Genomic DNA, 57,249 nt, shown 5'->3' on the forward strand with positions numbered 1-57,249 from the left:
TTCGACGCCCGGTTACGCGCCGGGGACACCCACGTCTTCGGCTACGGCTTCGAGGACGGCACCGCCGGCCGCAGCACCGAGTACGTGCGCGGCTTCAGCTACACGGGCGGGCAGTACGTGCTCCAGGTCCGCTTCGACGAGGCGGCGCTGCCGGTGCGCTGCCGCCGCTTCACGCGCAGCGGGCCGGACGCTCCGCGCGGGCGGCTCGCGGACCTGAATCCGAGCGGGCCGCACCGGGCCGTGCACCTGGTGGAGCAGGGGGTGCGGCGCGGGATCCTGGGGATCGGCTGGGACTGGGAGTGAGCGACCGCGCGGGCGCGGCGCCGGTCAGCCCGCGATGAGCTTGCCGGCCTCGACCTTCACCGGGACCTCCGGCAGCGGGTCGGTGGCCGGGCCGCGCAGCACCTTGCCCGTGGTCACGTCGAAGCGGCTGCCGTGGCAGGGGCAGTTGCCCTCACCCTCGACAATCTTGTCCAGGACGCAGCCGGAGTGGGTGCACTGAGCGCTGAAGGCCTTGTACCGGCCCGCCTCCGCGCAGCTGACCACGAGCTTCTTCTCCCGGAACAGCTTCGCGCCGCCGACCGGCACCTCGGCCTCCGCGCCCAGCTCGACGGGCTCGGCGGGGACCGCCGGGGAGCCGTAGCCGCTGTTGGTCTCGGTGGAGCAGGCCGTGAGCGCAACACCGCCGCCGACGGCTCCGACGATCGCGGCGGCGCCCTTGAGGACGGTACGGCGGGCGGCGGACTGCGAGGCGGACATGCGGTTCTCCCGGAGTGAGGATGGCGTGAGGATGGGGCGGGGCCGACATCGCCCGGGCCGGGCCCGGGCGGGCCCACCCGACGATACCCGCGCCCGATGGGATACCTTCCCCCGCGTGATCGTCGTCGGTGGAGAAGCCCTGATCGACCTGGTGCCCGTCGCACAGCCGCCGGGCGCCCTGCTGCCGCGGCCGGGCGGTGGACCGTACAACACGGCGGTCGCGCTGGGCCGGCTCGGCGTGCGGACCGCTTTCTGCTCCCGGATCTCGACGGACGGCTTCGGCGTCTCGCTGCTCGACGGGCTGCGCGCGGCCGGCGTGGACCTCTCCCTGGTCCAGCGCGGGCCGGAGCCGACCACGCTGGCGGTGCCCTCGCTGGCCCCGGACGGCTCGGCGGCGTACGGCTTCTACGTCGAGGGCACGGCCGACCGGCTGTTCCGGCTGCCGCCCGCGCTCCCCGAGGGGGTACGGGCCCTCGCGCTCGGCACCTGCTCGCTGGTGCTGGAGCCGGGGGCCAGTGCGTACGAGACCCTGCTGCGCCGGGAGTCCGGGCGCGGGCTGCTGACCCTGCTCGACCCCAACATCCGCCCGGCGCTGATCGCCGACCCGGCGGCCTACCGGGCCCGCTTTCTGTCCTGGCTGCCGCACGTCGGCGTGCTGAAGCTGTCGGAGGAGGACGCGGCGTGGCTGGGCGGCCGCCCCGGCGACTGGCTGGCGGCCGGGCCCGCGGCGGTGGTGCTCACCCGTGGCGCCGGCGGCCTGACGGTGTGGACGCGGGAGGGAGCGGAGCATTCGGTGCCCGCACGCCGGGTCCCGGTGGTGGACACCATCGGCGCGGGCGACACCGTGAACGCGGCCCTGCTGCAGCGGCTCGCGGCCGGTGCGGGCGGCCCGGGCCCGGTGGACTGGCCCGAGGTGCTGTCCTACGCCGCCGCGGCGGCCGCGCTGACGTGCACTCGTGCGGGCGCGGAGCCTCCGTACGCCTCCGAGCTCAGCGGAGCGCGGCCCACACCGTAGCGGCCACCGCGGGGGCGAACTCCTCTACCGGCCCGACCGTGTCGGGCCCGGAGAAGTGCAGGAAGAAGGCCCGCTGGAAGCAGGCGCCGAGCAGCAGCGCGGAGGCGGCCGCCGGGTCGGCGTCGGGGCGCAGCCGGCCCCGTTCGAGCTCGCGGAACAGATGGCCGGTGAGGGCTTCCAGCACCACGTGCGGACCCGCGCCGATGCTCCGTACGCCCTCGCGGTGGCGGGCGAGCAGGACGGGATCGGCGAAGAGCGAGCCGGCCATGGGCATGGCTTCGGCGTAGAAGAGCGAGGCGTACCGGGCGATCTCGGTCAGCCGCTCCTCGACCGGCTGGTCCCCCGGGTCGGTGGTCAGCGCCGCCATCATCGCGCCGGCGTTGGGGCGGCGCTCCATCAGCACGCGGACGAACAGCTCTTCTTTGTTCGCGAAGTACTTGTAGAGCGCGGCCTCCGAGCAGCCGGCCTCACGGGCGATGGCCTTCGTGGTGGCGTTGGCCAGACCGGTGGTGCGCATCAGGGTTTCGGCCGCATCGAGCAGGCGTTCCGGGGTGGACCGGCTTGACTTTGGGGTGAGCATTCACTCACCATAACGGAAGCGGGGGTGAGTGAGCACTCACCCACCCTCGTCTCGGTCATGCGTCACACGTCATGCGTCACGTGAATGTGGGAGCCAGGATGAAACTCACGGTGTTCGGAGCCACGGGCGGGGTCGGCCACGAGGTGGTCCGGCAGGCACTCGAAGCGGGTCACGAGGTGACGGCGGTCGTCCGCGACCCGGCGCGGCTGAACGTACCGGCGCACGATCGGCTGCGCGTGGCGGTGGTACGGGACCTGTCCGACGAGGACGCGCTCGTCCCGGTGCTGGAGGGACAGGAGGCGGTGGTCTCCGCGGTCGGCCCGACGAGCAACAAACAGGCCAGGCTCACGCCGGTGGCGGGTCCGGCCCTGCGGTCGATCGTCTCCGCGATGGACCGGGCGGGGGTGATCCGCCTGTCGGCGGTCAGTGCGGCGCCGGTGGGTCCGCTCGCACCGGAGGACGGGGCGCTCACCCGGGTCGTGGTCTATCCGCTGCTGCGCAGGGCGCTGCGGGACGTGTACGCGGACCTCGCGGTCATGGAGGCGGCGATCGCCGCGAGCCGTACGCAGTGGACGGTGATCCGGCCGCCGCGGCTGCTGAACCGGCCGTTCACGGGGACGTACCGGCGGGCGGTCGACGCCAACGTTCCGGGCGGCAAGGTGATCGCCCGCGCGGACGTCGCGGACGCCCTCCTCACCACCCTGTCCGACCCCTCTACGTCGGGCCACGCCATCGGCGTCGCCGCGTAGCCCTCGGCCGGGGGCTGCCGCTGCGCGGTCGGAGTCCCCTACCCTCCCCCAGACTGCGTCCGGGGGACCCCCGGTTCCACCGTTCCCCGGGGCTACGCCCCGGACCCCCGCGCCTCAAACGCCGGCGGGGCTGGATGTGGCCGGCATCGGCGCAAATCCAGCCCCGTCGGGGAGGGCTACGCCTTGCGGGCGCGCGTGGCCTTCTTCGCGGGGGCCGGGGCCGCCGCCTTCTTCCGCGCGGCCGCCTTCTTCACCGGCCGGGCCGGCTCGGAGGCCGCGTCGGAGATGCGGTCCGCGCCCAGGATGTCCCGCAGGAACTTGCCCGTGTGGCTCGCGCCCACCGAGGCGACCTGTTCCGGCGTGCCCTCGGCGACGACGAGGCCGCCTCCGTACCCGCCTTCGGGACCCATGTCCACGACCCAGTCGGCGGTCTTGACGACATCGAGGTTGTGCTCGATGACGATCACCGTGTTGCCCTTGTCCACCAGCCCCGACAGCACCTTGATCAGCTTCGAGATGTCCTCGAAGTGCAGGCCCGTCGTCGGCTCGTCCAGGACGTACACCGTCCGCCCCGTCGACCGCTTCTGGAGCTCCGAGGCCAGCTTCACGCGCTGCGCCTCGCCGCCCGAGAGCGTCGGCGCCGACTGGCCGAGGCGGACGTACCCGAGCCCCACCTCGTTCAGCGTCTTCAGGTGCCGCGAGATCGTCGGGACCGCCTCGAAGAACTCCGAGGCCTCCTCGATCGGCATGTTCAGGACCTCGGCGATGGACTTGCCCTTGTAGTGGACCTCCAGGGTCTCCCGGTTGTACCGGTCGCCGTGGCAGACCTCGCACGGGACGTACACGTCCGGCAGGAAGTTCATCTCGATCTTGATCGTGCCGTCGCCGGAGCAGTTCTCGCAGCGGCCGCCCTTCACGTTGAAGGAGAAGCGGCCCGGCAGATAGCCGCGCACCTTCGCCTCCATCGTCTCCGCGAAGAGCTTGCGGACGTGGTCGAAGACACCGGTGTACGTGGCCGGGTTGGACCGCGGGGTCCGGCCGATCGGCGACTGGTCCACGTGCACGACCTTGTCGACGAGGTCGTCGCCGTCCACCCGCGTGTGCCGTCCCGGCACCGAACGCGCGCCGTTGAGCTCGCGGGCGAGGTGCGTGTACAGGATGTCGTTGACCAGCGTCGACTTGCCGGAGCCCGATACGCCCGTCACCGCCGTGAGCACGCCCAGCGGGAAGGACACGTCGATGTCCCGCAGGTTGTTCTCCTTGGCGCCGTGGACCGTGAGCTTGCGCAACGGGTCCACGGGACGGCGTACGTCGGGGAGCGCGATGGACCGCTTGCCGGACAGGTACTGGCCGGTGATCGACTCGGGGTTCTTCAGCAGCTCCTTCAGCGAGCCGCTGTGCACGACCTTGCCGCCGTGCTCGCCGGCGCCCGGGCCGATGTCCACGACCCAGTCGGCCACCTTGATGGTGTCCTCGTCGTGCTCGACGACGATGAGGGTGTTGCCCATGTCCCGCAGCCGGACGAGGGTCTCGATCAGCCGGTGGTTGTCCCGCTGGTGCAGGCCGATGGACGGTTCGTCCAGGACGTACAGCACGCCCACCAGGCCGGAGCCGATCTGCGTGGCGAGGCGGATGCGCTGGGCCTCGCCGCCCGAGAGGGTGCCGGCGGCGCGGTTGAGCGAGAGGTAGTCCAGGCCGACGTCGACGAGGAAGCGGAGCCGCTCGTTGACCTCCTTGAGGACCCGCTCGGCGATCTTCTTGTCGCGGGCGTCGAGCTTCAGCCGCCCGAGGAAGTCCGCGCACTCGCTGATCGACATCGCGGCGACGTCCGCGATCGAGCGGTCCATCACCGTCACCGCGAGCACGATCGGCTTGAGCCGGGTGCCCTGGCAGGTGGGACACGGCACCTCGCGCATGTAGCCCTCGAAGCGCTCGCGGCTCGCGTCGCTCTCGGACTCCGAGTGGCGCCGCTTCACGAACGGCACCGCGCCCTCGAAGGCCGTGGTGTAGGCCCGCTCGCGCCCGTACCGGTTGCGGTAGCGGACCTCGATCTGCGTCTTGTGGCCGTACAGCAGGGCCTTCTTCGCCCGCAGCGGCAGCCCGGCCCAGGCGATGTCGGTGCGGAAGCCGAGCTCCGCGGCGAGGGCGCCGACCAGCCGCTGGAAGTAGTCCTTGGTGTGGCCGAGCGACCACGGCGAGACCGCGCCCTCGTCCAGGGACTTGTCCTCGTCCGGGACGATCAGCTCCGGGTCCACCTCCATGCGCGTACCGATGCCGGTGCACTCGGGGCAGGCGCCGAAGGGCGAGTTGAAGGAGAAGGAGCGCGGCTCCAGCTCCTCGAAGGACAGGTCGTCGTACGGGCAGTAGAGGTGCTCGGAGTACATCCGCTCACGCTCGGGGTCGTCCTCAGCGAGGTCGACGAAGTCCAGGATCACCATGCCGCCCGACAGCCCGAGGGCGGTCTCCACGGAGTCCGTCAGCCGGCGCTTGGCGGTGTCCTTGACGGTGAGGCGGTCGATGACCACCTCGATGGTGTGCTTCTCCTGCTTCTTCAGCGTGGGCGGCTCGGAGAGCTGGATCGTCTCCCCGTCCACCCGGGCCCGGCTGTAGCCCTTGGTCTGGAGGTCGGCGAAGAGGTCGACGAACTCGCCCTTGCGCTCGCGCACCAGCGGCGAGAGCACCTGGAAGCGGCTGCCCTCGGGCAGCGCGAGCACCTTGTCGACGATCGCCTGCGGCGACTGCCGCGAGATCGGCCGGCGGCACTCGGGGCAGTGGGGCTTGCCGATGCGCGCGAAGAGCAGGCGGAGGTAGTCGTAGACCTCGGTGATGGTGCCGACGGTGGAGCGCGGGTTGCGCGAGGTGGACTTCTGGTCGATGGAGACGGCCGGGGAGAGGCCCTCGATGAAGTCGACGTCGGGCTTGTCCATCTGCCCGAGGAACTGGCGGGCGTACGAGGAGAGCGACTCGACGTAGCGGCGCTGGCCCTCGGCGAAGATCGTGTCGAAGGCCAGGGAGGACTTGCCCGACCCGGAGAGTCCGGTGAAGACGATGAGCGAGTCGCGCGGCAGGTCAAGAGAAACGTTCTTGAGGTTGTGCTCGCGAGCGCCACGAACGATGAGACGGTCGGTCACGCCGGTCCGCACCTTTCTTGAGAGAGCGGGGGCACTGGCCCCCGTCCCAAGGGTATTGGGGGGCGCCTCTGCGGTGGAGTGGGAGACTGGACTCCGAGCGTATAGCACGTGCATTCGATTTCCGGCACTCCGCAGCCCTCTTCACCCGATCGTGTGGCGAGGGCCCCTCGACCACTAGGCTCGGCCGCATGATGGATCATGCGCACGATCTGCGCTCCGTACGTGAGGCCACCGATCGGCTGCTGACCGCGGCCGCGAAGCTGGACAACGCGTCCCTGGCCGAAGAGTCACACCTCCCCGGCTGGAGCCGCGGCCACGTCCTGGCGCATCTCGCCCGGAACGCGGACGCCCTGGTCGAGGTCTTCGAGGGCCGCCCGATGTACGAGAGCGCCACCTCCCGGGAGTCCGACATCGAGCGTGATGCGAGGCGTCCTCTGCTGGAACAGCTCGAAGACGTCCGGAATTCCGCGGACCGCTGGCAGGCCGTCGCCGAACGCCCGCAGGACTGGACCCGCACCGTGGAACTGCGCAACGGGGTCACCGACACGGCAGCCCGGGTGCCCTTCCGGCGCCTGATCGAGGTCGAGCTGCACCACGTCGACCTCGACATCGGCTACGAGCTCTCCGACCTCCCCGCCGAGTTCACCGGCCGGGAGATCGAGTTCCTCGCGGATCGCTGGTCGGGCCGCCCGGAGGTGCCTCCCACCGCCCTGTCCGCCACCGACGGGCGCCACTGGCGGACCGGCTCCGAAGGCGACCCGGCCGTCACCGTCACCGGCACCGCCGCCGCGCTCCTGGGCTGGCTGGCCGGCCGCGGGGACAAGGGAGCCTCGCTGTCCGCCGAGGGCGGCCCCCTGCCGGCCCTCCCTCCGCTCTAGGATCGGTTCATGACGTACAGCGGAGCGGTCAAGGTCGGCGGTCCGGCCGACGTGCACGAACTCTCGGACCTGATGATTTCCAAGGTCGCGGTGGGCCCGATGAACAACAACGCCTACCTGTTGCGCTGCCGGGCCACCGACGAGCAGCTGCTGATCGACGCGGCCGCGGAGCCGCAGACCCTGATCGGCCTCATCGGCGGCGGCGGCATCGCCTCCGTGGTCACCACCCACCAGCACGGCGACCACTGGGGCGCACTGGCGGACGTGGTCAAGGCGACCGGCGCGCGGACGTACGCGGGCCGCTACGACGCGGAGGGCATCCCGGTCCCGACCGACGTGCCCGTCGAGGACGGGGACACGATCACGGTCGGACGGGTCACGCTGACCGCCCGCCACCTGGTCGGCCACACCCCCGGCTCGATCGCGCTGGTCTACGACGACCCGCACGGCCACCCGCACGTGTTCACCGGCGACTGCCTCTTCCCGGGCGGCGTCGGCAACACCTGGGGCGACCCGAAGGCCTTCGCCCAGCTCGTCGACGACGTGGAGCACAAGCTCTTCGACCAGCTGCCCGACGAGACCTGGGTCTACCCCGGCCACGGCAACGACACCACCCTCGGCAACGAGCGCCCCCACCTGGCCGAATGGCGCGAGCGCGGCTGGTAGCGGGCGGCGGAGAGGTCACCGGCCCGTCAACCTCGCGCCGGACCGCACTCCCTTCCGGTCATTGATGGCCGAACGCACGTCCTGAGGGGGCGGGGCAGGGTAATTGCTGCACCATGCAACAGGACCACCCCTCCCCCGCCCCCCTCCCCCAGTCCAAGGCCGTCCCGGCCGCCGCCGACCCGTCCCCTTCCTCCCCCTCGTCCCCCTCGTCCCCCTCGATGCTCCGGCTCGCCTCGGCCTCCCTCGTCGGCACCGCCATCGAGTTCTACGACTTCTTCGTCTACGGCACCGCCGCCGCCCTGGTGCTCGGCCCGCTCTTCTTCCCCTCCTTCTCCCCGCTCGCCGGGACCCTCGCCGCCTTCGGCACCTTCGGCGTCGGCTTCCTCGCCCGCCCGCTCGGCTCCGCCGTCTTCGGCCACATCGGCGACCGGTACGGCCGCCGCCCGGTCCTGCTCGCCTCCCTCCTGCTCACCGGCCTGGCCACGGTGGCGGTGGGCTGCGTGCCCTCGTACGCCTCCATCGGGATGGCCGCGCCGATCCTGCTGGTCCTGCTGCGCTTCCTCCAGGGCCTCGGCCTCGGCGGGGAGTGGGGCGGCGCGGTCCTGCTGACCTCGGAGCACGCCCCCGAGGGGCGGCGCGGGCTGTGGTCGAGCTTCCCGCAGATGGGTCCGGCGGTGGGGTTCCTGCTGGCCAACGGCCTGATGCTGACCCTGTCGAGCACGCTGTCCGACGGGCAGTTCGCCGCCTGGGGCTGGCGGGTGCCGTTCTGGGTGGCGGGACTGCTGGCCCTGACCGGGCTGTGGCTGCGCCGCTCGGTGGAGGAGACCCCGCAGTTCCGCGCGCTGGCCGAGACCGGCCACCGGGCCGACGCCCCGCTCGCCGAGGTCCTACGGGGCCACTGGCGCCTGCTCCTGCTCACCGGCGGGGCCCTGGCCGTGGGCTACGCCGTCTTCTACGCGGTCACCACCTGGTCCCTCGCGTACGCCACCGAGCACCTCGGCGTGCACCGCTCCGTGATGCTGGCCTGCATCATGGTGGCCGTCGCCCTGAAGGGCCTGGCCACCCCGGTGATCGCGGTGCTCGGCGACCGCTACGGCCGGCGCCCGCTCTGCCTGGCGGGCTGCGCCCTGTCCGCGCTGTGGATGTTCCCCTTCATCGCGCTGCTGCGCACCGCGGACCCGCTGCTGATGACGCTGGGCCTGCTCGGCGCCCTGCTGGGCATGGTGACGATGTTCGCGGTGGTGGGCGCGTACCTGCCCGAGCTGTACGCCCCGCGGATCCGCTGCACGGGCGCGGCCGTCGGCTACAACCTCGGCGGGGTGCTGGGCGGTGCGCTGACCCCGATCGTGGCCACCGCCCTGGCGGACGGCTCCGGCCCGCCGTGGGCCGTAGCCGTGTACCTGACGGCGATCGCCCTGGTCTCGCTGGCCTGTTTCGCGCTGCTGCCGGAGACCAACCCGGTGGTCGTGCGGCAGCGGACGGGCTCGGACGCGGACACGGAGAAGGGGGCGGCCGAAGCGGCCGCCCCCGTGTAGCCGCGGGGCTCGGATCCGGTCAGTCCTTCTGGGGCTCGGTCGGCTTGTGTCCCGGGTACACGTGGTCGGGGGTCACGATGCTGGTGACGGCCTCCCCGAAGAGGGTGCTGGGCTCCTGGCCCTCGTACAGGTCATCGGTGTTCAGGACGACGACCATGGTCGCCTGCTCCTCCGGCAGGTAGACGGTCAGCGTCTCGTACCCGGGCAGCGAGCCGTTGTGGCCGATCCAGCCCTGGACGTTGAAGATGCCGAGCCCGTAGCCCGCGCCGGGGATGATGCCGATCGGCTGGGTCTTCAGCCGCTCGGCCTGGGTCGCGGGGGTCAGCAGGGTGCCGGTGGCGAGGGTCTTCGCCCAGCTGCGCAGGTCCTCCAGGTCGGAGACCATCGCTCCGGCGGCCCAGGCCCAGGACGGGTCGAAGTCGGTCGCGTCCACGATCTTCCCGCCGGGCAGGTCGTTGGTGTAGCCGTGCGCGTGCGGCTCGGGGAACTCCGTCCCGACCGCGAAGAGCGTGCGGCTGCTCAGCCCGGCGGGCTTCACCACGTCCTGCCCGATGACGTCCTGGATCGGCCGGCCGGTGATCTTCTCCACCAGCAGGCCGAGCAGGATCAGGTTGGTGTTGGAGTACTCGAACTTCGCGCCCGGCTCGAAGTTCACCGGGTGCTTGAAGGAGATGTCGAGCAGCTGCTGCGGCGTGAAGGTGGAGGTGCCGGTGAGGTCCTTGTCGAACCCCGGGTCCTCGCTGTAGTTGAAGAGCCCGCTGCGCATGCCCGCGAGTTCGCGCAGGGTGATGCGGTCCCCGTTCGGGACGCCGCTGATGTACTTGCCGATCGGGTCGTCCAGCGCGAGCTTGCCCTGGTCGACCAGCTGGAGGAGGGCGGTGACCGTGAACGTCTTGGTCTCGCTGCCGATCCGGACCCCGAGGCCGGGCGTCATGGGCGCGCCGGTCGCCGTGTCGGCCACGCCGAAGGACTTCACGTAGCTGCCCTTGCCGGGGGCCCACAGGCCCACCGTCACGCCCGGCACCTTGGCCTGCTCCATGACCTGGCGCACGGCCGCGTCCAGTCGTGCCGCGACGGCCGGGGTGAGCTGCGGGAACTCCGTGTCGCCGTCCGGGGAAGGAGCGGCGGACACGGACCGCTCCGGGGCGGCGGCCCCGTACGCGGTGCCCGCGACGACCGGGACCAAGAGTGCGCCTGCGGCCGAGACGGCCACGCAGGCCCTGCGCATGCGCATACGGGTCGGCCTCATCGCAGGGCCTCCTGTCGTACGACGGCCAGGGCAACATCCTCAGCCTAGGCCCGAGCCACCCCGGTCGCGCGGCGACCGGGGTGGCTCGGGATCGGACGGGAGTGGCCCCGGATCAGGCGTCGATGCGCTCCGGGCCGGCGGCGGCCTCGGCGGCGTCGGCTTCGGACTGCTTCTTCGAGGCGATCAGGCTGGTGATCGTGGTGATCACCAGGACACCGCAGATGACGCCCAGGGAGACCGGGATGGAGATCTGCGGGACGTGCAGGCCCGACTCGTGCAGGGCGTGCAGCACGAGCTTGATTCCGATGAAGCCGAGGATGACGGAGAGGCCGTAGCTGAGGTGGACCAGCTTCTTGAGCAGGCCGCCGATGAGGAAGTACAGCTGGCGCAGGCCCATCAGCGCGAAGGCGTTGGCCGTGAAGACGATGTACGGGTCCTGGGTGAGGCCGAAGATCGCGGGGATGGAGTCCAGGGCGAACAGCACGTCGGTGGTGCCGATGGCGAGCATGACGACCATCAGCGGGGTCAGGACGCGCTTGCCGTTGCTCTGGATGAAGAGCTTGGTGCCGTGGTAGCGGTCGGCGACGCCGAACTTCTTCTCGATGGACTTCAGGAGGCGGTTCTCCTCGAACTCCTCGTCGTCCTCGTCCTTGCGGGCTTCCTGGATCAGCTTCCACGCGGTGTAGATGAGGAACGCGCCGAAGATGTAGAAGACCCACGAGAAGTTGGTGATGATCGCGGCGCCGGCGGCGATGAAGATGGCGCGCAGGACCAGGGCGATCAGCACGCCGATCAGCAGGACGCGCTGCTGGAGCTGTGAGGGGACCGCGAACTTCGCCATGATCAGGACGAAGACGAAGAGGTTGTCCACGCTCAGGGACTTCTCGGTGATGAAGCCGGCGAAGAACTCCTGCGAGGCCTGGCCGTTTCCGAACACCAGCAGGCCGAGGCCGAAGAGCACCGCGAGGACGATCCAGACGACCGTCCAGATGCCCGCTTCCTTCATGGAGACGTCGTGCGGCTTGCGGCCGATGAAGAAATCGGCGCCGATGAGGATGCTCAGACCGAGAATGGTCAGCACCCAGAGGGTCAACGAAACGTCCACTATTTACACGCCTCCGGCAGATGGCTCAGAACTTTGTCAGCGTCATCGCTGCCGGAGGTCTCTTCCACCCGGACGGCCAGGAGGCCACGGGCCGGCGCCCCGGGACCGATTGCAGTCCGTATTGACGGGCACGCCGTAGCAGGAAAGCAGGAATACTCCCCTCCGCACTCACCAGGGTACCCGCCGTGGGCACGCAAGGTAAAGGGGACCCCAAGAACTGGTCAGTAGCCGGTCATCGAGGCCGGGCGGCGGACCGCCCGGCCGCCGCTACCGCGCGCCGCCCCGGGCCGCCGCGACCCGCTCCAATGCCTGGTCGAGGACTCGGCTGCCCTGCGGCGGCAGATCCGGCTCGAAGATCCAGGCGTGGTGGACCCACGGGTCGGCGAGGTGGTTGTCCGGTACGGGCGACAGCCGCATCAGCGAGCGCCACAGCGGGTCCAGCAGCGGCCCGTAGGCCGAGGCCTCGTCACGGTCCGCGACCATCAGCAGGTGCACGCCGACCGCCGGGCCCTCGTCGGCGAGATAGCGCAAACGGGTGACGGCCCGGTCGTCGAAGCCGTGCGGGAAGTCGTGCACGATCAGGAGCTGATCGGACGTGTCCACATCGGGCGGCAGGTCCTCCGGAGCCCCGGCCCGCACCGCCATCTGTACGAGGTCCACCCGGCGGGTCAGCCGCTCCAGGGTCTCGGTGACCCCCGCGGCCCCGGCGGCGGGCGCCCCGGCCAGCACTCCGGCGCGCACCAGCGGGGCCAGCGAGGCGGCCCCGGCTCCGGCCGCGTCGATGACGTGGACGGCGAACCGGTCGGCGGGGTGGGCGGCCAGCATCCGCGCCGCGTGCGCGACGGCCATGTCCATGGCGGCCCGGCGCAGCCGGTCGGTGTCCATCGCCATGGCCGACTCCGAGCCGGTGCGGCCGTTGTCGATCCACAGGCCGCGCTCCAGCGGGACCCGGACCAGCATGGGGATGCGCAGGTCCGGCCGCTCGGGCAGGTGGAGGTCGCCCAGGCGCAGGGCGAGGGGAGCCTCGGCGGGCACGGAGTGCGCCTGCCAGACCGGGTTGTCCCAGCGCGCGTACGCGGCGGGCAGCGCGGGCTCGACCACCTCGGACTCGGAGGTGAGCTGGACCAGGTCCCGGTCGAGCACTTCCTGCGCCCGCGCGACCAGTTCCTCGCGGCGGGCCCGGGCGGTGTCCCGGGCGGCGTTTCCGGAGCCGCCGAGGCGGTGGCGGGGGTCGGACAGCGCCTCGTCGAGCTCGCGGTCCATCCGGGAGTCGGCGAACTCCACGGCGCCGCGGTAAGCGGCGACGGCGCGGGCCAGGTCCTCGAACATGCCCCAGACCTGGTTGTAGAGCCGCTCCTCCATGGACCAGCCGCTCGCGTCCCCGGCGACGGGGCGGGGCGCCTCGCCCGGCCGCGGCGGCTCGGCCGGGCGCGGCCCGGGCTCGGGCGACTCGGTGCTGGTGCGGCGGCGCGGGTGGGCGTAGCTGATGGTGGCCGGACCGCCCGAGGGGTCCGTGCCCGGCTCCGGGGGCATCGGCGGGGGTGTGGAGGCTGCCGGAACGTCCTGTGGCGCCGGGGCCGGCGTCTGGGCCTGGGCCTGGGCCGGGGCCCGGAGCCCGCGCGGGACGGTCGGGGCCGGCCCGCCGGGCAGGGCCGCGAGGGTGATGTCCCCGGTCGGCGCCGCGCCCAGGGCGGCGGCGGCCAGTTCGGCCGCGGCCGGGGCGGGCAGCCCGGCGTCGGTCAGGAGCGCGCCGAGGCCGGCGGCGTACCCCTGGCCGACGGCGCGCACCTTCCAGGCGCCCTGGCGCCGGTACAGCTCCAGGGCCACGACGGCGGTCTCCGACTCCAGTCCGGTCAGTGTGTACCCGGCGAGCTCCGCGCCCCCCGGGTCGGCCACGGACACGTAGGAGGCGGGGACCGCGCCGAAGCGCCCCGGGCCGCCGGGCGGCAGGACCAGGACGAAGCCGACCCGGTGGACGGCCGGTGCGACCGCGTCGAGGTCGACCGCTATGCGGTGCTGCCCGGAGGCGGCCCCGGGTACTTCCAGTCCGGGCAGGGTGCGGGCTCCCGGGTGGGCGACCGCCCCGGGGCCGGCGAGCCGGCCCGTGTCGTCGCCGAGCTGGGCCAGGGCGAGCACGGGTGTGCCCGCCGAGACCCTGATCTCCACCCGGCTCCGGGACAGGGGGTGGTTCTGCCCCCGGACCAGTTCGGCCGTCATCGTGCAGCCCCTCCCCCGTACCCGTTCTTCCGCCGGGCCCTCGATCGTGCCCGGTCCTGCTGTGCCGTGCTGCCCTGCTGTGCTGCTCTGTCGTGCTGTGTCGTGCTGGGTGCTGCCGTGCTGCCGGTCCTGCTTACAGGTGCGGCAGGATCGCCGGCATCAGGTCCTGGAAGGTACGGCCGTTGGCCGGGTTTCCGAGGGCCGTCATCTGCCAGCCGCTGCCGAGGCGCGACACCTTCGCCATGATCTGAGCGGTGTACTGGCCGCCACCGTCCAGCGTGTAGCGGGCCAGCTCCTGGCCGTTGGTCTCGTCGACGATGCGGCAGAAGGCGTTCTCGACCTCCTGGAACGTCTGGCCGGTGAAGGAGTTCACCGTGAAGACGATCTGGTCGATGTGCACCGGCACGCGCTGCAGGTCGACGAGGATCGACTCGTCGTCCCCGCCCTGGCCGACGCCGCCGACGAGGTTGTCACCGGTGTGCTTGACCGAGCCGTCGTCGCTCTGCAGGTGCCGGAAGAAGACGACGTCCACGGGCTGCTTGTCGGCGAAGAGCACCGCCGACGCGTCGAGGTCGATCTCCCGGGTCCGCGAGCCGAACAGCCCCCGGCGCTTGGCCGCCTGCCAGCCGAGGCCCATCCGGACCGCGGTCAGCGTGCCTCCGTCCGCCTTCTGCAGATTGATGGCCTGACCCTTGGTCATGTTGACCGTCACGCGCTGTCCCCTCTCCATAGCCCGCCCCCGATGGGGGTGCGCAGCGTGTACCTGCGGCTGTGCCAACCCTACTGACCGCCTCCGGGTCAGGCGAGGCCCGCTTCCTTCATCTGTCGCAGCTCCTTCTTCAGCTCGCCGACCTCGTCCCGGATCCGGGCCGCGACCTCGAACTGCAGCTCGGCGGCCGCGCCCCGCATCCGCTCGGTCATCTGCTCGATGAGTGCGGCCAGTTCGGCGGCCGGGCGGTCGGTCGCCACCACGGGGCCCTTCGCCCCCTTGGCCCCCTTGGCCCCGGCTTTTCCGCCCGCCGCGGCCTGCGCCGCCTTGCCGCCCAGCGCCGGGACGGGCGCCTTGAGGGCCTTGCCGTCCTTCGTCTGCCGGTAGCCGGTGCCGAGGAGCTCCTCGGTGTCGAGCTCCTCGCGGGCGATCGTGGCCACGATGTCGTTGATCTTCTTGCGCAGCGGCTGCGGGTCGATCCCGTGGGCCGTGTTGTAGGCGACCTGCTTCTCGCGCCGCCGGTTCGTCTCGTCGATCGCCTGGGCCATGGCCGGGGTGATGCTGTCCGCGTACATGTGGACCTGGCCGGAGACGTTGCGCGCCGCGCGTCCGATGGTCTGGATCAGCGAGGTCCCCGACCGCAGGAAGCCCTGCTTGTCGGCGTCGAGGATGGCCACCAGCGACACCTCGGGCAGGTCGAGGCCCTCGCGGAGCAGGTTGATGCCGACCAGCACGTCGTACTCGCCGGCCCGCAGTTCGCGCAGCAGCTCGATGCGGCGCAGGGTGTCCACGTCGCTGTGCAGGTAGCGGACCTGGATGCCGAGCTCCAGGAAGTAGTCGGTGAGGTCCTCGGCCATCTTCTTGGTGAGGGTGGTGACCAGGACCCGCTCGTCCTTCTCCACCCGCTGGCGGATCTCGTGCACCAGGTCGTCGATCTGGCCCTCGGTGGGCTTGACGACGACCTCCGGGTCGATGAGACCGGTCGGGCGGATGATCTGCTCGACGAAGCCGTCGCCGCGCGAGAGCTCGTACTTCCCCGGAGTGGCCGACAGGTAGACGGTCTGGCCGATCCGCTCCTGGAACTCCTCCCACTTCAGCGGCCGGTTGTCGAGGGCCGACGGGAGCCGGAAGCCGTGGTCGACGAGGGTCCGCTTGCGGGAGGCGTCGCCCTCGTACATCGCGCCGATCTGGGGCACGGTGACGTGCGACTCGTCGATGACGAGGAGGAAGTCCTCGGGGAAGTAGTCGATGAGCGTGTTCGGGGCGGAGCCGCGCTCGCGGTCGTCCATGTGCAGCGAGTAGTTCTCGATGCCGGAGCAGGAGCCGATCTGGCGCATCATCTCCAGGTCGTAGGTGGTGCGCATGCGCAGGCGCTGCGCCTCCAGCATCTTGCCCTGCTTCTCCAGCTCGGCGAGGCGCTCGGCGAGCTCGGCCTCGATGCCGCGGACCGCCTTCTCCATGCGCTCGGGGCCGGCGACGTAGTGGCTGGCGGGGAAGACGTAGAGCTCGCGGTCCTCGCTGATCACCTCGCCGGTCAGCGGGTGCAGGGTGGACAGGGCCTCGATCTCGTCGCCGAACATCTCGATGCGGACGGCCAGTTCCTCGTAGACCGGGAAGATCTCGATGGTGTCGCCGCGCACCCGGAAGGTGCCCCGGGTGAAGGCCACGTCGTTGCGGGTGTACTGGATGTCGACGAAGCGGCGCAGGAGCTGGTCCCGGTCCATCTCCTCGCCGACCTTGAGGGGGACCATCCGGTCCACGTACTCCTGCGGGGTGCCGAGACCGTAGATGCACGACACGGAGGCCACGACGATGACGTCGCGCCGGGTGAGGAGGGAGTTGGTCGCGGAGTGGCGCAGCCGCTCCACCTCCTCGTTGATCGAGGAGTCCTTCTCGATGTAGGTGTCCGACTGCGGTACGTACGCCTCGGGCTGGTAGTAGTCGTAGTACGAGACGAAGTACTCGACCGCGTTGTTCGGCAGGAGCTCGCGGAACTCGTTCGCCAGCTGGGCGGCGAGCGTCTTGTTCGGCGCCATCACCAGGGTGGGCCGCTGGAGCTTCTCGATCATCCAGGCGGTCGTCGCCGACTTGCCGGTTCCGGTCGCGCCGAGCAGCACGACATCCTTCTCACCGGCACGGATGCGCTTCTCCAGCTCGGCGATGGCCGCGGGCTGGTCGCCGCTGGGCGTGTAGGAGCTGACGACCTCGAAAGGCGCCACCGTGCGTTCGATCTTCGATACGGGCCGCATGGGTCAACCGTACGACCACCCACTGACACTCGGTGCCCGCCCGCCCGCCCGCCCCGGGCGGAGCCGTGCGGGCCTGGTCCGTTTGTCGTAGTTCGGTGGCGGCCCGGTGATCTCCAACCCCATGATCGCCGTACGCGGCTCTCCCTGAAAGTGCGTCGGAAACGCACCGCCGCCCGCGCATGGCCGCAACGAATGCCGCTCCGCGCCCGTTTGACGGCAGGAGCAGGGCCCATGACCCGAGGAGAACGTGCATGTACGTCCGATCCGCCGCCGCGGCCACCGCCGCCTTCCTGGGACTCACCCTGACCGTGTGCGGTGCGGGCTCCGCCTCGGCCGCACCCGGTCCGGACTGGCTGTCCAACCCGATCGTGTACGCCCACCGGGGGGCTTCGGCGTACGCCCCGGAGAACACCCTGAAGGCGATCGACCTCGCCATGGAGATGGGCTTCGACTGGGTGGAGAACGACGTCCAGCGCACCAGGGACGGGGAGCTCGTGGTCATCCACGACGACACCCTGCCCCGGACGACCGACGTCGAACAGGTATTCCCCGATCGCAAGCCCTGGCGGGTGAGGGACTTCACCGCTGCGGAGATCGCCCGGCTGGACGCGGGGAGCTGGTTCGGGCAGGAGTTCGCGGGCGCCCGCGTACCGACCCTGCGGGAGTACATGAACCGGGTCCAGCGCAACCAGCAGCGGCTGCTGCTGGAGATCAAGAAGCCGGAGCTCTACCCGGGGATCGAGCGGCAGACCCTGGACGTGCTCGGCGAGACCGGCTGGCTGGAAGAGGACCGCGTGGCCCGCCGGCTGGTGGTCCAGAGCTTCAGCGCCGCCTCGGTCCGCACCGTGCACGAGCTGCGCCCCGACCTGATCACGGCCTTCCTCGGCACCCCGGCCCTCGCCGACCTGCCGCGGTACGCCGAGTTCACCGACCGCATCAACCCCTGGCACACCACCATCAGCAGCGATTGGGTCGCCGCGGTGCACGGGCTGCTCGGCGCTCACGGCAAGGCCCTGGAAGTGGACACCTGGATCGTGGACGACGCCGCGACCGCCCGGAAGGTCCAGGACATGGGCGTGGACGGGATCATCACCGACAATCCCGACGTCGTACGGGAAGCGGTCGGCGGCTACTGACGCGCACGGCGCTGTCGGGGCTGTCGGGGCTGTCGGGGCTGTCGGGGCTGTCGGGGCTGTCGGGGCTGTCGGGGCTGTCGGCGGGGGGCCGTACCGTGAAGAGGTGGACACTCCTGAGCCCCGCGGGCCGCACCTCGAATGGACCGTCGTCGACAGCGATATCGGTCCCCTGCTCCTGGCCGCCACTCCCGAGGGCCTGGTCAAGGTCGAGTTCCATGCCGGACCGGACCGGGCCGAGAAGCTGATCGGCACGCTGGTCTCCCGGCTCGGCGCCGACGCCCGGCGCCCGCCGCCGGGCGAGGAGGTCCTGCTGGCCGAGCCGATACGCCAGCTCGACGCCTACTTCGCCGGTACGCTGCGCCGCTTCGAGCTGCCGCTGGACTGGCGGCTCAGCTCAGGCTTCAACCGGCAGGTCCTCCTGGAGCTGGACCGCTCCGTGCCCTACGGGGCGGTCGTGGGGTACGGCGAGCTGGCCGCCCGGGCCGGCACCCCGGGCGCGGCCCAGGCCGTGGGCAACGCCATGGGCTCGAACCCGCTGCCGCTGGTGGTGGCCTGCCACCGGGTCGTGGAGAACGACGGGGGCATCGGCGGCTTCGGCGGCGGCGTGGAGACCAAGCGCCGCCTCCTCGCCCTGGAGGGGGTACTCCCCCAGCCGCTGTTCTGAGGGAGCGGGCCGTGCTCCCGGTGCTCCCCGCGCTCCCGGAAACCTGTTCCGCCCGCCCGGCGGGGAGTGCGAAACTGCGGCGGTGACCACTCCTTGCGCCGTGCCCGCACCCCCTCCGCATCCGTGTCGGAGGTGGACCGCGTGAGCACCGCGCCCGGCACCGGCCGGCCCGTCGTCACGGTCACCGCCGCCGACCTGCCCCGACTGCGGCGCCGCACCTCCGGGGTACTGATCGCCGGCCAGGTGCTGGGCGGGATCGGCGTACCCATCAGCATCGCCCTGGCACCGGTCCTGGCCACCGAGGTCAGCGGCACGGAGTCGCTCTCCGGCTTCGCTTCGACCGCCTCCGTGATCGGCACCGCGGCCGTCTCCCTGCCGCTCGCCGCGCTGATGACCGCGCGGGGCCGGCGGCCCGGCCTGGTCCTCGCCTACGTGATCGGCGCGGCCGGGGCCGCCCTCGTCGTCCTCGCCGCCTCGGTCAAGAGCTTCCCGCTGCTGATGCTCGGCATGGCCGCCTTCGGAGCCGCCTCCTCCGCCAACCTCCAGGCCCGCTTCGCCGCCGCAGACCTCGCCGAGCCCGACCACCGGGCACGGGCGATCTCCGTCGTCGTATGGGCCTCCACCATCGGCGCGGTGCTCGGCCCCAACCTCTCCGCCCCGGCCAGCCGCAGCTTCACCGGCACCTCCATACCCCCGATGGCGGGGCCCTTCATATGGGCCGGCGCCATCTTCCTGCTCACCGCCGCGCTGATCGGCGTACTGCTGCGCCCGGACCCGCTGCTGACGGCCCGCGCGCTCGCCCCGGCCGCGGACCAGACCCGCGCCGGTCGGTCGCTGCGCGCCGGGTTCGCCGCCGTCAAGGCCTCCCCCCGGGCCCGGCTCGCGCTGCTCACCATCGCGGTGTCACACACCACCATGGTCTCGATCATGGTGATGACCCCGGTCGACCTCGGGCACCACGGAGCCGGGCTCCAGCTCATCGGGCTGGTCATCAGCGGGCACATCGCCGGAATGTTCGGCTTCTCGCCCGTGATGGGCTGGCTCGCGGACCGGGTCGGCCGGCTGTCCGTGATCGGGCTCGCCGCCGGGCTGCTGTCCGTCGCCGCGCTGCTCGCCGGCACGGCCGACGGGAACCACGCCCAGAGCGCCGCCGGTCTCTTCCTGCTCGGCCTGGGCTGGTCCGCCGGCATGGTGTCCGGCTCGGCGCTGCTGACCGACTCGGTGCCGCAGCCCGCGCGGGCCGCCGTACAGGGGCTGGGCGACCTCACCATGAACACGGCCGCCGGGGTCGGCGGCGCCGCCGCCGGGCTGGTCATGTCCCAGGCGGGCTACGGCTGGCTCAACGCGGCCGGCGCCGCCCTGCTGCTGCCGATGGCGGCGCTCGCGCTGTTCACCTCGCGACGCCGCCCGGCGAAGGACCCCGGCACCGGCACGGGTACCGCTCAGTAGCTGATGTGGTAGGCCTTGCGGAGCGTCTCGTGGACGGTCCAGGTGGTCTTGTCGCCCTCCCGCAGGACGCACGCGGACCCGGGGCCGACCTCCAGGGTCTCGCCGCCTTCCACCTCCACGGTGGCGCGGCCGCTCACCACCACGAACAGCTCGTTCGCCTCGGTGTCGGTGACCACGCCCGGGGTGATCTGCCAGATCCCGCGCACCTGCGAGCCGTCCGGCGCCTCCCACAGCACCTTGCCCGTCACCACGGGGTTCCCGGAGACGATCTGGGCAGGGTCGAGCTCGTCCACTTCCAGCTCGGAGTCGGGAAAGTCCGGCACGGAGACGGCGAAGGAAGCGGGGGCGGAGGCGTCGCGGTGATCACTTGTGCTCATGCTCCGGGAGCCTAACCGCGGTGCCCGGCTCGCCGGGGTGACCAGAGCGTCCAGCGCGCGCCCGCCCCACCCGTCACCCTGTCGCCCTTTTCGACGCACCCCTTTTCGACGCACCCCTTTTCGAGGCACCCCTCGCGCGGTGCGGCCCTGGCGGGCCTTACCGGCTTCGCGTCGCTGCGCCGGTCACCTTTTCGACGCGCCCCTCGCGCAGTGCGGCCCTGGCGGGCCTTACCGGCTTCGCGTCGCTGCGCCGGACTCCGTCCGGCGGTGGCCCGGCGGCGTTGCCGCCACTGGCGCCTGGGGCGGGGGCCGGTGGGCGGGTGCGGCTGGGTCGGCCCTGCGGGGCGAAGTCCCCTACCCGCCCTTCCACCGTTCCCCGGGCTCCGCCCGGACCCGCGCCTCAAACGCCGGCGAGGCTGGATGTGCCCCCGGTCCGCGAACGCCGGACGGGGCTGGACATGCCGCGGTGCGGGCTCCGGGACGGGAGCCCCAGGAGCTCCGGCGCAGCCCGGGGATCGCTCGGCGCCCGCTGCGAACCGGCTCCGGGCGACGTCGACCGAATCCAGCCCCGCCGGCGTTTGAGGCGCGGGGTCCGGGGTGGAATCCCAGGGGGTCCGGGCGCAGCCCGGGACCCGCTTCCAGCCCGTCCGGCGTTTGAGGACCGGGTCCGGGCAGAGCCCGGGGAACGGGCGAAGGGCGGGTAGGGGACTTCGCCCCGCGCAGCGGCACACCCGGGGCCGGCCGGGACTCGGGCCCGTGCCGGTGACGCAGTGACCGGGCGCGGCCCGGGCGGGCGGTGCACGCTCGCCGGTCGGCGTACAGCAGGTCGTGGCGGACGGCGAGTTCGTCGTAGAAGGCCCCGGGGTCCCGGGAGGCGGCCGCGTCCTGAGGGCTCGTGCGGGCACACCGCCGGGGCGGGTTCGCGCCGGTGCGGCGTCCGGGCGTTTGGGGTCCCGGATCGCGTGCCAGGGATGGGGACATGTCACAGCACACAGCATCTGAGCACACGGCGTCGGCCCCGGTCCCGGCCGCAGTCCCGGTCCTGTCCGAGGAGGTGCGCGAGGCACTGGACCGCCGGCAGCCCGTCGTGGCGCTGGAGTCCACGATCCTCGCCCACGGCCTGCCCCGCCCGGGCAATCTGGCGGTGGGCCTGGAACTGGAGGAGCTGGTCCGGGCGGAGGGAGCCGTTCCGGCGACCATCGCGGTCGTCGACGGGGTGGCGTACGCCGGGCTGGACAAGGCCCGGCTGGAGCGGATCGCGGGCGGCGGGGGCGTACGCAAGCTCGGTCACCGGGACCTGGCCCCCGCCCTCGCCACGGGGGCGACGGGCGCCACGACGGTCTCGGCCACCGCCTTCCTCGCCGCGCGGGCGGGGCTGCGGGTCTTCGCCACCGGCGGGCTGGGCGGCGTACACCGGGACTGGACGCGCTCGCAGGACGAGTCGGCGGACCTGGCGCTGCTGGCGCGCACCCGGATCACCGTGGTGTGCGCGGGGGTGAAGTCGATCCTGGACGTGCCCGCGACGCTCCAGCGGCTGGAGACGCTGGGGGTGGCGGTCCTCGGGTACGGGACGGATCGTTTCCCCGGGTTCTACCTGGCTGATTCCGGCGAGCCGGTGGACTGGACGGTGCACCGCCCGGAGGAGGTGGCGGCCGTGATGGCCGCTCAGGACCTCCTCGGCGGCGCGGAGTCGGCGCTGCTCGTGGCCAATCCGGTGGCGCGGGAGCGGCAGCTCGATCCGGAGCTGCACGACCGGGTGCTGGCCGAGGCGCTCGCGGAGTGCCGGGAGCGGGGCATCACGGGGCAGGCGGTGACCCCGTTCCTGCTGGGGTTCCTGGTGCGCGCGACGGGCGGCGCCTCCCTGGAGGCCAACCTCGCGGCGGTACGGGGCAACGTGCGCCTCGGGGCCCGGATCGCGCGGGCCTGGGCGGCCCGGCCGTGACCGCGGCGCCGGCCGCTCCCGCCGGGCCGGGGGCGCTGCTGGTCGTCGGGGACGTGGTGACGGATGTCGTGGCGGTGCACGCGGAGCCACTGGCTCCGGGTACCGACACCCCCGCCCGGATCCGGACCCTGCCGGGCGGCGCCGGGGCCAACGCGGCCTGCTGGGCCGCCCACGCGGGCGCGGCGGAGGTGCGCCTCCTGGCGCGGGTCGGCACCGAATCGGCCGGGTGGCACGAGCGGGCACTGCTCGACGCGGGGGTGCGGCCGAGGCTGGTGGTCGACCCCGCCGAGCCGACCGGGACGGTGGTCGCGCTGGTCGGCAAGGACGCGGAGCGGACCTTCCTGACCGACAGCGGAGCCTCGCTGCGGCTCTCCCCCGCCGACTGGGAGCCCGGGCTGCTGGACGGGGTCGCCCATCTCCACCTGTCGGGCTACCTGTTCTTCGCCGACGCGAGCCGGGAGCTGGCCCTGGTCGCGCTACGGGCCGCCCGTGCCCGGAACGTACCGGTGAGCGTGGATCCGGCGTCGGCGGGGTTCCTGGCCGCGCTGGGTCCGGAGCGCTTCCTGGCGGCCGCGGCGGGGGCCGGCGTACTGCTGCCGAACGCGGACGAGGCGCTGCTGCTCGCGGGGTCCCGCGGGCCGGCCGGAGCCGCCGGGGTCGCGCGGGCGGCGGCGGAGCTGAGCCGGCGGGTGCCGTTGGTGGTGGTCACCCGGGGCGGGGCCGGGGCGCTCATCGCCGAGGACGGCCGGGTGACGGCCGAGGTCGCGGCGGAGAGCGCCGAGGCGGTGGATTCCACGGGCGCCGGGGACGCCTTCACGGGCGCCTTCCTCGCGGCCCGGCTGGCCGGAGCGGGATCGGCGTGGGCCGCGGGGGCCGGCTGCCGGGCGGCGGCGCTGGCGGTGACCCGGCTGGGCGGGCGGCCGTAGGGAGCGGGGTCAGGAGGTGTACTGGTGGTCGAGGGAGTCGATGACGCCCGCGCCGTCCAGGTGGTACCGGAAGACACGGCCCTGGTTCGGGTGGGCGATCAGCCAGTCGATGAGCTGCTGGAGCGTGATCGGCTGGCTCACGGTGCTCGCGACGATGGGGGTGACGGCCGTGATCTTGGCGTCCTCGGCGATGTTGAGGAAGGTTTCCTTGCCGGTGGTCTCGAAGGGGGCGGCATCCGCACCGGGGGCGGCGCAGCCCCAGTTGCCGTGCTTGATGATCAGGCTGTGGACCCCGCCCTCGGGGGTGTAGCGGTAGACGGCGATCTCGTCGGGCGAGATCGGCATCTTGTGGTCGCAGGTGGACCCGGGCATCGGGGCCTTCTTCGTGCCCGCCGGCGTGGCGGCCGAAGTGGCGCTGGGAGCCGGCTTCTTCGGCGTGGCCGACGGCGCCGAGGAGGGAGACGGGGAGACCGACGGCGGGGTGGTGCCCGTGGCCGCCGCGCTGGTGGCGGGGCTCGCGGGGGTTCCCGGCGCACCGGTCTCGTCGTCACCGTTGCACGCCGTGAGGGCCAGGGTCCCGCACAGGGCCAGCGCGGCGAGCGCCGCCTGCGCGCGCAACCGTCTCGCGCCCCGAACCGCCGTGCCGTGTCCGCGCATTGCGTTCTCCCTCTGCCAAGGCGCCACCGCGGTGGCCGCCGTCGAAGCGTGGCGTCAACGTAGCGCGCGGTTCCGGCCGGAGCGATGGCCGGAACCGATCGTCACCGTGCCGGAATCCCCCTGTTGCGGTTCCCGGACCTCCGTGACGGGGCCGGGGGTACGCAGCGGTACGCGCGGCGGCCCGCGGAGTCAGCCGGCGCGCCCCCCGCGCAGCCCCGTCCAGGCCGGGTGGCGCGGATCGTCGGCCCGGACCAGGGCGTCGGCCCGGTCCGCCGGGCCGGTCTCGGCCTCGTAGCGCGCGAAGGCGGGGAGGGTCCAGCGGGCGGACTCCTCGGTGCGGCGGGCGAGCGCGCCCGGGGAGAGGCCGATGTGGACGCTCAGGTCGAAGGGGAACCAGTGGCCCAGCAGCATCGGGCCGTGCACGATGAGCACGCCGCCGGGCGGGAGTTCGGCGTAGGGGCTGCGGGTCGCCCGGTCCTTGACCGGGTCCCAGAGGTCGGGCAGCACCCGGCCGGTGCCGCCGGGGTCGGTCGGGCCGAAGACCTCCCGCCAGAGCGCCGCCGTGTCGTACCAGCCGTCGAGGTAGGAGTCCACGTCCTCGCGGCCGAACTCGAAGCGGAGGGAGGCCGGGCGCAGGAAGCCCTCGGCCGCCACGACCAGGACCGAACGCCCGCGCAGGCGCAGCGCGTCGGCGAGCTCCGCCGCGAGCACGCCGGTGCGGGCGGCGGGCGCCCCGTCGATGCCCACCCGCTGCCATCCGCCCACCGGGCCGCCCCCGCTCTCGCCCGCGTCCTTGCCGTTGTCGTTGCCGTTGCCGTTGTTTTCGAGGTGGCCGGCGAGCCGCTCGGCCATCCGCTGCCAGGTGATCGCTTCCAGCTGCACCAGCCCATTGTCAGTGGTCGCCCCTAACGTTTTTCACGAGGGATCACCGGCGCACAGGGGGCCGGTGGCCCGGCCTTGGGGAGGGGTCTGTCATGGCTCGGGAGACGACGTATCTGGAGCTGTCCCAGGAGGACGGCGGTGCCCACAAGTTCTACGAGGTCACCGTCGACGGCACCGCCGTCTCGGTGCGGTACGGGCGCATCGGCGCGGACGGCCAGCTGCAGAACTCCTCCTTCCCGACCGCCGAGAAGGCACGGGCGGCCGCCGCCAAGAAGGTCGGGGAGAAGGTCCGCAAGGGCTATGCCCCGGCGGTGCGCGGCGCCCGCGCGGCCCGGTCGGTGACGCGCCGCCAGGTGACCTCGACCCCGTCCACCGCACGCGCGGTGGCCCCGGTCCTGTGGCGGTTCCGTACGGGGTCCTCCGCCTTCGGGATCCATGTGGACGAGGACCGCTGCTGGGTCGGCAACCAGGCCGGAGACGTCTACACGGTGAGCCACAGCGGTGAGGTGCTGGCCCGGTACTCGCTGCCGGACGGGGTGAAATGCCTGGTGGCGGACGAGTTCTGGATCTATGCGGGCTGTGACGACGGCACGGTGTACGACCTGTCCTCGAAGGTGCCGTTCGGGGCGTACGACATCGCGGCCGACGTGGACATCTTCTGGCTCGACATCCGCGAGGGCGTGCTGAACGTGTCCGACCGCAGCGGCGGGCTGACGGTCATCGACCACGAGGACGAGTTCCAGTGGTCGCGGCGCTCGGCCGGTGAGAACGCGTGGATGGTGCGGGCGGACGAGCGGGCGGTCTACCACGGCCACAGCAAGGGGGTGACGGCCTACGCCCCGGACGGCGGCGGGCAGTTGTGGCACACGAAGACCAACGGTTCGGTGCTGTTCGGCTGGCAGGAGGACCACGCGGTGTACGCGGGGACCGGTCGCAACACGGTGGAGCGGCTGTCGAAGGCGACGGGCGCACTGGAGGCCTCGTACCGGTGCGACGCGGCGGTCTATTCGTGCGCGACCTCGCCGGACGGCCGGCACGTCTTCGCCGGCGACCTCGCGTCGTCCGTGTACTGCTTCGACGCCGACGGGCGGCGGCTGTGGAAGCTGGGCACCGGCAGCGGGGCCGCGCTGTCCATGCAGTACCTGGACGAGCGGCTGTACTTGGTGACCACGGACGGTTCGCTGGTGTGCGTGGACGCGAGCGAGGCCGCGATCGCGGCCGCCCGGGAGGGGTCGGTGCCGACGGCCGTGGACGTGAAGTCGGCGGCCGCCCTGCCCGTCTTCACCCCGGCCGCCACCCCGGCCGCGGTGGCGACGGTGTCGGTGGCCTCGGTGCCCGCGGGCGGTGTGGTCGTGGAGTGCGTGCAGCAGGGCCAGCGGATGCGCGTCCAGGTGGTGTCGGGCGGGTTCGAGCCCTCCTGGAACGTGCAGTTCCCGCGCGGGATACGGGAGCCCGGCGCCCGGTACGTGGTGGACGGCCTGCATCCGGCGGCCGGAGGCTTCTACCGCGTGCGCGGGGAGATCCGCCGGCTCGTCTGAGCGGTGGCCGGGGTCACGGGAGCCGGGGTCACCGCGTCCGCGTGGGGCAGGCGCACGGCGTGGCCCCGGGCGGGGCCTCGGCGGGCAGCGCGAAGGGGTCGCCTTCGGCGAGGGCGGCGGTCACGCAGAGCACGACCGGCTCGGCGCCGAGGTTGCGGCCGAGGTGGACGTGGCGGCGGCCGGCGGGCTCGACGAAGCTCGTGCCGGTGTGATGGACCTCGACCGTGCCGTCGCGCAGGATCCGGGTCAGGGTGCCGGACTTGACCACCGCTATCAGCGGGACGCGATGGTAGTGCCAGCCGGTGCAGCCGCCCGGTTCTATCGCGACCTCTCTCACCACGAGGTCGGAGGCCACCTCCGCCTTCGGGCGCCTGCCCGCGGCCCTCGGGCGCCCCGCCGTCGCCTGCCGTCCCGCCATGTTTCCCTCCTCCATGGGCCAGGCTCGGCCCACTCGACTCACGGTAGGAGGACACCATGAGGTCAGGGAAGACTCTGTGAAACCGCAACTACCCATACTTACAAGGTGATATACGGCCGGAACGGCGGTATCACTTCGGCATGAGCCTGGTCGTTTTCGAGTCGACGAAGCAGATCCACTGCGCGGAGTGCCGGCAGGGACCGCTGCGCCGCCTCGTCCGCGAGGCCGGCGTGCCCCGCTGCCTGGACTGCGCCGACCTCGGACACCTCGTCTACCTGCCGCGCGGCGACACGGCCCTCACCCGGCGGGCCCACGAGGCCAGTTCGCTGTCCGCCGTCGTCGTCCGCTTCCACCGGCGCCGCCGCCGTTACGAGCGCCTGGGAATCCTCGTCGAGGACGCGGCCCTGGCCCGCGCCGAGCGCGCCTGTCTCGCGGACGCCGAGGCACGGTCCCGCCGCCGGGAGCGCGACCGGCTGCGCCGGGCCGCCGAGGACACCCGGTTCACGGCGGCCTTCGCCGCCGAGATCCTGCGCCTGTTCCCCGGGTGCCCCGCCGACCGGGCCCGGGCCATCGCCGCGCACGCATCGGTGCGCGGCAGCGGCCGGGTGGGCCGCAGCGCGGCCGGCCGGGCCCTGGACCCGCCGGCCGTGTACGCGGCGGTACGGGCGGCCGTGCGGCACCTCGACACCGAGTACGACGCCCTGTTGATGGGGGGCGTGCCCCGGTTCGCGGCCCGGGCCCGGCTGGCGCCGCGGATCGACGCGATCCTGGACGGCTGGCGGGCCGCCTCCGAGGCGCCCGCGCGGGCTAGTTGAGCCGGAAGCGGCGGTAGAGCAGCACTCCGCCGAGCAGCAGGGCGCCGCCGCCGGACAGCAGGTAGCCGGCGCCCTCGGCCCCGGTGTGGGCGAGCGCCGAGGGGTGGTTGCGCGGCGGGGCCGGCGGGGTGACCGGCCGCACGGTGACGGGCGGCTGGACGGGCTTGCCGACGACCGGGGTCGAGCCGTTGACGGCGGTGTTGCCCACGGAGGGGTTGCCGACGCCGACGACGCTCACCGAGTTGCCGCTGATGTTGACCGGCACCTGGACGGGGAGCTGGAGCCCGTTGCCGGACAGCAGCCCCGGAGAATCCTTTCCGCGCCCATCGGCCACCGCACCCCGGCCGTGCCCGCCGTGGCCGCCGTCTCCGTCGTGGCCGCTCCCCCCGCCGTTCCCCGCACCGTTTCCGGCGCCGGGTTTCGAGGGGTGCGAGGGGCCGGACGGCCGCGGCCCAGGATGCCCCGGCTTCCCGCCGCCCTGGTCCGCGTTGACGCACCGGTTCCCGGCTGCCGGGTTGAGCACGCCGACCACGCTCACCGTGTTCCCGCACACGTTCACCGGGGCGTGCACCGGCAGTTGCAGCAGATTCCCCGACAGCACCCCCGGCGACCGCACGGCCTGCCCGCCCGCCTCCGCGTCGGCGTAGGCGAAGCCGCCCGCACCCGCGACCGCGAGTCCACCCCCCGCAACCACCGCCGCGATCAAGCCATTCCGACGACTGTGACGCATCAGTTTTCCTGCCTTCCGGAAGGGTCCACGGGCGTTGCACCCGTACCGGAAACAACGCCGTAACCCCATTCGGGTTATAGCGCCGGTAGGCATTTCACTCCATCGTGTACTGGGTAATCCATACTTCATGACTCGCCCGCTGCTCCTCCTCGACGTGGACGGCCCCCTCAACCCGTTCCGGTCCCGCCTCGCAGGTCTCCGCGGATACACCAGCCACCGCATGCGTCCGAGCATCTGGCTGTCCTACCGCGCACCGGAATCCCGCAGTGCCAGGCGCGGTGTGCGGGTGCGGCTGCACCCGGGCCACGGCGCCCGGCTGCTGGCCCTGCCCTACGAACTCGCCTGGGCCACCGCCTGGACGCACGAGGCCAACACCCTGATCTCCCCGCACATCGGCCTACCCGCTGATCTTCCTGTCATCGAATGGCCGGAACCCTTCACCCGTGACCCCGACGGCCTCTTCTGGAAGACCCGCCCCCTCCTGGAATGGGCGGCCGGCCGCCCCTTCGCCTGGGTCGACGACCTGATCACGCCCCAGGACCGCGCCTGGGTCGCCGCCCACTACCCGGCCCCGGCCCTGCTCCTGCGCATCCACCCCCGGCACGGCCTGCGCCCGCAGGACTTCGCCACCCTCGGCCGCTGGGCGGCCGGGCTCAGCCCAGCAGCGCCGTGACCGGGTCCGGGGAGGGGTGGCGGCCCGTGGGCCACCAGTCGTCGTCGCCCAGCCGGTTCTCGTAGGAGTACCAGAGGCCGTCACGGCCGAGCCTGAGCTGGCGGGAGGTGCCCGTGAGCCGGTTGCGGTCGGGGCGGAACGAGCCCTGGGCGGCGGCGATGAGCGCCGGGCGGGCCCGGTCGAAGGGGCCGGCGGGCGGATCCCAGGGCTCTTCGAGGGCGAGCAGGGCGGGCAGACCGCCCTGCCGCCAGGCGGCCGCCCCCCGGGCCAGGTCGGTGGTGCTGCGCCCCGTGGCGCGGGCCAGCTCACGGTAGAGCGCGCGGGCGGCGCCGGTGAGCCCGGCCGTGGGGTGGGCCGAGGCCAGCCGGACGGCGTCCTGCCAGCGGCTCAGCCCGGCCATCGGATCCTCGGCGGTGCGCAGCAGAGCCAGGGCGCGGGCGGCCGCGTCCCCGGCGAGCTGGTCCAGGGCGAGCGGGTCCGGGGCCGCCGGGTCGGCCGGGTACGCGGGCGGCAGCCCGGCGGCGGACGGCGCCGTCAGGGGAGCGGGCAGCGGCGGCAGGACGGTGCGGGCGAGCGCGGCACGGGCCGGCACCCCGGGGAAGTCCGGTGTCTCATCGGGCTGTTCGCGCGCGGCGTGGGCGGCGTTGCGGCGGGTGAGCTCCTCCAGCAGCTCCCGCTCACCGCGGCCGCGCAGCAGGAGCAGGACGAACGGGTCGGCGTCCAGGAGCCGGGCCGCGCGATAGCACAGGGCCGCGGCGTGCTTGCAGGGCGGGCGCGCGACGTCCGGGCAGGAGCAGCGCGGCTCGAGCTCCCCCGCCCCGGGCAGGACCGACTCGGAGAGGGACTCCGGGACCTCCCGCTCCAGCAGCGCGGCGAGCGCTGTCGGATCGGCCACCACCGACTCCAGCAGCTCGCTCCACTCGGCGTCCGAGAAGGCGGGCAGGGACAGCTCGGTGCGGTACGGCCGCGGCCGGCTGCCCCGTACGTAGGCCACGATCCGGCCCGGGGTGATGGTGACGGCGTCGACGTGGCCCTCGGCGGCGTACGTCCGCCCCCGGGCCAGGCGGGCTCCGTCGCGGGCCACCGCCTCCAGGGCGGACACCCAGGCCCGGCCCCACCAGCTGACGGCCTCCAGCCCCGGCGGCACGGTCTCGAAGGTGCGGCGGCGGTCGTCGCGCGCGGTGATCACACGGGCCTGCGCAGGGAGACGAGGTCGGCCAGCTCGCGATCGGTGAGCTCGGTCAGCGCCGTCTCGCCGGAGCCCAGCACGGCGTCGGCCAGCGCCCGCTTCGCCTCCAGCATTTCGGCGATCCGGTCTTCCACGGTGCCTTCGGCGATGATGCGGTGGACCTGGACGGGCTGGGTCTGGCCGATGCGGTAGGCGCGGTCGGTGGCCTGCTCCTCGACGGCCGGGTTCCACCAGCGGTCGTAGTGGATGACGTGGCCGGCCCGGGTGAGGTTGAGGCCGGTGCCCGCCGCCTTGAGGGAGAGCAGGAACACGGGGACCTCGCCCGCCTGGAAGCGGTCCACGAGCTCCTCGCGACGCGGAACGGGCGTCCCCCCGTGCAGCAGTTGGTGGGAGATCCCGCGGGCCGTCAGATGGCGCTCGATGAGCCGGGCCATCGTCACGTACTGCGTGAAGACCAGCACGGAGCCGCCCTCGGCCAGGATCGTGTCGAGCAGCTCGTCGAGGAGGGCCAGCTTCCCGGAGCGGTGCACGATCCGGGGCTCCGCTTCCTTCAAATACTGGGCGGGGTGGTTGCAGATCTGCTTGAGCGAGGCCAGCAGCTTCATGATCATGCCGCGCCGCTCGATGCCCTCGCTCGCGCCGATCACGGCCATCGCCTCGTCGACTGCCGCCTGGTAGAGGGAGGCCTGCTCGCGGGTGAGGGACACGGGGTGGTCGGTCTCCGTCTTCGGCGGCAGTTCGGGGGCGATCCCGGGATCGGACTTCTTGCGCCGCAGCAGGAACGGCCGGACCAGCGCCGCCAGTCGGGCGACCGCGGCCTCGTTGCCCCCGTCCTCCTCCGTCTGGTGCTCCACGGGCCGGGCGTGCCGGGCCCGGAACGCGGTGAGCGGGCCGAGCAGTCCGGGCGTGGTCCAGTCGAGGAGCGCCCACAGCTCGGAGAGGTTGTTCTCCACCGGGGTGCCGGTCAGCGCCACCCGCGCGGGCGCCGGGATCGTGCGCAGCGCCTTCGCGGTCGCCGAGTGCGGATTCTTGACGTGCTGGGCCTCGTCCGCGACGACCATGCCCCAGGGCTGTTCGGCCAGCCGGGCCGCTCCCGCGCGCATGGTTCCGTACGTGGTGAGGACGAATCCCCCGGCGGGTTGGTCGGCCAGCCCTTCGAGGCTGCGGCCGGCGCCGTGGAAGCGGCGCACCGGCGTGCCGGGGGCGAACCTCTCGATTTCCCGCTGCCAGTTGCCCAGCAGCGAGGCCGGGCAGACCACCAGCGTCGGCTCGGGACGGTCGCGGTGCAGGTGGAGCGCGATCAGCGTGACGGTCTTGCCCAGACCCATGTCGTCGGCGAGGCAGCCGCCCAGTCCGAGCGATGTCATCAGGTCCAGCCAGGCCAGACCACGCGCCTGGTAGTCGCGCAGGGTGGCCTTGAGCCCGGCCGGCTGGGGCAGCGGGGACAGCTCCCCGGTCAGCCGGTCCCGCAGGGCGGCCAGCGCCCCCACGGGCACCGCCGCCACGGGCTCGCCCTCCACCTCGGCGGTCCCCGTCAGTACGGCGGCCAGCGCGTCCACCGGGTCCAGCAGGCCCAGCTCCCGCTTGCGCGCTTTGCGCACCAGCTCCGGATCGACCCGCACCCACTGGTCGCGCAGCCGCACCACGGGCCGGTGGGCCTGCGCGAGCGCGTCCATCTCCCCCGGGGTGAGCCGGTCCCCGCCGAGCGCCAGCTCCCAGGAGAAGGCGAAGAGGTGCTCGGCGTCGAAGAACGCGGTGCCGTCGGTGGCGGAACCGGGCGCGGTGGACCGTACGACGGCGGTCGCGGACAGCGTACGAGCCAGCTCGCGCGGCCAGTGGACCAGGACTCCGGCCTCCGCCAGCCGGGTCGCTGCCCGGCCCAGCAGGTCTTCGAGCTCGGGGTCCGAGAGGGCCAGGACATCGGGGACCGGCTGGTCCAGGAGCCGCAGCAGCGGCGGCCAGACCCGGGCCGCCCGGCGCAGCGCGAGGACGGCGTCGATCCGCGCGCGGGGTCCGAAACCGGCCGCGGCGGCGCCCGCCCAGAGCATCGCGGCGTCCGTGACCAGGGTCGGGTCGGCGAGGCTGTGCACCTGGACGACGGCGGCCCCGGCGCGGCGCACGTCCTCCTCCGGTCCGGTCCCGCTCTCGGCCTCGTCGAAGAGGCGGAAGGAGGACAGGTCGAGGCGGAGCGAGATCCCGACTCCGGTGTCCGCGCCCGAGGCGACCTGCGCGGCCCAGTCCCGTATCCCCGGAACCTGCTGCGGCTCGCGGGCCGCGAACGGCCGGCCCGCGGCGAAGGGCGCCGCGGGGGTCCGGGGCAGGCTGTCGGCGACGGCGTCGAGGAACGCCCTGACCAGCGCCTCCGGCTCGGGCAGGTGGAGCGGGCGGCGTCCGGCGAGCGGGGTGGCGTACCCCTCGTGGGGCAGGGCGGCGGCGACCGCGCGCAGATGCGCGATGTCCTCGGCGTCCAGCGGTCCGGCCCGCCAGGCATCGACGCCGTCGGGGGTCAGCCCGGGCAGCAGACGGCCCCGCGCGACGAGGGAGAGCGCCTGGACGGCGGCGGTCCCCCAGGCGCGGGTCGCGGGATGCGTGACGGGCCTGCGGACCGCGCGGACGAGCACGGGCAGGGCGGCGGTGACCGTCAGCGTGACGGCGGGCACGGTGCGGGTACGGACGCCCTCGCCATGGGCGCGGACCACCTGGAGCGTGGCCGGAACCCCTTCGGCGGGCAGGGGGTCCCCATCAGGCGCCCAGAACGCGATGCGGCTCTCGCGGGGCACGGCGGCGGGGAGGAACACGGCGGCGTGCCGCGGCAGGGCGGAGACGGACGCGGCCGACTGCCCCGGTGCGTGCCGCGTCGTCGGCGTAGCCATCGTGTCCCCCCTCTCGCACCTCTCGCACTCTCCGCGATCTCCACAGCTTCCCGGTCGTCGCGGTCAGACGGATCCCGTCTGCCGTCGAGTCTAGGCGGGGGCACTGACAATGCCGCTGAGCTGTGTGTTTCCCAGAGACCCAGAGGTCCGGAAACCCGAAACCCCGGCGCCCCCACGGCCCCGCAGGCCGACAGCCCGGCATGCCAGCCACCCCGCGCCCCGGCGCCCCGGCGGTTCAGCGGCCCGGCGACCCTGCGGTTCAGCACCCAGCCACCCAGCAGCCCAGCGATCCGGCGGTCGGGGCGGTACAGCGGCCCCCGGGCGGTACGGCGGCCCCCAGCGGCCCGGCGACCTGGAGACCTGGCGATCCGGCGATCCGGCGATCCGGCAGCCCAGCGGTCCGGGCGGTCCGGGCGGTCCGGCGGTGGGGCGGTCCGCCGGTCCCACGGTCGGGCGGTCCGCCGGCCCAGCAGCCCAGCGCCCCGAGTCCAGCGATCCGGCGATCCGGCGATCCGGGCGCGCAGCGGTCCGGGCGGTCCGCCGGTCGGGTCGGTCCGCCGGTCGGGTCGGTCCGCCGGTCCCGCGGTTCAGCGGCCCCAGCGGCCCGTCAGCCCAGCAGCCCGGCGACCCTGCGGCTCAGCCAGCCAGCAGCCAAGCGATCCGACGATCCGGCAGCCCGGCGGTCCGGGCGGTTGGGGCGGTTGGGGCGGTACGGCGGCCCCACCGGCCCGGCAGCCCGGGGACCTGGCAGCCCGGCGACCTGGCGACCCTGCGGCTCAGCCACCCAGCAGCCCAGAAGCCCAGTGATCCGGCGGCCCAGCCGCCCAGCGGCTCAGCGGTCCGGCAGCTCAGCGGTCCGGCAGCTCAGCGGTCCGGCAGCTCAGCGGCCCAGCACCCAGCTGCCCGGCGGTACGGCGGTACGGCCGCCCGGCGGTACGGCCGCCCCGCGACCCGGCACCCCGCGCCCCCGCGGCCCGGCAGCGCAGCGGTTCAGCGGCCCCAGTGGCCGCGGTCGTGGGCGTACCCGTAGACCGGACGGTCCGAGGAGACGGCGGAGATGCGCCAGGGCCGGCCGGCCTCGTCGAGGCGGAGGGTGCCGGAGCCGGTGGGGCTGCTCCAGCGGAGGTCCAGGTACCAGTCGCAGTCGCATCCGGTGCTGCTCGCCACCACCCGCAGGACGGCCGGTTCGGCGGCCGAGACCCGGAGCGGGAAGGCGGGGGCCTTGATCTCCTCCCCCTCGTTGTTGCCGGCCACCGGCCGGGCCAGCGGGCGCGGGGCGTCCAGGTTGACCGTGAATCCGGCCGGGGTGAGCCCTCCGCCGCAGCCCTGCGACATCTGGTAGACGTTCCACGCCAGCGGGGCCCGCCGCCCGGCCACCCGTACCTCCAGGTTCTCCAGGACCACCGGGTCCGGACCCGTGCCCAGCACGGTGACCTCCACGATCTGCGTCCCCGCGTGGACGGCCTTCCGCCCCGCCGCCCACGCGGGCGCGTCGGCCTCCACCGGGGGCGCGGGCACCGCCGAGGGCGCCGGCTCGGCGAGGTACGCGTGGTCGCACGCCGCCGCCCACACGTGCGACCGCACGGCCGCGCGCAGGGGCGGGGAGGCCGGCGAGGGGCCACCCGTCGCCGTGGGCCCGGTGGATGCTCCCGTCGAAGCCCCCGCCGTCGGCCCGGCCGTCGCTGCCGTACCCGTGGCCGCCACCGACGCCGTCGGCCCGGCCTGGGGTGCCCGGTGGTCGGGCCCGGTCCGCGGAAGCCACCGGACGCCCACCGCGAGGGCCACGACCGCGGCGACCGCCACCCCGGCCAGTAGCAGCCGGCGCCCGGACCGGCGCGGCACCGGCGCCCCCGGAACATCGGGATCCGCGGCCGCCACCTCAGGATCGGTCTCCGGATCGGTCTCCGGATCCGCCCCGCCCTCCTCAACCACGGGCGACGCCTCCACCACCGCGCCCGCCCGCCGCCGCGCGTCCGCCAGCAGCCAGGCCCGGTGCAGTTCCACGGCCTCCGCCGGCTTCGCCCCGCAGGCCCGCGCGAAGCGGTCCACCACCGCGAACTCCGCGGGCAGCCCCTCACCGCTGCAGTAGCGGTGCAGGGTCGACGTACTCGTGTGGAGCGTGCGCGCGAGGGCCCCGTAGCTCCGCCCGCTCCGCTCCTTCAGTTCCCTCATCGACCGCGCGAACGCCTGCGCTTCGGCCGATCTCCCCGTCCCGGAGTTCCGTTCCATGCCAAGGGTGTTCCCGCAGCTGACGGTGTGTACGGCCGTTCCATCGTCCCGAATTCGTCCCGAACCGTGGGCCCCGGCCCGAGCCGGGGTAGAGCCTTCTCCAGACACACCGCCGCACCGTCACGGACCACACGGGGAGAACCGACCATGTTCCGACGCACCGCCCGATCCACCGGGACCGCCCGATCCACCCGATCCGCCCGGACCGCCCGGACCAGTGCCGTCCTCGCGGCCACCGCGGCCACCGCCACCGCCCTCGTCCTGGCCGCCTCCACCACCTCCACGGCCGCCGTCACCGCGCCCGGGTTCCTGGCCGGGACCGACCTGCCCCCGCACCCGGGCTCCGCCTGGTACGCCGGGAAGGTCACCAAGGGGCTGCCCGAGTTCGCGCCGTTCTGCGTGGACGGCGTGCTCCCCTCCACCGGGAGCTGGTACCGCGACTTCTCCACCGAATTCGACACGGGCGCGGTACAGGTGTCCGTACGCACCTCCTCCAGCACCGCGGCCATCAAGCTCAAGGCGGCCCTGGAGAACAAGGTGGCGGCCTGCGCCGCCGACTGGCTGCGGACCACCCCGGGCGGTACGGCCTCCTGGCAGGACTACGGGAAGCTCAGCGTCGAGGAAGGCGCGCACGTCTACGGGGTGCACACCTCCATGCCGGAGTCCGAGCCCGGCGTGCACCTGTACGGCATCGGGCGCGACGGCTCCACCGTGACGATCGTGAAGTGGGGGCAGATGGGCTACCTGCACGAGGCCCCCCTCCCCGCCTTCAAGAAGACGACCGTCAAGGCCGTGAACAAGCTCAACCCCTGACGGGTCCCGCCCCCGGTGGGACCATGGAAGGGACGGGGAGGCCGGGGAGGGCTACGAGGTCGACTAGGTCGAGGCGGCGATGGCCATGCGCACCGGAAACGAGCCCGTGACCGCCCGCAGCGCGCTGCGGCTGCGCTTCTGGCTGAGCCTGTGGGGGCTGATCTGGTCCGGGGCCGGGGCGGCGGCGTTCTCGCTCGCCGCCCGGCCCGGATGGGCCGCGGCCTGCGCCGCCGTCGCCGTGCTCGCGGCCGTGGACCTGACCGTGGTGCTCCACCGCATCCACCAGGGCCCGCACTACCAGCCCGGCCGCGACGTCCCCCCGTACGAGCCCCCCGGCGACTAGGCCGGCCCGGCTACTTCTCGAAGCGGGCCGCCGCCAGGTAGTCCGGCTGGGGGTCGAGGGCGGCCGCGAGGCGGAAGTGCTTGCGGGCCTGATCCGGCCGGCCGGCACGCTGGTGGGTGCGGGCCAGCGCGAAGTGGGCGAACGCGTTGTCCGGCTCCCGCTCCAGCACGATCTCGAACTCCAGCTCCGCCGGACGCAGTTGGGCTGCGGCGAAGAAGGCCCGGGCGCGCAGCAGCCGGGCCGCCGTGTTCTCCGGGTGGGCGGCTATGACCGAGTCGAGCAGCTTCACCGCACCGCGCGGGTCGCGCGCGGCGAGGAGCTGCTCCGCGGCCCGGTAGTCGATGACGTGCGTCTCGGGCGACGAGGACCGCGACGGCGGCGGGAGCTGCGGCGTGGTGTCGGACACAGTCTGTTCCTTCCCTCTACAGGCGCGTTCAACGCCCCGCGCACCGCACGCTATTCCGTCGGCATGCCGTCAGCCGAGCCTCTCCTTGAGCTGGGCGTACAGCTCGGTGACGGCGGCGTCGGCGGCCGGGGAGGCGGGGAAGAGGTTGAGGAAGGTGTGGATCAGTCCGTCGTACGTACGGGCGAAGACCTCCACGCCGGCGTCGGCCAGGGCTTCGGCGTAGGCATTGCCCTCGTCGCGCAGGGGGTCGTACTGGGCGGTGCCGATGACCGCGGGGGCGAGGCCGGTGAACCGTTCGGCGCGCGGCGGGGAGACCCGGAAGGAGCCGCGGACGGCGGGGTCGTCGCCCGCGTAGAGGTGCTGGAGGTCCAGGACGTCCTGGGTGCGCAGGACGTAGCCGGTGGCGTTCTCGGTGCGTGAGGGGTGGTCGCCGACGAAGTCGGTGGCGGGGTAGACCAGGAGTTGCGCGGCGAGCGGTCGGCCTTCGTCGCGGAAGGCGAGGGCGACGGCGGCGGCCAGATTGCCTCCGGCGCTGTCACCGGCCACGGCGAGGCGGTCGCGGCGGCCGCCGTAGTCGTCGATGTGGTCGGCCACGTGGTGGGCGGCGGCGAGGCAGTCGTCGTAGGCGGCGGGGAAGGGGTGCTCGGGGGCGAGGCGGTAGTCGACGGCCACGACCACGGCGTTCACATCGCGGCACATCCGCCGGGTGACGTCGTCATGGGTGTCGAGGTCCCCGGTGAGCCAGCCACCGCCGTGGAAGAAGACCACCGTGGGAACGGGCCCGCCGCCTTCGGGCCGGTAGACGCGGACGGGGATCTGCCCGGCCGGTCCGGGGAGGGCCGTGTTCTCCACCGAGCCGACCTCGATCGGTTCGGGCAGTGCGATGCCGGCGCCCATCCGGCGGTTCGCCTCGCGCAGCGCCTCGGGATCCGTGTCGACGACCCGGGGGGTGGGGTGGGCGTTGACCTGGTCGAGGACGGCGGCGATGGACGGGTCGACGGGCATGCGCGGCACCCTTCTTCTGCGGAACGCGCCCGGAACCCGAGAGGGAGCTGCGGTTCGGGTCCGTGTCTCGCATCGTGCGGTCACGCTGCGGATGCCGCTACCGGAGGCAGTCCGGCGAGCCGTATCCGCCCTCACGGATCCGCGGGCGCGGATCCGCGGGTGGGAGACCGAGCGCTCCCGGAGACTTCCCGGGGTGCCGGATCCCGCTCAGGGGCCTGCCACACCAGCCGGTCAGGCCGCGCCGCCCGCGGCCCGCGCCGTGAGCTCCTCCCACACCTTGCGCACCTGCGGCTCCAGCGCCGCCAGCGGCCCGTCGTTGTCGATCACGAGCGTGGCCACGGCCAGCCGCTGTTCCCGCGTGGCCTGCGCGGCCATCCGGGCCCGGGCCTCCGACTCCTCCATGCCCCGAAGCCCCGTGAGCCGGGAGAGCTGGGTGTCGGGCGCCGCGTCCACGACGACGACCAGGTCGTACAGCGGCGCGAGCCCGTTCTCGGCGAGCAGCGGTACGTCGTGCACCACGATCGCGTCGGGCCCCGCGGCGGCTTCCAGCTCGGCGGACCTGGCCCCGACCAGCGGGTGCACGATCCCGTTGAGGATCCGCAGCTTCGCCGCGTCGGCGAACACGATCGACCCCAGCTTCGGCCGGTCCAGCCCGCCTTCCGGAGTCAGTACGGACTCCCCGAAGGCCGCCACCACCGCCGCGAGCCCGGGCGTACCCGGCTCCACGACCTCCCGCGCGATGCGGTCGGCGTCCACGACGACCGCCCCGTACCCCGCCAGCAGCCGCGAGACCTCGCTCTTGCCGGCGCCGATTCCGCCTGTCAGGCCAACTTTCAACATGCCGGGCAGACTAGCCCCCGCGCCCCGGAGACCCGTACGGACCCCCGGCCCCGGCCCCGGCCCTGGGCCTGCCGTAGGCGGTTCCGGTTCCTCAGCCCTCGCCCTCGCGCTCCGCCAGGAACCGCTCGAACTCGAGGCCGATCTCGTCCGCCGACGGAATCTCCGCGGGCTCCGCGATCATGTTGCCCCGGGTCTCGGCGCCGGCCGCGGCGTCGTACTGGTGCTCCAGCCCCTGCACCAGGCTGACCAGCTCGTCGTCGCCCTCCCGGATCTGCCGGTCGATCTCCGTCTGCGTGCGGTGCGCCTCGGTGCGCAGCGCGTGCGCTACCGACGGCAGGACCAGCCCCGTCGCGGCGGTGATCGCCTCCAGGGCGGTCAGCGCGGCGTCGGGATACGGGGAGCGCGCCACGTAGTGCGGTACGTGGGCGGCGACGCCCAGCACGTCGTGCCCGGCCTGGCCGAGGCGGAACTCGACCAGCGACTCGGCGCTGCCGGGGACCTGGGCCTCGTCGAAGGGGCTGCGGTGTCCCGGCATGAGGTCGGTCCGGTTGCCGTGCGGGGTGATCCCGACGGGCCGGGTGTGCGGGACCCCCATGGGGATGCCGTGGAAGTTGACCGAGAGCCGTACGCCCAGGCGCTCGACGATCTGCCGGACGGCGACGCAGAAGCGCTCCCACTCCACGTCCGGCTCGGGGCCGGAGAGTAGCAGGAAGGGCGCGCCCGTGGCGTCCTGGACGAGGCGCACTTCGAGCAGGGGCTCCTCGAACTCCGTCCAGTGGTCGCGCTGGAAGGTCAGCAGCGGGCGGCGTGCCCGGTAGTCCACGAGGCGGTCCGCGTCGAACCGGGCCACGACCTGGTGGGGCAGCGTGTCGAGCAGCCGCTCGACGATCTGCTCGCCGGTTTCGCCCGCGTCTATGTACCCCTCGAAGTGGTAGAGCATGACCAGCCCGGCCGAGTCCTGGGCGAGCGCCAGGTCGGCCACCGCCAGGCCCTTGGCGTCCCATTCGTACAAACCTTGTGGATCAAGCACCGCCACCACTCCTCCTCCGCCGCGTTCTCTGGCAAGAACGTCCAAGAACCTGTGACCATTCCCCAGTTGACGGTATTCACGAGATCGCGGCGCGGGCACGGCGCGCGAGCCCGTACAACGCGGTAAGGCCCGCCCCCCTGAGGGGACGGGCCTTACCGGTGAAGATCAGCTCAGCTCACGCTGCGCTGCTGCGATCAGCTCTGGCCGCCAGCCAGCTTCTCGCGGAGCGCGGCCAGGGCCTCGTCCGACGCCAGGGCGCCAGAGGTCTCGTCCGCACCCTCGGAGGAGTACGAACCGCCCGAGATGCCCGCACCGGCGCTGCTGCTGCTGCTGCCCGCGGCCGGAGCGGCCGCACCCTCGGCAGCGGCGGCCTCGTCGGCCTCGCGGCTCTTGATGACCTGGGCCTGGTGCTGCTCGAAGCGCGTCTGCGCCTCGGCGTACTGGCCCTCCCAGGCTTCGCGCTGCTTGTCGAAGCCCTCGAGCCAGTCGTTGGTCTCGGGGTCGAAGCCCTCGGGGTAGATGTAGTTGCCCGCGTCGTCGTACGAGGCAGCCATACCGTAGAGGGTCGGGTCGAACTCGACCGAGGCCGGGTCGGCACCGAAGGACTCGTTGGCCTGCTTCAGCGACAGCGAGATCCGGCGACGCTCGAGGTCGATGTCGATGACCTTGACGAAGATCTCGTCGTTGACCTGGACGACCTGCTCCGGGATCTCCACGTGGCGCTCGGCCAGCTCGGAGATGTGGACCAGACCCTCGATGCCCTCGTCCACGCGGACGAACGCACCGAACGGAACCAGCTTGGTGACCTTACCCGGGACGACCTGACCGATCTGGTGCGTCCGGGCGAACTGCTGCCACGGGTCTTCCTGCGTCGCCTTCAGCGACAGGGAGACGCGCTCGCGGTCCATGTCGACGTCGAGGACCTCGACGGTGACTTCCTGGCCGACCTCGACAACCTCGGACGGGTGGTCGATGTGCTTCCAGGACAGCTCGGAGACGTGGACGAGACCGTCGACGCCACCCAGGTCCACGAAGGCACCGAAGTTGACGATCGAGGAAACGACGCCGGAGCGGACCTGACCCTTCTGCAGGGTGGTGAGGAACGTCTGGCGAACCTCGGACTGGGTCTGCTCGAGCCAGGCGCGGCGGGACAGGACCACGTTGTTGCGGTTCTTGTCCAGCTCGATGATCTTCGCCTCGAGCTCCTTGCCCACGTAGGGCTGGAGGTCGCGGACGCGACGCATCTCGACGAGGGAGGCCGGCAGGAAGCCGCGGAGGCCGATGTCGAGGATGAGACCACCCTTGACGACCTCGATGACGGTACCGGTGACGATGCCGTCTTCTTCCTTGATCTTCTCGATCGTGCCCCAGGCGCGCTCGTACTGCGCACGCTTCTTGGACAGGATCAGACGGCCTTCCTTGTCCTCCTTCTGGAGAACCAGGGCCTCGATCTCGTCGCCGACCTTGACGACCTCGTTCGGGTCGACATCGTGCTTGATCGAGAGCTCGCGGCTCGGGATGACGCCCTCGGTCTTGTAACCGATGTCGAGGAGAACCTCGTCACGGTCGACCTTCACGATGACGCCGTCGACGATGTCGCCGTCGTTGAAGTACTTGATCGTCTCGTCGATCGCGGCGAGGAACGCTGCCTCGTCACCGATGTCGTTGACCGCAACCTGCGGAGTGGTGGCGGTGGTCTCGGTGCTGCTCGTCATGTGGGTAAGGGCTCCGGTTACGGACAGAAAGTCGTAGGTACTGCTACGCCGGGAGCCCTTATCGGCATCTGCCGAAGAAGCCGGACAGCCAAGGAAGCCCCAGTTCCGCGAAGTGCGGGGTGGGGGCCTCGAAAACCGAGGGGTCATCAACAGATACAAGCGCAGCCTGCTAGGTCTGAGGAGCACAGGCTCGCAGCGCAACTTGTAGCATACGGGGGCAGCCGGACAGGGTCAATGCGCGAAGGCGCACACCTCGGGCGGATCACCGCACAACCGGCACAATTAATGGGCGGGCAGGCGCCGATGGCCCTTCCCGCCCGCTTTCCGCAGACATTCGCAGACTACGACGACGGGCCCCATGAACCAAGAGGACTACGCCCCCGAAGAGGCGTACGAAGCCGGATCGGCCGCCGAAGACGATTCCGAGGCCACGCGGCGTGACGCGGGGGAAGCGGAGAGCAGCCGGGCGAGCCGCGGCTGGTGGGACCGCAACGCCGACGAGTACCAGAGCGAGCACGGCGCGTTCCTCGGCGACGACCGCTTCGTCTGGGGCCCCGAGGGCCTGGACGAGGCGGAAGCGGCCCTGCTCGGCCCCGCCGCCTCCCTCAAGGGCAAGGACGTCCTGGAGATCGGCGCCGGCGCCGCCCAGTGCTCGCGCTGGCTGGCCGCCCAGGGCGCCCGCCCCGTCGCCCTGGACCTCTCCCACCGCCAGCTCCAGCACGCCCTGCGGATCGGCGAGGACGTTCCGCTGGTCGAGGCCGACGCCGGCCGCCTCCCCTTCCGCGACGCCTCCTTCGACCTCGCCTGCTCCGCCTACGGGGCCGTCCCCTTCGTCGCCGACCCCGTGAACGTCATGCGCGAGGTGCGCCGCGTCCTGCGCCCCGGCGGCCGCTGGGTCTTCTCCGTCACCCACCCCGTCCGCTGGGCCTTCCCCGACGAGCCGGGCCCCGAGGGTCTGTCCGTCGCCGCCTCCTACTTCGACCGCACCCCGTACGTGGAGCAGGACGAGCAGGGCCGCGCCGTGTACGTGGAGCACCACCGGACCCTAGGCGACCGGGTACGGGACGTGGTCGCGGGCGGCTTCCGCCTCGTCGACCTGGTCGAGCCGGAATGGCCCGCGTGGAACAGCCAGGAGTGGGGCGGCTGGTCCCCGCTGCGCGGCAACCTCATCCCCGGTACGGCGATCTTCGTGTGCGAGCGGGACTGAGCCGGTGACGGGACAGCGCGTGATCCGTACGGCCGACCTCGACTCCCTTCCCGTACGGGAAGCCCTGCCCGCGCTCGTCTCGGCGCTCGACGCCCACGGCGCCGCCGTGCTCTGCGCCCCGCCCGGCACCGGCAAGACCACGCTGGTGCCGCTGGTGCTGGCGGGGCTGGTGGGGCCGGCCGGCAGTGGATCGGCGCCCGGGCCGCGCCGCCGGGTCGTGGTCGCCGAACCCCGCCGGATCGCCGCCCGCGCGGCGGCCCGGCGGATGGCCCACCTCCTCGGCGAGCAGGTCGGCGCCTCGGTGGGCTTCACCGTGCGCGGGGAGCGGGTGATGGGGCCCTCCACCGTGATCGAGGTGGTCACCACCGGGGTGCTGCTCCAGCGGCTCCAGCGGGACCAGGAGCTCTCCGGGACCGACCTGGTGATCCTGGACGAGTGCCACGAGCGGCACCTCGACGCCGACACGGTCGCCGCCTTCCTCCTCGACGTACGCGCGGCCCTGCGCCCGGAGCTGCGGCTCCTCGCGGCCTCGGCGACCACGGACGCGGCCGGCTGGGCCCGGCTCCTCGGCGGCGCCCCGGTCGTGGAGGCGGCCGGTGTCTCCCATCCGGTGGAGACCGTGTGGGCCCCGCCGGCCCGCCCGGTGCGGCCGCCGCACGGGATGCGGGTGGATCCGGCGCAGCTCACGCACGTGGCCTCGGTGGTGCGGCGGGCACTGGCGGAACGTTCCGGCGACATCCTCTGCTTCCTGCCCGGCGTCGGCGAGATCGCCCGGGTCGCCGGGCAGCTCGGCGCGGCCGACGCGGAGGTCCTCCAGATACACGGCCGCGCCCCGGCCTCCGTCCAGGACGCGGCGCTGTCCCCCGCCGCGCACCGCCGGGTCATCCTCTCCACCGCCGTCGCGGAGTCCAGCCTGACCGTGCCCGGCGTACGGATCGTCGTGGACTCGGGGCTGGCCCGCGAACCCCGGGTCGACCACGCCCGGGGCCTGGGAGCGCTGGCCACCGTACGGGCGTCCCGCGCGGCCGGCCGCCAGCGCGCGGGCCGGGCCGGGCGCGAGGCCCCGGGCACGGTGTACCGCTGCTGGGCCGAGGCGGAGGACGGGCGGCTGCCCGCGTACCCCTCCCCCGAGATCCGGATCGCGGACCTCGCGCAGTTCGCCCTCCAGGCCGCCTGCTGGGGCGACCCGGACGCCACCGGCCTGGCCCTGCTCGATCCGCCGCCGGCCGGGGCGATGGCCGCGGCCCGCGAGGTGCTGATCGCGGTGGGCGCGGTGTCCCCGGCCGGGCGGCCTACCCCGCGGGGGCTGCGGATGGCCCGGCTCGGCCTGCACCCGCGCCTCGCCCGCGCCCTCCTCGACGGCTCCGCCGCGCTGGGCCCGCGGCGATCGTCGGAACTGGTGGCCCTGCTCAGCGAGGAGCCGCCGCGGGAGTACGGGGACGACCTGGCCGCCGCCTGGCGACGGGCTCGCGCGGGCGGCGACCCGTACAGCTCCCGCTGGCGCGCGGAGGCCAGGCGCCTGGAGCGCGCGGCGGCGGAAGGCGGCCCTGCGGGGCATTTCCCCACCCCGCCCCTTCCCGATTCCCGGGGCTCCGCCCCGGACCCCGCGCCTCAAACGCCGGCGGGGCTGGATTCTCCAGCCCGCCCGGCGCTTGAGGGCGCGGGCGCGCAGCGCACGCACGGGGCCCGGGGCGGAGCTCCGGTTTCGGGAAGGGGCGGGGTGGGGGAAAGCTCCGTCCCCGACGACGCCGCCGCCGGGCTCGTCGCCGCGCTGGCGTTCCCCGAGCGGGTGGCCAGGGCCAAGGGCCAGGGAGCCTTCCTCATGGCCTCCGGGACCGGGGCCGAGCTCAGCGAGGGGTCTGGGCTGCGCAGCGCGCCCTGGCTGGCTGTCGCGGTCGCCGACAGGCCACCGCACTCCGCGTCCGCCCGCGTCCGCCTCGCGGCCCTCCTCGACGAGGACACCGCCCGCACGGCGGCGGGCCACCTGTTCCGCGAGGGAGAAGAGGTGCACTGGGAGGACGGAGCCCTCGTCGCCCGGTCCGTGGAACGGCTCGGCGCCATCGAGCTCGCCGCACGCTCCCTGCGCGACCCCGACCGGGTACTCGTCAGGGCCGCGCTGCTCGACGGACTGCGCACCGAGGGGCTCGGCCTGCTGCGCTGGACCCCGGACTCGCAGGCACTCCGGGCCCGGCTCGGCTTCCTGCACCGCACGCTCGGCCAGCCCTGGCCCGACGTAGCGGACGACGCGGGGCTGCTGGAGCGGGCCGACGACTGGCTGGAGCCCGAGCTGTCACGGGCCCGCCGGCGGGGTGACCTCGCGCGGATCGACGCCGGGCAGGCGCTGAACCGGCTGCTGCCCTGGGCCACCGGCGAGGCCGCCCGGCTCGACGAGCTGGCCCCGGAGCGGATCGAGGTGCCCAGCGGGTCCCGGATCCGCGTCGACTACGCCGCCGAGCACGGGCAGCCCGTGCTGGCGGTCAAGCTCCAGGAGCTGTTCGGGTTGGCCGAGACCCCCCGGGTCGCGGGGGTCCCCGTACTCGTCCATCTCCTGTCGCCCGCCGGCCGGCCCGCCGCGGTCACCGCGGACCTGGCCTCCTTCTGGCAGGGCGGCTACCGCGCCGTCCGCGCCGAGCTCCGCGGCCGCTACCCCAAGCACCCGTGGCCCGAGGACCCGGCTACCGCCGAGCCCACCCGGCACACCAACGCCCGGCTCAAGCGCTGAGCGGCCCCTCCCGCTCGGGGCGTCGGCTGCGCGCCTCCAGCAGCAGCGCGAGCCCGAAGAGGGCGAGCCCGCCGGCCGCCAGCCCGATCGGGGCGTACGTGTGCAGCGCGAGGACCATGGTCCGGTTCGACTTGACCAGGTCGACGGTGTAGTCGCTGTAGTCCTCGCGGATCTTCACGTGCCCGGCGAAGACGGTGAGCTTCCCGTCGGGCGCGCTGCCCGCGATGCTCCCGCCGCGCATCTCCTGCTGGATCTCCTGCTCGGCGTTGACGGGAGCCCCGGTCACCGGGTCGACCCAGAACTTCGCTTTGGTCGTGTACCAGAGGCTGGTTCCGGTGGTCTGCTCGAACGTCGCCGGGTCGATGGCCTCGACCGGCATCTTCTTCGGCAGCCCGACCTTCGTCCACGGCACGGTCTGCTCGAAGTAGTAGACGTCCATGCCCTTGAACGTGCGCGGACCGACGTAGTGGATGGGCGAGGAGGTGCGGGTCTGCTGGTCGAAGTAGAGGTAGTCGCGCGGCTCGGTGAAGAACGGCCACTTGAACTCGATGCCCTCGCGCTTGACCGGATCCCCGTCCACCGCCTCGCCGGTGGCGTGCACCGGGTCCTGGCTGTGCGCGTCGAAGATGTAGCGCTCCGGGATCTGGGAGACCATCTGCCCGTCCGGGCCCATGATGTGGGTCAGCGTGTCCCAGACCACGACGTCCTTGCCGGCGCTGGCCTCGATCTCCCTCGACGCCTCGACGTTGCCCTTGAGGGTCTGGACGATGGTGACCTTGTCGACCTTCTTGGGCTGCAGGGTGGAGTAGTCGATGAGGGTCGCATCCTTCGCCTCCAGCACCATCTCCTGGTACTGGTTCGGCGGGATCTTGGCGAGCCTGGGGTACGCGTACCAGCGCAGCAGCGGTGCGAGAGCTGCACAGAACACGGCTACGGCTAGCAGGACGAGGCTTGCTCTGCGTCGCATGGCCGGGCCCTCCTCTACTTTCCGGGCGCGGCGGGCGCGGTGGTGAGCAGGGGCTTCGGTGAGGTCTTGCCTTCCGGCGCCCCCGTCGCCGTGATGGCGAAGACGAGGAGCACCGCGAGGACGAGACCGCTGGCGGCGGCGACGAATGCGCGCATGCCGGGGCCTCCGGAATCTGATTGGTCGTCAGGGCGGTGGCACCGTAGCAATGCGGGTGACAGATGAGAACCGTTTGCGCCACTGCTCGCGCGGGGACCTCGCGGTGGCCCGGTGACGGCGTGGACGCCGTCGCCGTCGTCGCGGGAACGCACCAGGTCCGGGCGGCCGATGCGCGGCTCGCACGCGGCCCCCGGATTCGCGGCGACGGCGCCGCCGGGGCCGGCCGGGGGCAGCCCCGCGCCGTGTCCCGGGCCGCGCGGGGTCACGCCGGGGCCCCGCCCCCGCTCGGGGGGCGGGCGGCGGTGCGCGTCGGGGGCGTCAGGGGGTCGGCGTGGGCGCCGGCGCGGCGGCGGGCGCGGAAGCGGACGCTGACGGCTTGGGCTTCGGCGACGGTGAGACCGAAGCCGTGGGCTTCGGAGCGGGCGTCGGCGACTGCGTCGGGCCCGGGGTGGGCTTCGGGCTCGGCGTGGGGCTGGGGGTGGGCTTCGGGCTCGGCGTCGGGCTCGGAGTGGGCTTCGGGCTCGGCGTCGGCTTCGGCGAAGGCGTCGGGCTCGGAGTCGGCGTCGGGCTCGGCGTCGGCTTCGGCGAAGGCGTCGGGCTCGGAGTCGGCGTCGGGCTCGGAGTCGGGCTGGGCGCAGTCGGGCTCGGCGTAGGCGTCGGCTTCGTCGAAGGCGTGGGCTTCGGCGTCGGGCTCGGGCTCGGCTTCGGAGGTGTCACCACCGGGGTGCCACCGCCGCCGCTGCCGCTCCCCCGGCCGTCCGGGACCTCGTGCGTGCCCTTCAGGTAGTACGTGAACCACGACCGCACCGTCCGCAGGTACGCGGAGGAGTGGTTGTACGACAGCACGGCCCGGTCCAGATCCGCGTCCACCCGCAGGTCACGCGTACCGGCACACAAGTAGCGGCCGGCCGCGAGCGCGGCGTCGTGGACGTTGTTGGGGTCGCGTCGGCCGTCGCCGTTGGCATCCTGGCCCCAGGAGGCCCACGTGGACGGAATGAACTGCATCGGCCCGATCGCACGGTCGTAGCGCGAGTCCCCGTCGTAGGCCCCGCCGTCCGTGTCCGAGATGTTCGCGAAGCCGTTGCCGTCGAGCACGGGGCCCAGGATCGGCCGCAGCGTCCTGCCCGCGGTGTCGACCTGGCCGCCGCGCGCCTGCCCCGACTCGACCTTGCCGATCGCCGCGAGGAGCTGCCAGCGCAGTCCGCATCCGGGGTCGTTCCTGCCGACCGCCTGCTCCGCGGTGCGGTAGGCGGCGAGCACGCTCGCCGGTATCCCCTGCGCGCCTTCCGTCCCGCCCATGGCCACGGGCTCGTTGCGCGGCCCCGGATCGGCGGCGGCCGGCACCGCGGGCTGCGGCGTCGCCCCGTCCTCGGGCAGCAGCACGGCCGGCGGCTCGGGGCTCACCAGCGGCGGCAGGGCGGTGAAGTAGGAGCCGTCCCCCGCGGAGGCGTCGGGCACGGGAGCGGGCGCCGGCTCCGCGACCGGTGCCGCGTCCGCACCGGCCGCGACCGGTCCCTGCGAGGCGGTCAGCACGGCGGCCACGAGAGCGGAGACGAGCACGGCGGCCCCACCCTTGCGCACCACCCGGCCGAATCGGGCCGACATCCCCGCGGACGCGCGCCCCGGTATCCGAATCCGAGCCGTCATGAGCTGGACCCCCCTCCCCCTCGACGTCCGCGTGACCCTACGTCAACTCGCTGGACAGGGCACGCATCGTGGGTGGGAATTCATGATTTCCTCATGAGTTCCGCCGGCCACCCATACTGGAGCCACCGATCGCACCGACCCGCACCGGTCGATGAGCCGAGCCGAGACAAGGTCCCATGCCGTTCACCCTCAGCCACGCGGCTGCCGTACTGCCCGCCATCCGCCGGTCCGGTCGTGCGCGAGGCCCCCTCGTCGGCTCGGCCCTGGTCCTCGGGTCGTTCGCGCCGGACACCTTCTACTTCGCCGACACGGTCGTCTCGGGCCTCAAGCCGTACGGCACCTTCACGCACTCGCTGCCCGGGATCCTGACCGCCGACGCGGTACTCACCGCCGTGCTCGCGGCGTGCTGGCTGCTGCTGCGCGAGCCGCTGATCGCGCTCCTGCCCCGCGGCCGGCAGGGCAGGGTGCACGCATTCGTCCGGGGCGAGGAGTGGCGCGGGCGCCGACTGCCCGCGCTGGCCCTCTGGTTCTACCTCTCGGCCGTCATCGGCTCCCTCACGCACGTGGTGTGGGACGCCTTCACGCACGTCGACCGCTTCGGGACGCGCACCCTGCCGGAGCTGGGCGAGCCCCTCGCCCTCGGGCTGCCCCTCTACTCGTACCTGCAGTACGGGACTTCGGCGCTCTCGGCCTGTTTCCTGCTCTGGTTCACGGCGACCGCGCTGCGCCGGCTGCCGGACTCGCCGGCCCCCGGGTCCGTCCCGGTGCTCGGCCGGGCCGAGGTGTGGGGCGCGCTCGCGCTGGTCCTCGTGTGCGTGGCGGTCGGGGTCACCCTGCGCGTGCTGCGCTTCTTCACCTTCTTCGACCGGATCCGCACGCCGCTCGACATCATCCCGACCGTCTGTTTCGGCGCGGGCGGCGGTCTCGCCGTCGGGCTGCTGCTGTACGGGGTCCTCGTGCGGCTGCACCAACGGCGGGTCCGCGACCGCTCGGACGCGGACACAGACGCAGACGCAGACGGGGACACGAGAACGCCCGTCCCCACCGCGTAGGCGGGGACGGGCGCTGCCCGGGCCACGGGGGCCGGGGATCAGTGCGCGGCGGACTCCCAGTCGGGGCCGACACCCACGGACACGTCCAGCGGGGCCCGCAGGTCGACGGCGGCGGCCATCTCGCGGCGCACCAGCTCCTCCACCTGCTCGCGCTCGCCGGGCGCGATCTCCAGCACGATTTCGTCGTGGACCTGGAGCAGCATCCGCGACTTCAGCCCGGCCCCGGTGATCGCCTTGTCCACGCGCAGCATCGCGACCTTCACGATGTCGGCGGCGGTGCCCTGGATCGGCGCGTTCAGCGCCATCCGCTCGGCGGCCTCGCGGCGCTGGCGGTTGTCGCTGTTGAGGTCCGGGAGGTAGCGGCGACGGCCGAAGACCGTCGCCGTGTAGCCGGTGGCGCGGGCCTCCTCGACGACGCGGCCCAGGTAGTCCCGGACTCCGCCGAAGCGCTGGAAGAAGGTCTCCATCAGGCCGCCGGCCTCGCCGGGCGCGATGTTCAGCTGCTGGGCGAGGCCGAACGCGGAGAGCCCGTAGGCCAGACCGTAGGACATGGCCTTGATCTTGCGCCGCATCTCGGCGTCGACCTCGGAGCGCTCGACGCCGAACACCTGCGAGGCGACGGTGGTGTGCAGGTCCTCGCCCGACTGGAAGGCTTCGAGCAGGCCCTCGTCCTCGGAGAGGTGGGCCATGACGCGCAGCTCGATCTGGCTGTAGTCGGCGGTCATGAGGGATTCGTAGCCCTCGCCGACGACGAATCCGCGGCGGATGGCCCGGCCCTCGTCGGTGCGCACCGGCACGTTCTGCAGGTTGGGGTCGGTGGAGGACAGCCGGCCGGTGGCGGCGACGGTCTGGCTGAAGCTGGTGTGCACCCGGCCGTCGGCGGCGATCATCTTGACCAGGCCCTCGACGGTCACGCGCAGCTTGGCCTGCTCCCGGTGGCGGAGCATGAGCACGGGCAGCTCGTGGTCGGTCTGGGTGGCCAGCCAGGCCAGCGCGTCGGCGTCCGTGGTGTAGCCGGTCTTGGTCTTCTTCGTCTTCGGCAGGTCCAGCTCGCCGAAGAAGACCTCCTGGAGCTGCTTGGGCGAGCCGAGGTTGAACTCGTGGCCCACCGCCGCGTGCGCCTCCTTCACCGCCTGCTGCACGGCGGCGGCGAACTGCTGCTCCATCGCTTCGAGATGGCCCTGGTCGACGGCGATGCCGGCCCGCTCCAGGCGGGCCAGCAGCTCGGAGGTGGGCAGCTCCATGTCGTGGAGCAGCTCGGCCGCGCCCACCTCGTGCAGCTTCACCGCGAAGGCGTCGCCGAGGTCCAGGACGGCGCGGGCCTGCGCCATCAGGGCCTCCGCCTCGGCGGTGTCGTCGGCGCCGAAGGCGAGCTGCCCGTCGGCGGCGGCGGGCGCCAGCTCCCGGTGCAGGTACTCCTGGGAGAGCACGTCCAGCGCGAAGGAGCGGCGGCCCGGCTTGACCAGGTAGGCGGCGAGCGCGGTGTCCATGGCGACCCCGGCCAGGGTCCAGCCGTGCTCCTGGAAGACCCGCATCAGGGCCTTGGCGTTGTGCACCACCTTGGGCTGGGCGGCGTCGGCGGCCCAGGCGGCGAAGGCCCGCTCGTCGGCCTCGTCCAGCGCGGACGGCTCGAACCAGGCGGCCGCTCCTGCGGCCGAGGCCAGCGCGATCTCGGAGACGTTGCCGGTGCCGAGCGCCCAGCTGTCGACGGTGGAGATGCCGAGCGGGGCGCCCGCCTGGCTCTCCAGCCACGGCGCGAGCTCGCCGGCGCCGAGCACGGAGCCGTCCAGCTCCACGGCGGCGGCCGCCGGGGCCGGGGCCTCCTCCTCGGCGGCGCCCGGGTCGACGGCGAGCAGCCGCTCGCGCAGGGAGGCGTTGCGGATCTCCAGTACGTCCAGGACTCCGGTGACGGCCGTCCGGTCGTAGGGGGCGCGGGCCAGGTCGGCGGGGGTCTTGGGCAGGGCGACGTCCTTGACCATCTCGGTCAGGACCCGGTTGAGCTTCACGGCGTCCAGGTGGTCGCGGAAGTTCTGCCCGGCCTTGCCCTTGACTTCCTCGGCGCGCTCGACGAGCTCCGCGAACGACCCGAACTGGGTGATCCACTTGGCGGCGGTCTTCTCGCCGACGCCCGGGATGCCGGGGAGGTTGTCGGACGGGTCGCCGCGCAGCGCCGCGAAGTCCGGGTACTGCTGCGGGGTGAGTCCGTACTTCTCCTCGACCTTCTCCGGGGTGAAGCGGGTCAGCTCGGAGACGCCCTTGGTCGGGTAGAGCACGGTCGTGTGCTCGGAGACGAGCTGGAAGGAGTCCCGGTCGCCGGTGACGATCAGCACGTCGAAGCCGAGGGCCTCGGCCTGCGTGGCGAGCGTCGCGATCACGTCGTCGGCCTCGAAGCCGTCGACCGCGAAGCGCGGCACGCTCATCGCGTCGAGGAGCTCGCCGATCAGCTCCACCTGCCCCTTGAACTCGTCGGGGGTCTTGGAGCGGTTCGCCTTGTACTCGGGGAACTCCGCCGAGCGCCACGTCTTGCGCGACACGTCGAACGCCACCGCGAAGTGCGTGGGCGCCTCGTCGCGCAGCGTGTTCGCCAGCATCGACGCGAACCCGTAGATGGCGTTGGTCGGCTGCCCCGTCGCGGTGGTGAAATTCTCCGCGGGCAGCGCGAAGAACGCCCGGTACGCCAGGGAGTGCCCGTCCATGAGCATCAGGCGGGGGCGGTCCGCTGCGGTCGGCTGGTCGGTCTTCTTCGATGCTGAATCTGCCACGCCCCCGATCCTAGGCCGCCGGACTGACAATTCCGGCGCCGGTGGTCACCCGGTCAGCGGCGGCCGGCCGGGCCCGGCCCCGCGCGGGCCAGTCCACCGTCGCCTCCGGGGGCCGGCCACCATCCCTCCCGGGGCCCGACCACCGTCCCTCCCGTGGCCCGACCGCCGTCCTTACCCTGGCCCGACCACCGCCACCCCCGGGGCCCGACCGCCGCCTCCCCCGGGCCTCCCCTGCAACTCCCCCAGGTCTCCCCGCCCGGCTCCCCCGGCGCATCCGTCACAGCGGCCGCCCCCGGCGCACCCGCACGGCCTCCGGACGCTCCGTACCACCCTCCCGCCCTCCCGGCCACCCGGCCACCGTGAAAGGATCGGAAGTGCTGCACTATGTGCCGCATTCGCACGCACGCTCGAAGGGGAGCGCCATGGCCACCAAGCCGCCCGTAGGGGATCCCGTACAGGACGCACCCCAGGTGACGCCCCCCAAACACGCGGCCGCCGGCCTGCCCGCGATCGGGCACACCCTGCGGATCGCGCAGGAGCAGATGGGCCTGGCCCGTACCGCCCGCACCCTCCTCAAGGTCAACCAGAAGAACGGCTTCGACTGCCCGGGCTGCGCCTGGCCCGAGGGCGACAAGCGGCACACCGCCGAGTTCTGCGAGAACGGCGCCAAGGCCGTCGCGGAGGAAGCCACCCTGCGCCGGGTCACCCCCGCCTTCTTCGCCGCGCACCCCCTGGCCGACCTGGAAACCCGCTCCGGCTACTGGCTGGGCCAGCAGGGCCGGATCACCCAGCCGATGTACCTCCCGGCGGACGGCGACCGCTACGAGCCGGTCGGCTGGGAGCGGGCCTTCGAGATCATCGCGGAGGAACTGCGCGCCCTGGACTCCCCCGACGAGGCCCTCTTCTACACCTCGGGCCGCACCAGCAACGAAGCGGCCTTCCTCTTCCAGCTGTTCGTCCGCGAGTTCGGCACCAACAACCTCCCCGACTGCTCGAACATGTGCCACGAGTCCTCGGGCTCCGCACTGAACGAGACGATCGGCATCGGCAAGGGCAGCGTCTCCCTCGAAGACCTCCACCAGGCCGACCTGATCATCGTCGCCGGGCAGAACCCGGGCACCAACCACCCGCGCATGCTCTCCGCCCTGGAGAAGGCCAAGTCCGCCGGCGCGAAGATCATCTCGGTGAATCCGCTGCCCGAGGCCGGCATGGAGCGGTTCAAGAACCCGCAGACCCCGCTCGGCATGCTCAAGGGCACCGCCCTCAACGACCTGTTCCTCCAGATCCGCATCGGCGGCGACCAGGCCCTCTTCCGCCTCCTCAACAAGCTGGTCATCGAGGCGGGCGGCGCCACCGACGAGGAGTTCATCCGCGAACACACCCACGGCTACGAGGAGTTCGCGGCCGCCGCCCAAGACACCGACTGGGACGAGACCCTCACCGCCACCGGCCTGCCCCGCCCCGACATCGAACGCGCCCTGGCCATGATCCTGGCCTCGAAGCGCACCATCGTCTGCTGGGCCATGGGCCTGACCCAGCACAAGCACTCCGTCGCCACCATCCGCGAAGTCGTCAACCTGCTGCTCCTGCGCGGCAACATCGGCCGCCCCGGCGCCGGCGTCTGCCCCGTCCGCGGCCACTCCAACGTCCAGGGCGACCGCACCATGGGGATCTTCGAGCGCCCCGCGCCCGCCTTCCTCGACGCCCTCGACAAGGAATTCGGCATCACCTCGCCCCGCGAGCACGGCTTCGACGTGGTCCGCTCCATCCAGGCCCTGCGCGACGGCGAGGCCAAGGTCCTCTTCGCCATGGGCGGCAACTTCGTCGGCGCCACCCCCGACACCGAGGTCACCGAGGCCGCGATCCGCCGCGCCTCCCTGACCGTGCACGTCTCCACCAAGCTCAACCGCTCCCACGCGGTCACCGGCAAGCGCGCCCTGATCCTGCCCACCCTCGGCCGCACCGACAAGGACGTCCAGGCCTCGGCTCCCGGTAAAAAGGGCACGGCGCAGTTCGTGACCGTCGAGGACTCCATGGGCATGGTCCACTCCTCCCGCGGCAACCTCGCCCCCGCCTCCCCGCACCTGCTCTCCGAGCCCGCGATCGTGGCCCGCATGGCCCGCGCCGTCCTCGGCGAGGCCTCCGCGACCCCGTGGGAGGAGTTCGAACGCGACTACGCGGCCATCCGCGACCGGATCTCCCGCGTCATCCCCGGCTTCGAGGACTTCAACGCCCGCGTCGCCCGACCCGGCGGCTTCCAGCTCCCGCACGCCCCCCGCGACGAGCGGCGCTTCCCCACGAAGACCGGCAAGGCGAACTTCACCGCCGCCCCCGTGGAGTACCCGCGCCTCCCGGCGGGACGCCTGCTCCTGCAGACCCTGCGCAGCCACGACCAGTACAACACCACGATCTACGGCCTCGACGACCGCTACCGCGGGATCACCGGCGGCCGCCGCGTGGTCATGGTCAACCCCGAGGACGCCGCCGAGCTCGGGCTCGCCGACGGCTCGTACACCGACCTCGTCGGCGAGTGGCGCGACGGCGTGGAGCGGCGCGCCCCCGGCTTCCGCGTCGTCCACTACCCGACCGCCCGCGGCTGCGCCGCCGCCTACTACCCCGAGACCAACGTGCTGGTACCCCTCGACTCCACCGCGGACACCAGCAATACCCCCGCGAGCAAGTCCGTCGTCGTGCGCTTCGAGCCGGCCTGATAGAACGACCCGAACACAAGATGGTTAACGAACGTTGACGAACGGAGTCGGCCCATGGGCGAGCAGCAGCACGCGGTGAAGTTCCCGCAGGAGGTCCTCGACGAGTACACGGCCCTGGGCATCGACCTGCCCGCACTGTTCTCGGCGGGGGACCTCGGCAAGCGGATGGACATCCGCATCCTCGAAGCCTCCGCCGAGCGCGTCGTCGCCACCATGCCCGTCGAGGGCAACACCCAGCCCTACGGACTCCTCCACGGCGGGGCCTCCGCCGTGCTCGCCGAGACCCTCGGCTCGGTCGGCGCGATGATGCACGGCGGCATCACCAAGGTCGCCGTCGGCGTCGACCTGAACTGCACCCACCACCGCGGCGCCCGATCCGGCCTGGTCACCGGCGTCGCGACCCCCGTGCACCGGGGCCGCTCCACGGCCACCTACGAGGTGGTCATCACCGACGAACAGGACCGCCGGGTCTGCACCGCGCGCCTGACCTGCCTGCTGCGCGACGTCGAAGCGGCCCCCGGGGCCTGACCCCGACGCGCCCGGCCACGGGCCCGGGCCCGCCCCGCGAGGGGCGGGGGCCGGGCCCTCGCCGCATCCGCCGGAACCACCCGCGGCACACCCGCCACCTCTGCACCCCCTGCACCCCTGCACCCCTGCACCCCTGCGACCCCTGCACCCCGCGGCGCGCCCGCCACTCCCGCACCCCGCCACTCCCGCACCCGCCGCCCGCCCGGAATCCGCCAGTCCGCACACGCTCCACCACAGGCTGTTGTGTCACCGATGGTGACGGCCTACCGTCCCCCCATGGGGACCACGCCACGCACCGCGCTCCCGTACGCCGCCGCCGTCCTCGCCGCACTGGTCCTGCCCGGATGCTCCAACTCCGCCCCGCACGCCGCCCCGAGCTCCTCCGCCGCCGCGCCCAGCCCCTCCCCACCTGCCCAGATCTGCACCGCCCTGGTCTCGTACTGGGCGAAAGAGGCACTCAAGGGCAGCAAGTGGTCAGGGCTGGACTGGGAGCAGAAGGGTCTGTCCAACGATCAGTACGCGATCCACGAGGAAGCCGTCGCCGCCGGCCGGGCCGAGGAGCGAACCCATGGGCAGACAAAGGGACTTGAGCTGATCGACCGGCTCGTGACACAGCGCTGCGCCGAGCAGGACGGCGCCACCCGGAGCTCCGAGAACTGGCGCCCTCCCCGGTGATCCGGGTGACCGGAATCGTGCGTGCCATGTCCGGCTTCCGGTCACTTGTCGACGTACCGCCCCTTCGCAGGTCGAGGGGCCTTTTGCCACCCGCGGAAGATCCAACTGCCCAAGTCGATCAGGTAATTCCGCTACCGTGCGTCACATCCATACCTTGCAGAATCAGCCCTTTACCTTCCTGAATGCCACCCGATGGATTCTTTCGGCCACGCACTGCAACATTCGGCCCGTTTTGATCTATGACAGGACCATGAGGCCCTCAAGCCCCTTAGAGGAACGGGGATTTCTCAGCATGTGGTCAATCCCCGAGGTCGCTAAACGCCCGATCTGTCCGCACTCCCGCCGCACATTCTTGGCCTTGGCATAACAAGAGCGTCACATCCTCCTTTCCCGCCTCCCCGCATTCGCCACCTCGGGCCTAGAGTCACGGCCAGTCACCGCGCCGCAAGGTGCGACTCAGCACGGCCGTGGACCTCCCAGTGCGGCCCGGCGAACAATCGGCACCTCATCTGAGGCGGCCGCGCCAGGGAAAGGAAGAATCGTGCGACACCGTTCTTTGCTCGTCCTCACCACCGTCCTCACCACGGGTGCACTGACCCTCACCGCCTGCGGATCCCGCGACGAGGGCAAGCCCGCGGACAAGACCGACGGAGCCAAGACCGTCGTCGTCATCGGCGTGGACGCCCCGCTCACCGGCTCCCTCTCCGCGCTCGGCCAGGGCATCAAGAACTCTGTCGACCTCGCGGCCAAGACGGCCAACAAGAACAACGAGGTCCCGGGCATCGAGTTCAAGGTCGAGGCCCTCGACGACCAGGCGGTCCCCGCCTCCGGTCAGGCCAACGCCACCAAGCTCGTCGGCAACAAGGAGGTCATCGGTGTCGTCGGCCCGCTGAACTCCGGCGTCGCCCAGCAGATGCAGGGCGTCTTCGCCTCCGCCAACCTGGCGCAGGTCTCGCCCGCCAACACCAACCCCTCGCTCAGCCAGGGCGACAACTGGGGCAAGGGCGAGTACAAGCGCCCCTTCAAGACCTACTTCCGCACCGCCGCCACCGACGTGGTCCAGGGCAAGTTCGCCGCCCAGTACCTCTTCAAGGACGCCGGCAAGAAGAAGGTCTTCGTCGTCGACGACAAGCAGACCTACGGCGCCGGCCTGGCCGCGATCTTCTCCGACGAGTTCAAGAAGCTCGGCGGCGAGGTCATCGGCACCGACCACGTCACCGTGAAGGAGACCGACTTCTCCTCCACCGCCGACAAGGTCAAGAGCTCCGGCGCCGACTCCGTCTACTTCGGCGGCCAGTACCCCGAGGGCGGCCTGCTCGCCGACCAGATC

48 protein-coding genes (2 of these 48 cut by a window edge) are annotated in these 57,249 nt (G+C 73.0%); 23 read left to right on the forward strand and 25 right to left on the reverse strand.

Translation table 11 applies throughout. From position 1 onward, the window contains the following. On the forward strand, nt 1-303 hold the final stretch of the coding sequence (locus AC061S_RS05420) for a hypothetical protein (protein WP_478684675.1). Its footprint begins 771 nt before the window's first position; 303 of the gene's 1,074 nt are visible here — the last part of the coding sequence; its start codon lies beyond the left edge, outside the window; its stop codon occupies nt 301-303. Nucleotides 304-327: 24 nt separating this feature from the next. On the opposite strand, the gene AC061S_RS05425 is transcribed toward AC061S_RS05420, so the two are convergent. Continuing rightward, complete coding sequence (locus AC061S_RS05425) at nt 328-759, reverse strand: Rieske (2Fe-2S) protein (protein ID WP_478684676.1); 432 nt, start codon at nt 757-759, stop codon at nt 328-330. A gap of 115 nt (nt 760-874) precedes the next feature. Here AC061S_RS05425 and AC061S_RS05430 point away from each other — a divergent pair, with 115 nt between their 5' ends. Continuing rightward, entirely contained in the window at nt 875-1,774 is a 900-nt protein-coding gene (locus tag AC061S_RS05430; RefSeq protein ID WP_478684677.1) for a carbohydrate kinase family protein, read from the forward strand. Here the strand turns inward: AC061S_RS05430 and AC061S_RS05435 are convergent. Next, a complete protein-coding gene (locus AC061S_RS05435) occupies nt 1,749-2,354 on the reverse strand; it encodes a TetR/AcrR family transcriptional regulator (protein WP_478684678.1) in 606 nt (201 codons plus the stop codon). The two genes, AC061S_RS05430 and AC061S_RS05435, sit on opposite strands and share 26 nt — an antisense overlap. Nucleotides 2,355-2,452: 98 nt before the next feature. On the opposite strand from AC061S_RS05435, the gene AC061S_RS05440 reads away from it, so the two are divergent. Then, nucleotides 2,453-3,103, forward strand: a complete 651-nt coding sequence (locus tag AC061S_RS05440) for an NAD(P)-dependent oxidoreductase (protein WP_478684679.1) — start codon at nt 2,453-2,455, stop codon at nt 3,101-3,103. 176 nt (nt 3,104-3,279) lie between these two features. On the opposite strand, the gene uvrA is transcribed toward AC061S_RS05440, so the two are convergent. Further along, on the reverse strand, nt 3,280-6,246 hold the full coding sequence (uvrA, locus tag AC061S_RS05445; protein ID WP_478684680.1) for an excinuclease ABC subunit UvrA: 2,967 nt from the start codon (nt 6,244-6,246) through the stop codon (nt 3,280-3,282). Between the two features lie 176 nt (nt 6,247-6,422). Here uvrA and AC061S_RS05450 point away from each other — a divergent pair, with 176 nt between their 5' ends. From AC061S_RS05450 to AC061S_RS05460, 3 genes are all read left to right on the forward strand, one after another. After that, entirely contained in the window at nt 6,423-7,112 is a 690-nt protein-coding gene (locus tag AC061S_RS05450; RefSeq protein ID WP_478684681.1) for a maleylpyruvate isomerase family mycothiol-dependent enzyme, read from the forward strand. A gap of 9 nt (nt 7,113-7,121) precedes the next feature. After that, on the forward strand, nt 7,122-7,778 hold the full coding sequence (locus tag AC061S_RS05455) for an MBL fold metallo-hydrolase (protein WP_478684682.1): 657 nt from the start codon (nt 7,122-7,124) through the stop codon (nt 7,776-7,778). Nucleotides 7,779-7,996: 218 nt separating this feature from the next. Then, nucleotides 7,997-9,313 (forward strand): MFS transporter, encoded by a 1,317-nt coding sequence (locus tag AC061S_RS05460; protein WP_478684773.1) that lies wholly within the window; start codon nt 7,997-7,999, stop codon nt 9,311-9,313. A gap of 19 nt (nt 9,314-9,332) precedes the next feature. Here AC061S_RS05460 and AC061S_RS05465 read toward each other — a convergent pair whose 3' ends face one another. The 5 genes from AC061S_RS05465 to uvrB form a co-directional block, all read right to left on the reverse strand. Further along, nucleotides 9,333-10,562 carry a serine hydrolase domain-containing protein gene (locus AC061S_RS05465; RefSeq protein WP_478684683.1) on the reverse strand — a complete coding sequence of 410 codons (1,230 nt, stop codon included), beginning with the start codon at nt 10,560-10,562 and terminating at the stop codon, nt 9,333-9,335. Nucleotides 10,563-10,674: 112 nt separating this feature from the next. After that, nucleotides 10,675-11,667, reverse strand: a complete 993-nt coding sequence (locus tag AC061S_RS05470; protein ID WP_478684684.1) for a TerC family protein — start codon at nt 11,665-11,667, stop codon at nt 10,675-10,677. A gap of 267 nt (nt 11,668-11,934) precedes the next feature. Continuing rightward, a complete protein-coding gene (locus AC061S_RS05475) occupies nt 11,935-13,884 on the reverse strand; it encodes a TerD family protein (protein WP_478684685.1) in 1,950 nt (649 codons plus the stop codon). Nucleotides 13,885-14,017: 133 nt separating this feature from the next. Continuing rightward, nucleotides 14,018-14,596 (reverse strand): TerD family protein, encoded by a 579-nt coding sequence (locus tag AC061S_RS05480; RefSeq protein WP_478684686.1) that lies wholly within the window; start codon nt 14,594-14,596, stop codon nt 14,018-14,020. Nucleotides 14,597-14,682: 86 nt separating this feature from the next. Then, a complete protein-coding gene (gene uvrB, locus AC061S_RS05485) occupies nt 14,683-16,842 on the reverse strand; it encodes an excinuclease ABC subunit UvrB (RefSeq protein ID WP_478684687.1) in 2,160 nt (719 codons plus the stop codon). Between the two features lie 251 nt (nt 16,843-17,093). On the opposite strand from uvrB, the gene AC061S_RS05490 reads away from it, so the two are divergent. The 3 genes from AC061S_RS05490 to AC061S_RS05500 all read left to right on the forward strand — a co-directional run bounded on the left by AC061S_RS05490 (nt 17,094) and on the right by AC061S_RS05500 (nt 20,091). Continuing rightward, nucleotides 17,094-17,978, forward strand: coding sequence for a glycerophosphodiester phosphodiesterase (locus AC061S_RS05490; protein WP_478684688.1), 885 nt, complete (start codon nt 17,094-17,096; stop codon nt 17,976-17,978). Nucleotides 17,979-18,081: 103 nt separating this feature from the next. Further along, on the forward strand, nt 18,082-18,642 hold the full coding sequence (locus AC061S_RS05495) for a methylated-DNA--[protein]-cysteine S-methyltransferase (RefSeq protein ID WP_478684689.1): 561 nt from the start codon (nt 18,082-18,084) through the stop codon (nt 18,640-18,642). 132 nt (nt 18,643-18,774) lie between these two features. Next, on the forward strand, nt 18,775-20,091 hold the full coding sequence (locus AC061S_RS05500) for an MFS transporter (RefSeq protein ID WP_478684690.1): 1,317 nt from the start codon (nt 18,775-18,777) through the stop codon (nt 20,089-20,091). On the opposite strand, the gene AC061S_RS05505 is transcribed toward AC061S_RS05500, so the two are convergent. Next, complete coding sequence (locus AC061S_RS05505) at nt 20,085-20,468, reverse strand: cupin domain-containing protein (RefSeq protein ID WP_478684691.1); 384 nt, start codon at nt 20,466-20,468, stop codon at nt 20,085-20,087. The genes AC061S_RS05500 and AC061S_RS05505 overlap by 7 nt on opposite strands. Nucleotides 20,469-21,447: 979 nt before the next feature. Between AC061S_RS05505 and AC061S_RS05510 the strand changes: the two genes are divergently transcribed. Next, nucleotides 21,448-22,410 (forward strand): pseudouridine-5'-phosphate glycosidase, encoded by a 963-nt coding sequence (locus AC061S_RS05510; RefSeq protein WP_478684692.1) that lies wholly within the window; start codon nt 21,448-21,450, stop codon nt 22,408-22,410. Continuing rightward, the gene (locus tag AC061S_RS05515) at nt 22,407-23,336 is read left to right on the forward strand and encodes a carbohydrate kinase family protein (protein WP_478684693.1); all 930 of its coding nucleotides are present in this window, start codon (nt 22,407-22,409) and stop codon (nt 23,334-23,336) included. The genes AC061S_RS05510 and AC061S_RS05515 overlap by 4 nt, the downstream gene beginning before the upstream one ends. 9 nt (nt 23,337-23,345) lie before the next feature. Here AC061S_RS05515 and AC061S_RS05520 read toward each other — a convergent pair whose 3' ends face one another. Both AC061S_RS05520 and AC061S_RS05525 read right to left on the reverse strand, forming a co-directional pair. Then, complete coding sequence (locus AC061S_RS05520; RefSeq protein WP_478684694.1) at nt 23,346-23,993, reverse strand: hypothetical protein; 648 nt, start codon at nt 23,991-23,993, stop codon at nt 23,346-23,348. Between the two features lie 189 nt (nt 23,994-24,182). Further along, nucleotides 24,183-24,875 carry a nucleoside/nucleotide kinase family protein gene (locus AC061S_RS05525; protein ID WP_478684695.1) on the reverse strand — a complete coding sequence of 231 codons (693 nt, stop codon included), beginning with the start codon at nt 24,873-24,875 and terminating at the stop codon, nt 24,183-24,185. A 92-nt stretch (nt 24,876-24,967) separates the two neighbouring features. Between AC061S_RS05525 and AC061S_RS05530 the strand changes: the two genes are divergently transcribed. Beyond that, complete coding sequence (locus AC061S_RS05530; protein WP_478684696.1) at nt 24,968-26,413, forward strand: WGR domain-containing protein; 1,446 nt, start codon at nt 24,968-24,970, stop codon at nt 26,411-26,413. A 28-nt stretch (nt 26,414-26,441) separates the two neighbouring features. Here the strand turns inward: AC061S_RS05530 and AC061S_RS05535 are convergent, their stop codons facing one another. Continuing rightward, on the reverse strand, nt 26,442-26,831 hold the full coding sequence (locus tag AC061S_RS05535; RefSeq protein WP_478684697.1) for a cupin domain-containing protein: 390 nt from the start codon (nt 26,829-26,831) through the stop codon (nt 26,442-26,444). A 140-nt stretch (nt 26,832-26,971) separates the two neighbouring features. Here AC061S_RS05535 and AC061S_RS05540 point away from each other — a divergent pair, with 140 nt between their 5' ends. Continuing rightward, nucleotides 26,972-27,646 carry a DUF2293 domain-containing protein gene (locus AC061S_RS05540; protein ID WP_478684698.1) on the forward strand — a complete coding sequence of 225 codons (675 nt, stop codon included), beginning with the start codon at nt 26,972-26,974 and terminating at the stop codon, nt 27,644-27,646. On the opposite strand, the gene AC061S_RS05545 is transcribed toward AC061S_RS05540, so the two are convergent. After that, complete coding sequence (locus tag AC061S_RS05545) at nt 27,639-28,340, reverse strand: chaplin (protein ID WP_478684699.1); 702 nt, start codon at nt 28,338-28,340, stop codon at nt 27,639-27,641. The two genes, AC061S_RS05540 and AC061S_RS05545, sit on opposite strands and share 8 nt — an antisense overlap. Nucleotides 28,341-28,503: 163 nt before the next feature. On the opposite strand from AC061S_RS05545, the gene AC061S_RS05550 reads away from it, so the two are divergent. Next, a complete protein-coding gene (locus AC061S_RS05550) occupies nt 28,504-29,049 on the forward strand; it encodes a hypothetical protein (RefSeq protein ID WP_478684700.1) in 546 nt (181 codons plus the stop codon). Here the strand turns inward: AC061S_RS05550 and AC061S_RS05555 are convergent. The 3 genes from AC061S_RS05555 to AC061S_RS05565 form a co-directional block, all read right to left on the reverse strand. Beyond that, nucleotides 29,030-30,238 (reverse strand): SWIM zinc finger family protein, encoded by a 1,209-nt coding sequence (locus AC061S_RS05555; RefSeq protein ID WP_478684701.1) that lies wholly within the window; start codon nt 30,236-30,238, stop codon nt 29,030-29,032. The two genes, AC061S_RS05550 and AC061S_RS05555, sit on opposite strands and share 20 nt — an antisense overlap. Next, nucleotides 30,235-33,111: a DEAD/DEAH box helicase gene (locus AC061S_RS05560; protein WP_478684702.1), complete on the reverse strand. Its 2,877-nt coding sequence runs from the start codon at nt 33,109-33,111 to the stop codon at nt 30,235-30,237. The genes AC061S_RS05555 and AC061S_RS05560 overlap by 4 nt, the downstream gene beginning before the upstream one ends. A gap of 990 nt (nt 33,112-34,101) precedes the next feature. Then, complete coding sequence (locus AC061S_RS05565) at nt 34,102-35,283, reverse strand: helix-turn-helix domain-containing protein (RefSeq protein ID WP_478684703.1); 1,182 nt, start codon at nt 35,281-35,283, stop codon at nt 34,102-34,104. Between the two features lie 204 nt (nt 35,284-35,487). Here AC061S_RS05565 and AC061S_RS05570 point away from each other — a divergent pair, with 204 nt between their 5' ends. Next, the gene (locus AC061S_RS05570) at nt 35,488-36,153 is read left to right on the forward strand and encodes a hypothetical protein (protein ID WP_478684704.1); all 666 of its coding nucleotides are present in this window, start codon (nt 35,488-35,490) and stop codon (nt 36,151-36,153) included. Nucleotides 36,154-36,238: 85 nt separating this feature from the next. Continuing rightward, nucleotides 36,239-36,496 carry a DUF6343 family protein gene (locus AC061S_RS05575; RefSeq protein WP_478684705.1) on the forward strand — a complete coding sequence of 86 codons (258 nt, stop codon included), beginning with the start codon at nt 36,239-36,241 and terminating at the stop codon, nt 36,494-36,496. Nucleotides 36,497-36,506: 10 nt separating this feature from the next. On the opposite strand, the gene AC061S_RS05580 is transcribed toward AC061S_RS05575, so the two are convergent. The 5 genes from AC061S_RS05580 to rpsA form a co-directional block, all read right to left on the reverse strand. Further along, a complete protein-coding gene (locus tag AC061S_RS05580) occupies nt 36,507-36,902 on the reverse strand; it encodes a tetratricopeptide repeat protein (RefSeq protein ID WP_478684706.1) in 396 nt (131 codons plus the stop codon). Nucleotides 36,903-36,971: 69 nt separating this feature from the next. Then, nucleotides 36,972-37,907, reverse strand: a complete 936-nt coding sequence (locus AC061S_RS05585; protein ID WP_478684707.1) for an alpha/beta hydrolase — start codon at nt 37,905-37,907, stop codon at nt 36,972-36,974. Nucleotides 37,908-38,138: 231 nt separating this feature from the next. Then, entirely contained in the window at nt 38,139-38,747 is a 609-nt protein-coding gene (gene coaE / locus AC061S_RS05590; RefSeq protein WP_478684708.1) for a dephospho-CoA kinase, read from the reverse strand. Nucleotides 38,748-38,838: 91 nt separating this feature from the next. After that, nucleotides 38,839-39,777: a PAC2 family protein gene (locus AC061S_RS05595; protein ID WP_478684709.1), complete on the reverse strand. Its 939-nt coding sequence runs from the start codon at nt 39,775-39,777 to the stop codon at nt 38,839-38,841. 194 nt (nt 39,778-39,971) lie between these two features. After that, complete coding sequence (rpsA, locus tag AC061S_RS05600; RefSeq protein WP_478684710.1) at nt 39,972-41,492, reverse strand: 30S ribosomal protein S1; 1,521 nt, start codon at nt 41,490-41,492, stop codon at nt 39,972-39,974. Between the two features lie 358 nt (nt 41,493-41,850). Between rpsA and AC061S_RS05605 the strand changes: the two genes are divergently transcribed. Further along, entirely contained in the window at nt 41,851-42,699 is an 849-nt protein-coding gene (locus AC061S_RS05605) for a class I SAM-dependent methyltransferase (protein WP_478684711.1), read from the forward strand. Between the two features lie 19 nt (nt 42,700-42,718). Continuing rightward, nucleotides 42,719-45,421 (forward strand): ATP-dependent RNA helicase, encoded by a 2,703-nt coding sequence (locus AC061S_RS05610; protein ID WP_478684774.1) that lies wholly within the window; start codon nt 42,719-42,721, stop codon nt 45,419-45,421. On the opposite strand, the gene pgfA is transcribed toward AC061S_RS05610, so the two are convergent. The 3 genes from pgfA to AC061S_RS05625 form a co-directional block, all read right to left on the reverse strand. Beyond that, entirely contained in the window at nt 45,411-46,388 is a 978-nt protein-coding gene (gene pgfA / locus AC061S_RS05615) for a cell envelope lipid trafficking protein PgfA (RefSeq protein ID WP_478684712.1), read from the reverse strand. The two genes, AC061S_RS05610 and pgfA, sit on opposite strands and share 11 nt — an antisense overlap. 14 nt (nt 46,389-46,402) lie before the next feature. Further along, complete coding sequence (locus AC061S_RS05620) at nt 46,403-46,543, reverse strand: SPW_0924 family protein (RefSeq protein ID WP_243338278.1); 141 nt, start codon at nt 46,541-46,543, stop codon at nt 46,403-46,405. Nucleotides 46,544-46,862: 319 nt separating this feature from the next. Next, nucleotides 46,863-48,191: a lytic transglycosylase domain-containing protein gene (locus AC061S_RS05625; RefSeq protein WP_478684713.1), complete on the reverse strand. Its 1,329-nt coding sequence runs from the start codon at nt 48,189-48,191 to the stop codon at nt 46,863-46,865. A gap of 176 nt (nt 48,192-48,367) precedes the next feature. On the opposite strand from AC061S_RS05625, the gene AC061S_RS05630 reads away from it, so the two are divergent. Further along, entirely contained in the window at nt 48,368-49,243 is an 876-nt protein-coding gene (locus tag AC061S_RS05630) for a DUF4184 family protein (RefSeq protein WP_478684714.1), read from the forward strand. A 38-nt stretch (nt 49,244-49,281) separates the two neighbouring features. Here the strand turns inward: AC061S_RS05630 and polA are convergent, their stop codons facing one another. Continuing rightward, nucleotides 49,282-52,005 carry a DNA polymerase I gene (gene polA, locus AC061S_RS05635; protein WP_478684715.1) on the reverse strand — a complete coding sequence of 908 codons (2,724 nt, stop codon included), beginning with the start codon at nt 52,003-52,005 and terminating at the stop codon, nt 49,282-49,284. 422 nt (nt 52,006-52,427) lie between these two features. Between polA and AC061S_RS05640 the strand changes: the two genes are divergently transcribed. The 4 genes from AC061S_RS05640 to AC061S_RS05655 form a co-directional block, all read left to right on the forward strand. Next, nucleotides 52,428-54,716, forward strand: a complete 2,289-nt coding sequence (locus AC061S_RS05640) for an FdhF/YdeP family oxidoreductase (protein ID WP_478684716.1) — start codon at nt 52,428-52,430, stop codon at nt 54,714-54,716. 54 nt (nt 54,717-54,770) lie between these two features. Beyond that, the gene (locus tag AC061S_RS05645) at nt 54,771-55,244 is read left to right on the forward strand and encodes a PaaI family thioesterase (RefSeq protein ID WP_266909588.1); all 474 of its coding nucleotides are present in this window, start codon (nt 54,771-54,773) and stop codon (nt 55,242-55,244) included. Nucleotides 55,245-55,520: 276 nt separating this feature from the next. After that, a complete protein-coding gene (locus AC061S_RS05650; RefSeq protein WP_478684717.1) occupies nt 55,521-55,919 on the forward strand; it encodes a hypothetical protein in 399 nt (132 codons plus the stop codon). A gap of 541 nt (nt 55,920-56,460) precedes the next feature. Beyond that, nucleotides 56,461-57,249, forward strand: the 5' portion of a protein-coding gene (locus tag AC061S_RS05655; protein ID WP_478684718.1) for a branched-chain amino acid ABC transporter substrate-binding protein. 450 nt of this gene lie beyond the right edge of the window; the window shows 789 of its 1,239 coding nt (coding positions 1-789); it begins with the start codon at nt 56,461-56,463; its stop codon lies off the right edge, out of view.

The sequence above is a fragment of the Streptomyces sp. CA189 genome, from assembly GCF_056428985.1.

Coding starts and splice junctions, on each gene's coding strand:
- AC061S_RS05585 (WP_478684707.1), bottom strand. CDS start 37,907: ATGCCCGTCGACCCGTCCATCGCCGCCGTCCTCGACCAGGTCAACGCC.
- uvrB (WP_478684687.1), bottom strand. CDS start 16,842: ATGCGGCCCGTATCGAAGATCGAACGCACGGTGGCGCCTTTCGAGGTC.
- AC061S_RS05530 (WP_478684696.1), top strand. CDS start 24,968: ATGGCTCGGGAGACGACGTATCTGGAGCTGTCCCAGGAGGACGGCGGT.
- AC061S_RS05630 (WP_478684714.1), top strand. CDS start 48,368: ATGCCGTTCACCCTCAGCCACGCGGCTGCCGTACTGCCCGCCATCCGC.
- AC061S_RS05535 (WP_478684697.1), bottom strand. CDS start 26,831: ATGGCGGGACGGCAGGCGACGGCGGGGCGCCCGAGGGCCGCGGGCAGG.
- AC061S_RS05645 (WP_266909588.1), top strand. CDS start 54,771: ATGGGCGAGCAGCAGCACGCGGTGAAGTTCCCGCAGGAGGTCCTCGAC.
- AC061S_RS05475 (WP_478684685.1), bottom strand. CDS start 13,884: ATGACGGCCGAACTGGTCCGGGGGCAGAACCACCCCCTGTCCCGGAGC.
- AC061S_RS05575 (WP_478684705.1), top strand. CDS start 36,239: ATGCGCACCGGAAACGAGCCCGTGACCGCCCGCAGCGCGCTGCGGCTG.
- AC061S_RS05570 (WP_478684704.1), top strand. CDS start 35,488: ATGTTCCGACGCACCGCCCGATCCACCGGGACCGCCCGATCCACCCGA.
- pgfA (WP_478684712.1), bottom strand. CDS start 46,388: ATGCGACGCAGAGCAAGCCTCGTCCTGCTAGCCGTAGCCGTGTTCTGT.
- AC061S_RS05565 (WP_478684703.1), bottom strand. CDS start 35,283: ATGAGGGAACTGAAGGAGCGGAGCGGGCGGAGCTACGGGGCCCTCGCG.
- AC061S_RS05550 (WP_478684700.1), top strand. CDS start 28,504: ATGACTCGCCCGCTGCTCCTCCTCGACGTGGACGGCCCCCTCAACCCG.
- AC061S_RS05650 (WP_478684717.1), top strand. CDS start 55,521: ATGGGGACCACGCCACGCACCGCGCTCCCGTACGCCGCCGCCGTCCTC.
- AC061S_RS05435 (WP_478684678.1), bottom strand. CDS start 2,354: ATGCTCACCCCAAAGTCAAGCCGGTCCACCCCGGAACGCCTGCTCGAT.
- AC061S_RS05620 (WP_243338278.1), bottom strand. CDS start 46,543: ATGCGCGCATTCGTCGCCGCCGCCAGCGGTCTCGTCCTCGCGGTGCTC.
- AC061S_RS05605 (WP_478684711.1), top strand. CDS start 41,851: ATGAACCAAGAGGACTACGCCCCCGAAGAGGCGTACGAAGCCGGATCG.
- AC061S_RS05490 (WP_478684688.1), top strand. CDS start 17,094: ATGTACGTCCGATCCGCCGCCGCGGCCACCGCCGCCTTCCTGGGACTC.
- coaE (WP_478684708.1), bottom strand. CDS start 38,747: ATGTTGAAAGTTGGCCTGACAGGCGGAATCGGCGCCGGCAAGAGCGAG.
- AC061S_RS05505 (WP_478684691.1), bottom strand. CDS start 20,468: ATGAGCACAAGTGATCACCGCGACGCCTCCGCCCCCGCTTCCTTCGCC.
- AC061S_RS05520 (WP_478684694.1), bottom strand. CDS start 23,993: ATGCGCGGACACGGCACGGCGGTTCGGGGCGCGAGACGGTTGCGCGCG.
- AC061S_RS05450 (WP_478684681.1), top strand. CDS start 6,423: ATGATGGATCATGCGCACGATCTGCGCTCCGTACGTGAGGCCACCGAT.
- AC061S_RS05640 (WP_478684716.1), top strand. CDS start 52,428: ATGGCCACCAAGCCGCCCGTAGGGGATCCCGTACAGGACGCACCCCAG.
- AC061S_RS05465 (WP_478684683.1), bottom strand. CDS start 10,562: ATGAGGCCGACCCGTATGCGCATGCGCAGGGCCTGCGTGGCCGTCTCG.
- AC061S_RS05440 (WP_478684679.1), top strand. CDS start 2,453: ATGAAACTCACGGTGTTCGGAGCCACGGGCGGGGTCGGCCACGAGGTG.
- rpsA (WP_478684710.1), bottom strand. CDS start 41,492: ATGACGAGCAGCACCGAGACCACCGCCACCACTCCGCAGGTTGCGGTC.
- AC061S_RS05510 (WP_478684692.1), top strand. CDS start 21,448: ATGTCACAGCACACAGCATCTGAGCACACGGCGTCGGCCCCGGTCCCG.
- AC061S_RS05425 (WP_478684676.1), bottom strand. CDS start 759: ATGTCCGCCTCGCAGTCCGCCGCCCGCCGTACCGTCCTCAAGGGCGCC.
- AC061S_RS05540 (WP_478684698.1), top strand. CDS start 26,972: ATGAGCCTGGTCGTTTTCGAGTCGACGAAGCAGATCCACTGCGCGGAG.
- AC061S_RS05455 (WP_478684682.1), top strand. CDS start 7,122: ATGACGTACAGCGGAGCGGTCAAGGTCGGCGGTCCGGCCGACGTGCAC.
- AC061S_RS05560 (WP_478684702.1), bottom strand. CDS start 33,111: ATGGCTACGCCGACGACGCGGCACGCACCGGGGCAGTCGGCCGCGTCC.
- AC061S_RS05460 (WP_478684773.1), top strand. CDS start 7,997: ATGCTCCGGCTCGCCTCGGCCTCCCTCGTCGGCACCGCCATCGAGTTC.
- AC061S_RS05625 (WP_478684713.1), bottom strand. CDS start 48,191: ATGACGGCTCGGATTCGGATACCGGGGCGCGCGTCCGCGGGGATGTCG.